Source organism: Mycolicibacterium moriokaense (assembly GCF_010726085.1).
Lineage (GTDB): Bacteria > Actinomycetota > Actinomycetes > Mycobacteriales > Mycobacteriaceae > Mycobacterium > Mycobacterium moriokaense.
Genome location: NZ_AP022560.1, coordinates 346,030 through 401,405, shown reverse-complemented (window position 1 = coordinate 401,405; position 55,376 = coordinate 346,030). Strand labels below are relative to the sequence as shown.

At 67.3% G+C, this 55,376-nt stretch carries 59 protein-coding genes (2 of these 59 only partly in view); 38 read left to right on the top strand and 21 right to left on the bottom strand.

Annotation, left to right across the window (positions count from 1 at the left end):
* The 6 genes from G6N43_RS01870 to G6N43_RS01845 form a co-directional block, all read left to right on the top strand.
* Nucleotides 1-907, top strand: partial view of a sensor histidine kinase gene (locus tag G6N43_RS01870; protein ID WP_083151744.1) — the 3' portion only. Its footprint begins 386 nt before the window's first position; the window shows 907 of its 1,293 coding nt (coding positions 387-1,293); its start codon lies beyond the left edge, outside the window; the stop codon is at nucleotides 905-907.
* Between the two features lie 146 nt (nucleotides 908-1,053).
* The gene (locus G6N43_RS01865) at nucleotides 1,054-2,349 is read left to right on the top strand and encodes a cytochrome P450 (RefSeq protein WP_083151747.1); all 1,296 of its coding nucleotides are present in this window, start codon (nucleotides 1,054-1,056) and stop codon (nucleotides 2,347-2,349) included.
* Nucleotides 2,346-3,452 carry an NDMA-dependent alcohol dehydrogenase gene (locus G6N43_RS01860; protein WP_083151750.1) on the top strand — a complete coding sequence of 369 codons (1,107 nt, stop codon included), beginning with the start codon at nucleotides 2,346-2,348 and terminating at the stop codon, nucleotides 3,450-3,452. Before G6N43_RS01865 ends, G6N43_RS01860 begins: the two co-directional genes overlap by 4 nt.
* 1 nt (nucleotide 3,453) lies before the next feature.
* Nucleotides 3,454-3,705: a hypothetical protein gene (locus tag G6N43_RS01855; RefSeq protein ID WP_083151752.1), complete on the top strand. Its 252-nt coding sequence runs from the start codon at nucleotides 3,454-3,456 to the stop codon at nucleotides 3,703-3,705.
* A complete protein-coding gene (locus G6N43_RS01850) occupies nucleotides 3,702-5,219 on the top strand; it encodes an aldehyde dehydrogenase family protein (RefSeq protein ID WP_083151755.1) in 1,518 nt (505 codons plus the stop codon). The genes G6N43_RS01855 and G6N43_RS01850 overlap by 4 nt, the downstream gene beginning before the upstream one ends.
* Nucleotides 5,220-5,241: 22 nt before the next feature.
* Nucleotides 5,242-6,783, top strand: a complete 1,542-nt coding sequence (locus tag G6N43_RS01845) for an AMP-binding protein (protein ID WP_083151757.1) — start codon at nucleotides 5,242-5,244, stop codon at nucleotides 6,781-6,783.
* Nucleotides 6,784-6,904: 121 nt separating this feature from the next.
* Here the strand turns inward: G6N43_RS01845 and G6N43_RS01840 are convergent, their stop codons facing one another.
* Entirely contained in the window at nucleotides 6,905-7,396 is a 492-nt protein-coding gene (locus tag G6N43_RS01840) for a MarR family winged helix-turn-helix transcriptional regulator (RefSeq protein WP_083151760.1), read from the bottom strand.
* 68 nt (nucleotides 7,397-7,464) lie between these two features.
* Here G6N43_RS01840 and G6N43_RS01835 point away from each other — a divergent pair, with 68 nt between their 5' ends.
* Nucleotides 7,465-8,721 carry a multidrug effflux MFS transporter gene (locus tag G6N43_RS01835; RefSeq protein WP_083151763.1) on the top strand — a complete coding sequence of 419 codons (1,257 nt, stop codon included), beginning with the start codon at nucleotides 7,465-7,467 and terminating at the stop codon, nucleotides 8,719-8,721.
* Nucleotides 8,722-8,762: 41 nt separating this feature from the next.
* Here G6N43_RS01835 and G6N43_RS01830 read toward each other — a convergent pair whose 3' ends face one another.
* The 3 genes from G6N43_RS01830 to G6N43_RS01820 are packed head-to-tail and all read right to left on the bottom strand — an operon-like array spanning nucleotide 8,763 to nucleotide 11,337.
* Nucleotides 8,763-9,602 (bottom strand): class I SAM-dependent methyltransferase, encoded by an 840-nt coding sequence (locus G6N43_RS01830; protein ID WP_197745401.1) that lies wholly within the window; start codon nucleotides 9,600-9,602, stop codon nucleotides 8,763-8,765.
* A complete protein-coding gene (locus G6N43_RS01825; protein WP_083151766.1) occupies nucleotides 9,602-10,864 on the bottom strand; it encodes an MFS transporter in 1,263 nt (420 codons plus the stop codon). Before G6N43_RS01825 ends, G6N43_RS01830 begins: the two co-directional genes overlap by 1 nt.
* Nucleotides 10,861-11,337, bottom strand: a complete 477-nt coding sequence (locus G6N43_RS01820; protein ID WP_083151769.1) for a MarR family winged helix-turn-helix transcriptional regulator — start codon at nucleotides 11,335-11,337, stop codon at nucleotides 10,861-10,863. The genes G6N43_RS01825 and G6N43_RS01820 overlap by 4 nt, the downstream gene beginning before the upstream one ends.
* Before the next feature lie 61 nt (nucleotides 11,338-11,398).
* On the opposite strand from G6N43_RS01820, the gene G6N43_RS01815 reads away from it, so the two are divergent.
* A complete protein-coding gene (locus tag G6N43_RS01815) occupies nucleotides 11,399-12,115 on the top strand; it encodes an NUDIX hydrolase (protein ID WP_083151772.1) in 717 nt (238 codons plus the stop codon).
* Nucleotides 12,116-12,119: 4 nt separating this feature from the next.
* Here the strand turns inward: G6N43_RS01815 and G6N43_RS01810 are convergent, their stop codons facing one another.
* Both G6N43_RS01810 and helR read right to left on the bottom strand, forming a co-directional pair.
* Entirely contained in the window at nucleotides 12,120-12,476 is a 357-nt protein-coding gene (locus tag G6N43_RS01810; protein WP_083151775.1) for a cupin domain-containing protein, read from the bottom strand.
* A 29-nt stretch (nucleotides 12,477-12,505) separates the two neighbouring features.
* On the bottom strand, nucleotides 12,506-14,704 hold the full coding sequence (gene helR / locus G6N43_RS01805) for an RNA polymerase recycling motor ATPase HelR (protein ID WP_179967954.1): 2,199 nt from the start codon (nucleotides 14,702-14,704) through the stop codon (nucleotides 12,506-12,508).
* A 198-nt stretch (nucleotides 14,705-14,902) separates the two neighbouring features.
* Here helR and G6N43_RS01800 point away from each other — a divergent pair, with 198 nt between their 5' ends.
* The 7 genes from G6N43_RS01800 (at nucleotide 14,903) to G6N43_RS01770 (ending at nucleotide 20,478) form a co-directional block, all read left to right on the top strand.
* On the top strand, nucleotides 14,903-16,075 hold the full coding sequence (locus G6N43_RS01800) for a metallophosphoesterase (RefSeq protein ID WP_083151777.1): 1,173 nt from the start codon (nucleotides 14,903-14,905) through the stop codon (nucleotides 16,073-16,075).
* Between the two features lie 69 nt (nucleotides 16,076-16,144).
* Nucleotides 16,145-17,101 (top strand): oxygenase MpaB family protein, encoded by a 957-nt coding sequence (locus G6N43_RS01795; RefSeq protein WP_083151780.1) that lies wholly within the window; start codon nucleotides 16,145-16,147, stop codon nucleotides 17,099-17,101.
* Nucleotides 17,102-17,115: 14 nt separating this feature from the next.
* Complete coding sequence (locus G6N43_RS01790; protein ID WP_083151783.1) at nucleotides 17,116-17,703, top strand: TetR/AcrR family transcriptional regulator; 588 nt, start codon at nucleotides 17,116-17,118, stop codon at nucleotides 17,701-17,703.
* Nucleotides 17,704-17,771: 68 nt separating this feature from the next.
* Entirely contained in the window at nucleotides 17,772-18,527 is a 756-nt protein-coding gene (locus G6N43_RS01785) for an SDR family oxidoreductase (RefSeq protein WP_083151785.1), read from the top strand.
* A 27-nt stretch (nucleotides 18,528-18,554) separates the two neighbouring features.
* Nucleotides 18,555-19,220, top strand: a complete 666-nt coding sequence (locus tag G6N43_RS01780; RefSeq protein WP_083151787.1) for a nitroreductase — start codon at nucleotides 18,555-18,557, stop codon at nucleotides 19,218-19,220.
* Between the two features lie 91 nt (nucleotides 19,221-19,311).
* The gene (locus tag G6N43_RS01775) at nucleotides 19,312-19,761 is read left to right on the top strand and encodes a carboxymuconolactone decarboxylase family protein (RefSeq protein ID WP_083151789.1); all 450 of its coding nucleotides are present in this window, start codon (nucleotides 19,312-19,314) and stop codon (nucleotides 19,759-19,761) included.
* A 117-nt stretch (nucleotides 19,762-19,878) separates the two neighbouring features.
* Nucleotides 19,879-20,478, top strand: coding sequence for a sigma-70 family RNA polymerase sigma factor (locus G6N43_RS01770; RefSeq protein WP_083151791.1), 600 nt, complete (start codon nucleotides 19,879-19,881; stop codon nucleotides 20,476-20,478).
* Nucleotides 20,479-20,481: 3 nt separating this feature from the next.
* On the opposite strand, the gene G6N43_RS01765 is transcribed toward G6N43_RS01770, so the two are convergent.
* Nucleotides 20,482-21,972, bottom strand: coding sequence for a protein adenylyltransferase SelO (locus G6N43_RS01765; protein WP_083151793.1), 1,491 nt, complete (start codon nucleotides 21,970-21,972; stop codon nucleotides 20,482-20,484).
* 123 nt (nucleotides 21,973-22,095) lie between these two features.
* Here G6N43_RS01765 and G6N43_RS01760 point away from each other — a divergent pair, with 123 nt between their 5' ends.
* From G6N43_RS01760 to G6N43_RS01740, 5 genes are read left to right on the top strand one after another with little or no spacing between them, the layout of a single operon-like run.
* Complete coding sequence (locus G6N43_RS01760) at nucleotides 22,096-22,989, top strand: mycobacterial-type methylenetetrahydrofolate reductase (RefSeq protein ID WP_083151795.1); 894 nt, start codon at nucleotides 22,096-22,098, stop codon at nucleotides 22,987-22,989.
* Between the two features lie 11 nt (nucleotides 22,990-23,000).
* The gene (gene hrpA / locus G6N43_RS01755) at nucleotides 23,001-26,924 is read left to right on the top strand and encodes an ATP-dependent RNA helicase HrpA (protein ID WP_083151798.1); all 3,924 of its coding nucleotides are present in this window, start codon (nucleotides 23,001-23,003) and stop codon (nucleotides 26,922-26,924) included.
* 29 nt (nucleotides 26,925-26,953) lie between these two features.
* On the top strand, nucleotides 26,954-27,763 hold the full coding sequence (locus G6N43_RS01750; RefSeq protein ID WP_083151801.1) for a glutaminyl-peptide cyclotransferase: 810 nt from the start codon (nucleotides 26,954-26,956) through the stop codon (nucleotides 27,761-27,763).
* Nucleotides 27,764-27,802: 39 nt separating this feature from the next.
* A complete protein-coding gene (locus G6N43_RS01745; protein WP_083151803.1) occupies nucleotides 27,803-28,225 on the top strand; it encodes a PPOX class F420-dependent oxidoreductase in 423 nt (140 codons plus the stop codon).
* Nucleotides 28,226-28,261: 36 nt separating this feature from the next.
* Nucleotides 28,262-29,386, top strand: a complete 1,125-nt coding sequence (locus G6N43_RS01740; protein ID WP_083151806.1) for an FAD-dependent oxidoreductase — start codon at nucleotides 28,262-28,264, stop codon at nucleotides 29,384-29,386.
* On the opposite strand, the gene lipE is transcribed toward G6N43_RS01740, so the two are convergent.
* From lipE to G6N43_RS01725, 3 genes are all read right to left on the bottom strand, one after another.
* Nucleotides 29,387-30,625 (bottom strand): lipase LipE, encoded by a 1,239-nt coding sequence (gene lipE / locus G6N43_RS01735; RefSeq protein ID WP_083151808.1) that lies wholly within the window; start codon nucleotides 30,623-30,625, stop codon nucleotides 29,387-29,389.
* Nucleotides 30,626-30,645: 20 nt separating this feature from the next.
* Nucleotides 30,646-31,173: an Rv1352/Rv1906c domain-containing protein gene (locus G6N43_RS01730; RefSeq protein WP_083151810.1), complete on the bottom strand. Its 528-nt coding sequence runs from the start codon at nucleotides 31,171-31,173 to the stop codon at nucleotides 30,646-30,648.
* 107 nt (nucleotides 31,174-31,280) lie between these two features.
* Complete coding sequence (locus G6N43_RS01725) at nucleotides 31,281-31,685, bottom strand: heme-binding protein (RefSeq protein WP_083151813.1); 405 nt, start codon at nucleotides 31,683-31,685, stop codon at nucleotides 31,281-31,283.
* A gap of 281 nt (nucleotides 31,686-31,966) precedes the next feature.
* Between G6N43_RS01725 and G6N43_RS01720 the strand changes: the two genes are divergently transcribed.
* Together G6N43_RS01720 and G6N43_RS01715 are read left to right on the top strand one after the other, a co-directional pair.
* A complete protein-coding gene (locus tag G6N43_RS01720) occupies nucleotides 31,967-32,380 on the top strand; it encodes a VOC family protein (RefSeq protein ID WP_083152027.1) in 414 nt (137 codons plus the stop codon).
* 2 nt (nucleotides 32,381-32,382) lie between these two features.
* Nucleotides 32,383-33,216, top strand: coding sequence for a rhomboid family intramembrane serine protease (locus tag G6N43_RS01715; RefSeq protein WP_083151815.1), 834 nt, complete (start codon nucleotides 32,383-32,385; stop codon nucleotides 33,214-33,216).
* Here G6N43_RS01715 and G6N43_RS01710 read toward each other — a convergent pair whose 3' ends face one another.
* Nucleotides 33,217-35,130, bottom strand: a complete 1,914-nt coding sequence (locus G6N43_RS01710; protein WP_083151818.1) for a potassium transporter Kup — start codon at nucleotides 35,128-35,130, stop codon at nucleotides 33,217-33,219. It lies immediately after the preceding gene.
* A gap of 90 nt (nucleotides 35,131-35,220) precedes the next feature.
* Here G6N43_RS01710 and G6N43_RS01705 point away from each other — a divergent pair, with 90 nt between their 5' ends.
* Complete coding sequence (locus tag G6N43_RS01705; RefSeq protein WP_083151820.1) at nucleotides 35,221-36,030, top strand: hypothetical protein; 810 nt, start codon at nucleotides 35,221-35,223, stop codon at nucleotides 36,028-36,030.
* Nucleotides 36,031-36,098: 68 nt separating this feature from the next.
* Nucleotides 36,099-36,623, top strand: a complete 525-nt coding sequence (locus G6N43_RS01700; protein WP_179967952.1) for an enoyl-CoA hydratase/isomerase family protein — start codon at nucleotides 36,099-36,101, stop codon at nucleotides 36,621-36,623.
* A 48-nt stretch (nucleotides 36,624-36,671) separates the two neighbouring features.
* On the opposite strand, the gene G6N43_RS01695 is transcribed toward G6N43_RS01700, so the two are convergent.
* Nucleotides 36,672-37,331: an O-methyltransferase gene (locus G6N43_RS01695; protein WP_083151823.1), complete on the bottom strand. Its 660-nt coding sequence runs from the start codon at nucleotides 37,329-37,331 to the stop codon at nucleotides 36,672-36,674.
* Between the two features lie 70 nt (nucleotides 37,332-37,401).
* Between G6N43_RS01695 and G6N43_RS01690 the strand changes: the two genes are divergently transcribed.
* The 7 genes from G6N43_RS01690 to G6N43_RS01660 all read left to right on the top strand — a co-directional run bounded on the left by G6N43_RS01690 (nucleotide 37,402) and on the right by G6N43_RS01660 (nucleotide 43,590).
* A complete protein-coding gene (locus G6N43_RS01690) occupies nucleotides 37,402-38,367 on the top strand; it encodes a DUF4129 domain-containing protein (RefSeq protein WP_083151825.1) in 966 nt (321 codons plus the stop codon).
* Nucleotides 38,364-38,846 carry a hypothetical protein gene (locus G6N43_RS01685; protein WP_083151828.1) on the top strand — a complete coding sequence of 161 codons (483 nt, stop codon included), beginning with the start codon at nucleotides 38,364-38,366 and terminating at the stop codon, nucleotides 38,844-38,846. The genes G6N43_RS01690 and G6N43_RS01685 overlap by 4 nt, the downstream gene beginning before the upstream one ends.
* Entirely contained in the window at nucleotides 38,843-39,808 is a 966-nt protein-coding gene (locus tag G6N43_RS01680; RefSeq protein WP_083151831.1) for an AAA family ATPase, read from the top strand. Before G6N43_RS01685 ends, G6N43_RS01680 begins: the two co-directional genes overlap by 4 nt.
* A 10-nt stretch (nucleotides 39,809-39,818) precedes the next feature.
* On the top strand, nucleotides 39,819-41,084 hold the full coding sequence (locus G6N43_RS01675; RefSeq protein WP_083151834.1) for a DUF58 domain-containing protein: 1,266 nt from the start codon (nucleotides 39,819-39,821) through the stop codon (nucleotides 41,082-41,084).
* Nucleotides 41,081-41,503 carry a hypothetical protein gene (locus tag G6N43_RS01670; protein ID WP_083151837.1) on the top strand — a complete coding sequence of 141 codons (423 nt, stop codon included), beginning with the start codon at nucleotides 41,081-41,083 and terminating at the stop codon, nucleotides 41,501-41,503. Before G6N43_RS01675 ends, G6N43_RS01670 begins: the two co-directional genes overlap by 4 nt.
* Before the next feature lie 106 nt (nucleotides 41,504-41,609).
* Nucleotides 41,610-42,941, top strand: a complete 1,332-nt coding sequence (locus tag G6N43_RS01665) for an MFS transporter (protein ID WP_083151840.1) — start codon at nucleotides 41,610-41,612, stop codon at nucleotides 42,939-42,941.
* A 97-nt stretch (nucleotides 42,942-43,038) separates the two neighbouring features.
* Nucleotides 43,039-43,590, top strand: a complete 552-nt coding sequence (locus G6N43_RS01660) for a TetR/AcrR family transcriptional regulator (protein WP_234810093.1) — start codon at nucleotides 43,039-43,041, stop codon at nucleotides 43,588-43,590.
* 23 nt (nucleotides 43,591-43,613) lie between these two features.
* Here G6N43_RS01660 and G6N43_RS01655 read toward each other — a convergent pair whose 3' ends face one another.
* Nucleotides 43,614-43,892, bottom strand: coding sequence for a hypothetical protein (locus tag G6N43_RS01655; protein ID WP_083151846.1), 279 nt, complete (start codon nucleotides 43,890-43,892; stop codon nucleotides 43,614-43,616).
* Between the two features lie 170 nt (nucleotides 43,893-44,062).
* Between G6N43_RS01655 and G6N43_RS01650 the strand changes: the two genes are divergently transcribed.
* Nucleotides 44,063-44,344, top strand: a complete 282-nt coding sequence (locus G6N43_RS01650) for a hypothetical protein (protein ID WP_083151848.1) — start codon at nucleotides 44,063-44,065, stop codon at nucleotides 44,342-44,344.
* Here G6N43_RS01650 and G6N43_RS01645 read toward each other — a convergent pair.
* A complete protein-coding gene (locus tag G6N43_RS01645) occupies nucleotides 44,341-44,685 on the bottom strand; it encodes an aminopeptidase (protein ID WP_083151850.1) in 345 nt (114 codons plus the stop codon). The genes G6N43_RS01650 and G6N43_RS01645 overlap by 4 nt on opposite strands.
* A gap of 118 nt (nucleotides 44,686-44,803) precedes the next feature.
* Between G6N43_RS01645 and G6N43_RS01640 the strand changes: the two genes are divergently transcribed.
* Entirely contained in the window at nucleotides 44,804-45,733 is a 930-nt protein-coding gene (locus G6N43_RS01640) for a DMT family transporter (protein ID WP_083151853.1), read from the top strand.
* Between the two features lie 4 nt (nucleotides 45,734-45,737).
* Here the strand turns inward: G6N43_RS01640 and G6N43_RS01635 are convergent, their stop codons facing one another.
* The 5 genes from G6N43_RS01635 to G6N43_RS01615 are packed head-to-tail and all read right to left on the bottom strand — an operon-like array spanning nucleotide 45,738 to nucleotide 50,256.
* A complete protein-coding gene (locus tag G6N43_RS01635) occupies nucleotides 45,738-47,939 on the bottom strand; it encodes a SpoIIE family protein phosphatase (RefSeq protein WP_083151855.1) in 2,202 nt (733 codons plus the stop codon).
* On the bottom strand, nucleotides 47,936-48,559 hold the full coding sequence (locus tag G6N43_RS01630) for a SpoIIE family protein phosphatase (RefSeq protein WP_083151858.1): 624 nt from the start codon (nucleotides 48,557-48,559) through the stop codon (nucleotides 47,936-47,938). Before G6N43_RS01630 ends, G6N43_RS01635 begins: the two co-directional genes overlap by 4 nt.
* Nucleotides 48,552-48,962 (bottom strand): anti-sigma regulatory factor, encoded by a 411-nt coding sequence (locus G6N43_RS01625; RefSeq protein ID WP_083152030.1) that lies wholly within the window; start codon nucleotides 48,960-48,962, stop codon nucleotides 48,552-48,554. The genes G6N43_RS01630 and G6N43_RS01625 overlap by 8 nt, the downstream gene beginning before the upstream one ends.
* Nucleotides 48,952-49,341 carry an STAS domain-containing protein gene (locus tag G6N43_RS01620; protein WP_083151861.1) on the bottom strand — a complete coding sequence of 130 codons (390 nt, stop codon included), beginning with the start codon at nucleotides 49,339-49,341 and terminating at the stop codon, nucleotides 48,952-48,954. Before G6N43_RS01620 ends, G6N43_RS01625 begins: the two co-directional genes overlap by 11 nt.
* Nucleotides 49,342-49,356: 15 nt before the next feature.
* A complete protein-coding gene (locus tag G6N43_RS01615) occupies nucleotides 49,357-50,256 on the bottom strand; it encodes an STAS domain-containing protein (protein ID WP_083151863.1) in 900 nt (299 codons plus the stop codon).
* A 144-nt stretch (nucleotides 50,257-50,400) separates the two neighbouring features.
* On the opposite strand from G6N43_RS01615, the gene G6N43_RS01610 reads away from it, so the two are divergent.
* From G6N43_RS01610 to G6N43_RS01590, 5 genes are all read left to right on the top strand, one after another.
* Nucleotides 50,401-50,757 (top strand): STAS domain-containing protein, encoded by a 357-nt coding sequence (locus G6N43_RS01610; protein ID WP_083151866.1) that lies wholly within the window; start codon nucleotides 50,401-50,403, stop codon nucleotides 50,755-50,757.
* Nucleotides 50,758-50,864: 107 nt separating this feature from the next.
* Nucleotides 50,865-51,134, top strand: coding sequence for a hypothetical protein (locus tag G6N43_RS01605; protein WP_083151869.1), 270 nt, complete (start codon nucleotides 50,865-50,867; stop codon nucleotides 51,132-51,134).
* Between the two features lie 83 nt (nucleotides 51,135-51,217).
* Nucleotides 51,218-52,780: a S53 family peptidase gene (locus tag G6N43_RS01600; protein ID WP_083152033.1), complete on the top strand. Its 1,563-nt coding sequence runs from the start codon at nucleotides 51,218-51,220 to the stop codon at nucleotides 52,778-52,780.
* Nucleotides 52,777-53,979, top strand: coding sequence for a zinc ribbon domain-containing protein (locus G6N43_RS01595; protein WP_083151872.1), 1,203 nt, complete (start codon nucleotides 52,777-52,779; stop codon nucleotides 53,977-53,979). Before G6N43_RS01600 ends, G6N43_RS01595 begins: the two co-directional genes overlap by 4 nt.
* Entirely contained in the window at nucleotides 53,976-54,704 is a 729-nt protein-coding gene (locus tag G6N43_RS01590; RefSeq protein ID WP_083151875.1) for a hypothetical protein, read from the top strand. The genes G6N43_RS01595 and G6N43_RS01590 overlap by 4 nt, the downstream gene beginning before the upstream one ends.
* Here the strand turns inward: G6N43_RS01590 and G6N43_RS01585 are convergent.
* Together G6N43_RS01585 and G6N43_RS01580 are read right to left on the bottom strand one after the other, a co-directional pair.
* Nucleotides 54,701-54,913: a hypothetical protein gene (locus G6N43_RS01585; protein WP_133056554.1), complete on the bottom strand. Its 213-nt coding sequence runs from the start codon at nucleotides 54,911-54,913 to the stop codon at nucleotides 54,701-54,703. The two genes, G6N43_RS01590 and G6N43_RS01585, sit on opposite strands and share 4 nt — an antisense overlap.
* Nucleotides 54,914-54,951: 38 nt before the next feature.
* On the bottom strand, nucleotides 54,952-55,376 hold the 3' portion of the coding sequence (locus G6N43_RS01580) for a sigma-70 family RNA polymerase sigma factor (RefSeq protein WP_083151877.1). 205 nt of this gene lie beyond the right edge of the window; 425 of the gene's 630 nt are visible here — the last part of the coding sequence; its start codon lies off the right edge, out of view; its stop codon occupies nucleotides 54,952-54,954.

Sequence of the window (55,376 nt, the reverse complement as noted above, 5' to 3'; positions counted from 1 at the left end):
GGCTCTTGTGGCGGGTGCCGGTTACGTGGCCGTGGTCGAGGCGTCCGGTGAGCCGAGCGTCGACCTGGCGGGGCGCGCTCAGGCGCTGTGGTGGGCGCTGTACCTGGTGTTCATCGCGCTGATGTCCGGCGGGCTGTCCGTCCTGCTCGAACGCGAGAACGAGTCTCGACTCCAAGCACTGGTCGAGGCCGAGGCCGAGCGTGCCGCCGCCGAGGAAGAGCGCGATCTGCGGGCACGGTTGCTGCGCTCGTACGAAGCCCAGCAGGAAGGCTTGCAGGTTCTGCTCCACGAGTTCCGCACGCCGGTCGCGTCCATCGACGCCCTGTCCGAGGCGATCGAGTCGGAGACGATGACGCCCACCGACCGCGACGCGGCGATCAAGCTCGCCGGCCGCCACGCGCGCCACCTGTCGGACATGCTCGACGCGCTGGCCGACGTCAACCTGAGCCGGCAACCCTCCTTCTCCTCGGGCCGTGTCCGCCGCGTCGACCTGGCCGAGTTGATCGCCGAAGCCGGGGACGCCGCGGGTGTACGACCGCCGCGCCTGCGGGTCTCGGTGGACCCGGACGTCTCCTCGATCCAGGTCGACGCGCAGGGGCTACGACGCGTGCTCACCAATCTGCTGGAGAACGCGGCCCGGCACGGTCGCGGGCTGCCCATCGACGTGGTGTGTGAGCGCACCGAACATCGGCTCAGCATCGCCGTCGCCGACCGCGGGCCGGGTGTGCCGCAGGACAAGATCGGCGACATCACGTCGAAGTTCGTCAGCCTGTCCGACCGCCGCGGCACCGCTGGCCTGGGCTTATGGATCGTTTCGGAGATCGTCGACGCCCTCGGCGGGACATTGCGGTTCGCCACGCGTGACGAAGGCGGGCTGACCGCCTCGTTCACCATTCCCGTCAACTAGACGGCCCGCTCGCCCCTCAGAACTGGCCCGATCGGGCCGTGAGTTGGCCCGCACGGCGGGACCAATCCGGCGTTCGTTACCCAACACTGGCCGTACCCAAGTGACTTGCACCACACCGCGGTCACGGCCCGAAAGGACGCACCGAAATGACGTCGTCGACGACGACCGCCGACTTCCCGGCGACCACCCACGGCGACATCGACCTCGCCGACCGCAACTTCTGGGCCAAGCCGCCGGAGGAGCGCGACAAGGCGTTCGCGGTGCTGCGCAAGGAGAACCCGGTGGCGTGGAGCCGGCCCGCCGACTCCGACCTGCTGCCGCCGGAGCAGAACCTCAAGGGCTTCTGGTCGCTGACCAAGCACGAGGACATCCGCTACGCCAGCCGCCATCCCGAGATCTTCTCCTCGGGGCAGGGCATCACGATGGAGGACTTTCCGCAGGAGATCCTGCTGATGTCGCAGTCGTTCATCGCGATGGACCCACCGCGGCACACCCAGCTGCGCGGCATCACCCTGGACGCGTTCAAGCCGCGCAACATGCGCCGCCTGCAGGGCTGGATCCAAGAGCACGCCCGCGACCTCGTCACCGAGATGGCGCATCTGGGTGAGGGCGACTTCGTCGAGCTGGTGTCGGTGCAGCTGCCCGGCCGCATCTTCGGCAGCTTCTTCGGACTGCCGCCCGGCGAGACCTACGAGCGGACCATCAGCGCCGCACAGCGCACGCTGGGCTGGACCGACCCCGAGGTGCGGGGCGACAAGACCGCGCTCGAACTGTTCGCCGGCGCGGTCATGGACCTGCACCAGACGGTGGCCGAGCTGGCGCCCGAACGGCGCGCCAACCCCGGCGACGACCTGCTGTCCTGGATGGTGCAGGCCGAGTTCGACGGCGTGAAGATGACCGACGACGAACTCAAGGCGTTCTTCACGCTGCTGGCAGTGGCCGCCAACGACACCACCAGGCACGCCTCGGCGCAGGCGATCTACGCGTTCTCCACGCACCCCGACCAGCGCGACCTGCTGGTCGAAGACGTCGAGGGTCGCATCGACGCGGCCGTCGAGGAGGCGTTGCGCTGGGCCTCACCGCTGATCCACATGCGCCGCACCGCGGTTCAGGACGTCACGCTGCGGGGCAAGGAGATCAAGGCCGGCGACAAGGTCGTGCTGTGGTACAGCTCGGCCAACCGCGACGAAGAGGTGTTCGACGACCCGTTCACCTTCGACATCACCCGTAAATCCAACCCGCACCTGGCCTTCGGTGGCGGCGGTCCGCACTTCTGCCTGGGCGCGGCGCTGGCCCGCACCATGCTGCGGTCGCTGCTGACCGAGGTGTACACCCGCATCCCCGACATCCACGCCCCCGAGCCCAAATTCCAGGTCGCCAACTTCATCAACGGCATCAACAGCCTGCCCGCCAGCTGGACCCCGGAAAGGAAGAACGCATGAAGACCAAAGCCGCCGTCCTGTGGGGACTGCACCAGAAGTGGGAGGTCGAGGAGATCGAGCTCGACGGGCCCAAGGCCCAGGAGGTCCTGGTCCAGCTGACCGCCAGCGGGCTCTGCCACTCCGACGATCATCTGGTCACCGGCGACATGCCGATGAACCTGCCGGTGGTCGGCGGGCATGAGGGCGCCGGTGTGGTCGTGGACGTGGGCCCCGGCGTGACCGAGGTCGAGGCCGGCGACCACATCGTGCTGAGCTTCATCCCCGCCTGCGGCCGCTGCACCGAATGTGCGCGCGGACGCAGCAATCTGTGCGTGTACGGCGCCGCCATTGTCGCCGGACCCCAGCTCGACGGAACCTTCCGGTTCCACGGTCGAGGCCAGGACATCGGCCAGATGTGTGTGCTCGGAACGTTTTCCGAGTACACCGTCGTGCCGATTTCTTCGGTGGTGAAGGTCGACAAGGGCATTCCGCTGGACAAGGCCGCCCTCGTCGGATGTGGGGTCACGACCGGATACGGTGCCGCAGTCCGCACCGGCGAGGCCGCGGACGGCGACACGGTCGTCGTGATGGGTGTCGGCGGCCTCGGCATCAACGCGATTCAGGGCGCGAGCCTCGTCGGCGCCAAGCACGTCATCGCCCTCGATCCCGTCGACTACAAGCGGGAACGGTCCTTCGAGTTCGGCGCCACCCACGCCGCCGCCGACGTCGCGGAGGCCCAGGCGCTGATCACCGACCTCACCCGGGGCACCATGGCCGACGTCTGCGTCGTCACCACCGACAGCGCCGAGGGCGCCTACGTGGCACAGGCGCTGAGCCTGGTCGGCAAGCGCGGCCGGGTCGTGATGACGGCGATCCCGCATCCCACCGACACCGTGGTGGACATGTCGCTGTTCGACTTGACCCTGTACGAAAAGCAGGTCCGCGGTTGCCTTTTCGGGTCCTCGAACCCGCGCCTGGACATCCCCCGCCTGCTCGAGCTGTACGGCGCGGGCCGGCTCAAGCTCGACGAGCTGATCACCCGCGAGTACGACCTCGAAGACATCAACCAGGGCTACGAGGACATGCACAACGGGGTCAACCTGCGCGGCCTGATCAGGTTCTGACATGGACGCCTGGCAGTCGTTCGACTTCTACCTGCCCACCGGCATGTCCCGGGCTGAGGTGGCGATCGAACTGCGGCAACGCATCCTGACGGCCGCCGGGGACAGGGGCGACTTCGTCAGGGGCTTCCGGATCGACCATCACGAGGAATTCGCCGACGGCTGGAACCGGTGGTTCGTCGGCTATCTGCCAGGACCGCCGGCGATCGGCCGCTTTCAAACCCAGCTGACACTGATGAGAGCAGGTAATCCATGACCGAGCGCCCGCATTACCGGATGTACGTCGACGGCGTCTGGCGCGACGCCCCGGAGGCGATCGAGGTGCACAGCCCTGCGACCGGTGAACTCGTCGCCACCGTGGCCTACGGCGACCGCACGACCGCGGACGACGCGGTGGCCGCCGCCAAGGCCGCCCATGAGTCCGGGGTGTGGCGGTCGTTGACGCAGGACCAGCGGGCGGACTTCCTCGACGCCATCGCCGACCACCTGGCCGCACGCTCGGACGAACTCACCGCGCTGCAGGTACTCGAGAACGGCGCGACCGTCCGGGGCGCCGGGGCGTTCCTGATCGGCTACGCGATCGCGAACCTGAAATACTTTGCGTCGCTTGCGCGTAGCTATGAGTTCCAGACGAGCCGACCGCTGATCGAGGCGCCCACCGTGGCGGCAGGCATGATCGTCCGGGAACCAGTCGGGGTGTGCGCGGGCATCATCCCGTGGAACTTCCCGCTGCTGCTGGCGGTGTGGAAGCTCGGCCCGGCGCTGGCCGCGGGCAACACCGTCGTGCTCAAGCCCGACGACCAGACCCCGCTGACGCTGCTCGAACTCGCTCGTGCCGCAGACGAAGTCGGATTGCCCCCGGGCGTGCTGAACGTCGTGACGGGACCGGGACCGGAGGTCGGTGCCCGACTCGCCGAGCATCCCGACGTCCGCAAGATCGCCTTCACCGGCTCGACCGAGGTCGGCAAGTTCGTCATGCGCGCAGCCGCCGACAACGTCAAGAAGGTCACGCTGGAGCTGGGCGGCAAGGGCGCCAACATCGTTCTGCCCGATGCGGACTTCGATCTCGCCGTGGACGGTTCGCTGTTCGCGTTCCTGCTGATGAGCGGTCAGGCCTGCGAGTCGGGCACCCGGCTGCTGGTGCACGAGTCCATTCACGACGAGTTCGTGGCCCGCCTGGTGGCGCGCGCCGAGACGCTGGTGATGGGCGACCCGATGAGTCCGGCCACCGACCTGGGCCCGTTGGTGTCGGCCAAGCAGAAGGCGCGCGTCGAGAAGTACATCGCGCTCGGCCAGGAGGAGGGCTGCAAGATCGCCTTCCAGGGCACGGTCCCGTCGGATCCGGCCCTGGCCGAAGGGCATTGGGTGCCGCCGACCATCCTCACCGGCGCCAACAACCAGATGCGCATCGCCCGTGAGGAGATCTTCGGCCCGGTGCTGGTGGTGATTCCGTTCCGTGACGACGACGAAGCCGTCGCGATCGCCAACGACAGCGAGTACGGGCTGTCCGCGGGGGTGTGGAGCGCCGACAACGGCCGTGCCCTCGCGATCGCACGACGCCTGGAGTCGGGCACCGTGTGGATCAACGACTGGCACATGGTCAACGCGATGTACCCGTTCGGCGGTGTCAAGCAGAGCGGACTCGGACGCGAACTGGGGCCCGACGCGCTCGACGAGTACACCGAGCCGAAGTTCATCCACATCGACCTGACCAATGACCGCCGCAAGCGGGCCTACGCGGTCGTCGTCTCCGCGGCAGCCGACGCGTAGGCAGTAAACCTCAGGGGAGAGCATGTTTCCTGGTACCCACGCCAAACACGACCCCGAGCGGGCGGCGATCATCGTCGCCGAAACCGGGGAGACGATGAGCTACCGCCGGCTCGACGACGACTCGGCTGCGCTGGCCAGGGTGCTGCACGACGCCGGCCTGCGACCGGGAGACGTCGTCGCGCTGCTCTCCGACAACGCCCCCGAGGCACTCGTGGTGCTGTGGGCCACCCAGCGGTCGGGGTTGTACGTCACCGCGATCAACCACCACCTGACCGCACCGGAAGCCGCGTACATCGTCGGGGACTCCGGCGCCCGCGTGCTGATCGCGTCGGCGGCACTCGCCGACCTCGCCACCGCCGTCGTCGCCGAAGGCGGCGGCCCGGACCTGCTGATGGCGTTCGGTGGGGAGATCGACGGCTTCCTGTCCTACGAGTCCGCGATCGCCGGGGCGGGCCCGCGTCTGAGCGCGCAACCGTGTGGCGCGGTGATGCTGTACTCGTCCGGGACGACGGGTTTTCCCAAAGGCATTCGCCCCGATCTGCCGTCACGCAATGTCGACGAACCCGGCGATCCGGTGGTCGCGATCGCGCGAGGGCTGTTCGGTATCACCTCCAGCGATGTCTACCTGTCGTCGGCCCCGATCTATCACGCCGCGCCGTTGAGGTGGTGCGGGGTGGTGCACGCGCTGGGCGGAACGGTCGTGCTGGCCAAGAAGTTCGATGCGGTCGAGACGTTGGATCACGTCGAGCGCTATCGGATTACCGCGACCCAGATGGTGCCGACCATGTTCGTGCGAATGCTAAAGCTGGATGAGGAGATTCGCACCAGCCACGACATGTCAAGCCTGCGCGTGGTGATCCACGCCGCCGCCCCGTGCCCGGTGGACGTCAAGCTGGCGATGATCGCGTGGCTGGGCCCGGTGATCTACGAGTACTACAGCGCCACCGAAGTGCACGGCATGACCGTGATCGACACCGAACAGTGGCTGACTCACCGCGGTTCGGTGGGCCAAAGTGTCTTGGGAACATTGCACATCTGTGACGACGACGGACACGAGCTTCCCGTCGGGTCGATCGGCACCGTGTACTTCGAACGGGATACCGTTCCGTTCATCTACCACAACGCGCCCGAGAAGACGGCCGAGGCTCAACACCCGGCGCATCCGCTATGGACTACCGTCGGCGACCTCGGCTACGTCGATGACGAGGGCTATCTCTATCTAACCGACCGCAAGTCGTTCATGATCATCTCGGGCGGCGTGAACATCTACCCGCAGGAAATCGAGAATGCGTTGGCGATGCACCCCGCGGTGTACGACGTCGCGGTCATCGGGGTGCCCGACCCCGAGATGGGCGAGCAGGTGAAGGCCATCGTCCAACTCAATCCCGGTCTGCCAGCTTCCGACGAGCTCGCCGCCGATCTCATCAAATACACCCGCGAGCGCATTGCGCACTACAAGGCGCCGCGTTCGGTGGACTTCGTGGACCGGTTGCCGCGAACACCGACCGGCAAGCTCGTCAAAGGCAAACTGCGCGAGCGCTATACGACCTCCGCCGCGCGGTAACAGATCCCCATCTCAAATCGGAGTGCCACACCCACGTTCGTCTATGCACCCATGCTGGGAACCTTCGCGCGGGTCCTCTCGCCGCTCTACATTCCGGTGGCGGTGACCGTCGTCCACTGGTTCAAGGCGCGCTGACGGGAACACGTCCCGCGGCCTGCGCCGACATCGCGTTCGTCAGCTCCTTCATCGCGGGCCCCGCGCGCAGGAGAGCCTCCACCGAGCCATCCGAGACGCCCTTGAGTGCGGCGTAAATCGTTCCGGCGATGGCCCTTTCGATAGCGCTGTGTTCCTTGAGCGCCTTAGCCGTCGGACGCAGCAGCGTGACCCTGCCGTCGTGAGCACTCGGGCGCTTGTCCACCAGGCTCCGCTTGGATAGCGACCGCACCGCGGCGCTGACGTTGCTCGTCTGCATCGACAGCGCGGCGGCCACCTCCGACACGCTGCGATCGGGTTCCGCGATGACGGCGCGCAGCACCGCCACTTCGGTCGCAGGCAGCGGCACGAGCCCGACCTGAGCGGGGCCGAGCCGCGCGATCCCCCGCGACAGGTCGTGGAGCACGAGCGCGAGCTCACGAATGTGAGGCGGCACAACCGAGGGCACTGTGAGTGGCATAACTTATTTTGACATAATTATCTCGATATAACTATCGTTTGGTCATTCTTTTCCACCCGAAGGACGTCATGAACGCGAAGACCCCGGCCACCGCCGGCGCCCCATCGATCTGGCTGATCATGGTGTTGGCGCTGCTCAACGGCGTGGCACCGTTCTCCATCGACATGTATCTGTCGGCGTTCCCGGAGATGGCCGGGGAGTTCGGCACGGCGGCGCACAACATCCAGTTGACGCTGACGACCTTCCTCATCGGCCTGGCTGTCGGACAACTCATCATCGGATCGCTCTCCGATCGCTACGGACGCCGAGGGCCGCTGATCATCGGTACGACGATCTGCCTGCTCACCAGCCTGGGCTGCGCGCTGGCCCCGTCGATCGAGATCCTGGTCGCGCTGCGGTTCGCCCAGGGCTTCGCGGGCGCCGCGGGGGTGGTCATCGCCCGTGCGGTCATCGCCGACCGGGCCAAGGGATCCGCTGCCGCGCAGTTGTTCGCGGTCATGATGCTGATCGGTGTGCTGGCTCCGATCACGGCGCCGATGCTCGGTGGCTTCGTCGTGACCGAATGGGGTTGGCGCGCCGTGTTCATCGCATTGGCCGCGCTGAACCTGGTGATGCTGCTCGGGGTGATCTTCGCCGTCGGCGAGTCGCTTCCCGCGGAGCGGCGCAGGCCGGGTGGCCTGAAAGCCTTGGCGGAGAGCACCCGAAGCGTGCTGGGTAACCGGCGCTACGTCGGCTTCACGCTGTGCATGGCGTTCGCCGCCGCGGCGATGTTCGCCTACATCTCGGCATCGCCATTCGTGCTGCAGAATGTCCTCGGGTTCTCGCCCGTCGCGTACTCGGTGACCTTCGGGTCGTGTGCCCTCGCGATCGGTTTGGGCAGCCTGGTTTCCGCGCGACTGGTCCGCAGGTTCGCCCCACGGCAGGTGTTGATCGCAGGCGTCACGGGCATCTTGATCGTGACCACCCTGATGCTGCTCGACGTGACGATCGGCGGGGTTATCGCCTGGGCCACAATCGCATTGATGGCGTGCTTCATGGCCAATATTGGCCTCATCTACGCCAACGCGGCCGCGCTGGCCACCACCGAGGTGCGTCATGCCGCGGGCACGGGCTCCGCGGTGCTCGGGTTCCTGCAGTACGGTGCGGGCGCGGTCACCGCACCTCTGGTCGGTCTGGCCGGCGAGGCCACGGCGGTGCCGATGGGCGTGGTGATGTTCGTCTCCGCGGTCCTGGCGGCGGCATCGCTGTTCATCCTGACCCGCGATCGTGTGGAGTTGGACGAGTCGTCGCCCGCGGTTCGGGAGCCCGCGCTCAGCGCCCGGTGACCAGGTAGGCCGTGAACAGGTAGGCCTAGACTCGGTGTCGCTCAGCCGAATTCCAGCAGCGTGTACGCACCGCGAATCTGCTTGGTCGGCCGCCACTGCCAGAACGCCGGGTAGACCTTCTCGAACAGGAAGCCACGGCCCTTCGGCATCGGCAGGTCGTGCACAGCGCGGATGCCGGGCACCGTGTCGGCGAGTGCAGCCAGTTGGTTGGGTGTGAGACTGAACGGCATCGGTGGGACGCGATACTCCTTGGACGACTTCAAGCCCTTCTTGGCGAACATCTTCACCAGCACCGGCGGCAGGTCGAAGATCATCTGACCGTCGGGAAATCGCTTGGCGCACTGGGTGATCAGCCCCATCGCCTCGTCGGGCTGCAGGTACATCAGCAGCCCCTCCGCGGTGATGAAGACACCGTTCGCGGTGTCGACGGCGTCCATCCACGAATAGTCGAGCGCCGACTGCGCGAGTGTGGTGATGCGCGGCGACGACGGCAGCAGTCGTTCGCGCAACGCGATGATGGGCTCGAAATCGATTGTCAACCAACGGAATTTCGCCTCCGACAGCGCGCCGTCCAGGCGCCAGAAGCTGGTCTGCAGCCCCTCGGCGAGCGCGACGACCGTGGCGGCGGGATGTTCGGACAGGTACTGCACGGCGGCCCGGTCGAACGCCAGCGATCGCAGCGCCATCTCCTGGCCCTTGCGGCGGCCGAACTTGTCGAAGTCGAAGTCGATGGAATCGACCAGCCGGATCGCCATCGGGTCATCGATGATGGGTTGGGGATGGCGGGCTTGATGCGCCCTGCCGTTCAGTGTCAGCAGCGCCGTCTCCGAGACGCCGCTGAGCATGCTGGCGTCGACTCGGTCTGGTTTGTCTGCGCTCATCAGATCCGCGCAGGCAGCGGGCCTGCGATCTTCGACGGTCGGCACCACAACGCCACGATCACGCATAGGGCCGCCGCGATGGCGAAGGCCGTATAGACGGAGAAGACGTCGGCCGCCCCGCCGAGCAGCGCCGCCGCGATCGGGCGCGAACCGAGGAAGCCGACCAGCCACAGCGCCATGATCCGGCCGCGCAGCTCCTCGGGCGCACGCTCCTGCACCACGGTGCTGAGCCCGGTCATCGCCCAGCCGAAGCCCAGGCCCGTCAACGCAAATCCGGCCAATGCCAGCGTCGGATTCGCCGCGGTCACCAATACGGCACAGCCCGCACCGAGGCCCGCCAAACCGATGGCCGACACTCGCGTCGACACCATCCGGCCGCCCATGAACGCCAGCACCGCCATCCCGACCGCTGCGCCGACGCCGAAGCTCGCAGAGAGCATTCCGACGAGCCGGGCGTCACCGTCGAGTTCGTCGGCCATGGAGGGCGCCAACGTGATCGAGGAGTCCGAAGCGAACCCGACCGCGCCCACCGCGACGAGCGCCAACAACAGCGGTTTGTCCTGCCACACGTACTTGAGGGCCACACGAACGCGGTAGTCCGTGTCGCCCAGCCGTACGGGTGGCGCCGGGAAGCGCACGATCAGCACGAGCATCGCGAACAACAGGTGCAGGGCGGCGCTGATGCCGAACCCCGTCGCCGCCCCGAAGTGTGCGGCGAGATAGGCGCCGGATGCCGGGCCGAGGATGCGCCCGATCGTCATGGGAATGCTGTTGAGCGCCATGGCCGTCGAGAGCTCACCATCGCGGATCAGGTCTGGGACGATCGACTGCATCGCGGGGCCGCCGACGACAAAGCCGAAGCCCACCAGCAGGGTGCCCAGCAGCACGGGCAGCGCGCCGGACAACCCTTGTTGCGCCGGTTCGATGAACAACCACACCGCGGTGAAGCCGGAGCCCGCGACACACAACACCCGGCCGAGCAGAATCTGGCGGGCGGGATTACCCGTGTCGGCCCACTTGCCGCTGATGGGACTGAGGATCAGTTGAGGGGCAAACTGGACGACGCCGACGAGTCCGACCATGAGCGCCGATCGCGTCGCGTCGTACATGACGATCGCCGCCACGATGCCGTGCGTCCACACCGCGACGACGGAGATCATCTTGCCCCAGAACAGCGCGCCGAAGACCGGGTCGAACATCAACCCGAGCGCACCGCGCGGCTTCGGTGGAGCAGTGGTTTTTACGGTGGCCTCTGCGGTCATTGGGCCGTCGCGGATTCGAATCGTTCGGTCAGCCGCTCCAACAGGGCCACCAGCGCGTCGACGTCAGCGTCGGGCCAGTCGGCGATGGTCTCGGCGACGAGCTCACGTCGACGGTCGGTCACCGTCGCGAGGGTCTTGCGGCCCACGTCGGTCAGCACCAACACGCAGCGGCGCTGGTCGTCGGCGGCGAACGCCTTCGTCAGCAGGCCCGCGGCGACGACACCGGCGACCGTGCGACTGGCGGTCGAGTGCTCGACGGCCATGTAGTCGGCGACGTCGCTGATGGACGCCCCGTCGCCGGTCTGCTGGCAGTGTTCGACCGCTCGCAGCACCCGCAGCGTGGAGACGCTGGTGACGGGGTCGGCGCCGTCGAGAAGCCGGCGCCGCCAACTCGGCCGCTGGCGCGCGACATGAAGGCGCGTCAGCAGTTCGTCGAGTTGGTCGTAGCGCGAGTGCGGCACGCATATATGCATAGCACATACATGTTTCCCGCCCAGGCGGCGGGGGCCGCCTCCGCCTGCTTATGGTCAGGCGGTGACTGTCAGCTACGACGAGGCGCTCCGGGACCGGATCCGCGCCCACCTCGCGCGGCACGATCGCCGTATCGTGACCGACCCGACCAAACGGCACGCCGCCGTCGCCGTGGTGCTCGTCGACTCGGAGCTGGGGGAGGATCGCGTCGACCCCGCGCTCGTCGACGACTGGATCGACGGCCGGCCGATGCCAGGGAATCTCGACGGCCGCATGGTCGATGTTTCGGGCGGCGCCGCATTTCTGTTGTGCCGCAGGGCATCACGACTCTCGTCGCACGCCGCGCAGTGGGCGCTGCCCGGCGGCAGGCTCGACCCCGGCGAGGATGCCGTCGACGCGGCCCTGCGCGAACTGGACGAGGAGGTGGGCGTCACGTTGCCCCACTCGACCGTGCTGGGCCTCCTCGACGATTACCCGACGCGATCCGGATATGTGATCACCCCGGTGGTCATCTGGGGCGGCGGACGCCTCGAGCTGCGCCCCGCACCCGACGAGGTGGTGGCCGTCTACCGGGTCGGACTGCATCAACTGCAGCGCGAGGATTCGCCGCGGTTCATCTCCATCCCGGAGAGCCCGCGCCCCGTCGTGCAGATTCCGCTGGGCAACGACCTCATCCACGCACCCACGGGTGCGGTGCTGCTTCAGCTGCGATGGCTGGGCCTGGAAGGCCGCCACGATCCGGTCGACGAGCTCGAGCAGCCCGTCTTCGCCTGGAAGTAGCGGTTCAGCCCTCGGGGTAGAAGACGAACAGCACGCACCCGGTGACCGACTGCGGGACGTGCCAGGAACCGGCGGGCGCGTGCAGGAAGGTACCGGCCGGGTAGTCCTGCACCCCGTCGTTCAGCACGCCTGACACCACGAAGACCTCCTCGGGACCCGGACCGTGGTGGTCTTCGCCGCCCCACACCGCACCCGGTTCGAGCTCGGTGACGAAGGCCTTGGCGCCGTTGTCGCCCTCCCACAGCGGTTTGACGGTGATGCCGGGAAACACCTGGATCGGGGCGACGTCGTCGGCCAGTGTCCATGCGTATCCGGCGGCGTTGGGTCCGAACTGCGAACGGTCACCTTTGAGGTCGCTCATGTTCGAGCACAACCAGGATGGTGCTGTACCTATTTCACGACCACTTCACGAATTCGATCGAGGCCACTCAGCGCGCTCGGCAGGGGAGCGCGGTGCAGAATGCCGAGTCGCTGGGTGGCGCGCGTCAGCGCGACGTACAGCTCGGCCGCGCCGCGCGGTCCGGCGGCGAGGATCCGGTCCGGATCGACCACGAGCACGGCGTCGAATTCCAGGCCCTTGGTCTGCGACGGCGGCACCGCACCCGGCACATCCGCTGGCCCGATCACCACGCTGGTGCCTTCGCGCTGCGCCTCGTCGTCGACGAATTCCTGGATGGCTGAGGGCAATTCGTCATCGGTGACCCGACGCGACCACGGCGGCACACCAGAGGCGCGGACCGACTCCGGGGGTTGGATGTCGGGGGCGAACTCTGCGAGCACCCCGGCGGCCACCGCCATGATCTCCGCGGGCGTGCGGTAGTTCACCGATAGCGAGCGGTAGACCCACCGGCCGGGGACATACGGCTCGAGCATCGTGGCCCATGACCTCGCGCCCGCCGCCGACCGGCGTTGCGCGAGATCGCCGACGACGGTGAAGGACTTGCTCGGGCAGCGACGCATCAGCACCCGCCAGTCCATCTCGGAGAGCTCCTGGGCCTCGTCGACAACGACGTGCCGGTACATCCAATCCCGATCTGCGGCAGCACGTTCGACGAGTTCACGGGTATCGCGTTCGAGGAAGCGCTCGGCGAGATCCTCGGCGTAGAGGAGGTCCTGCGCGAGCAGGTGGTCCTCGTCGTCCATCAGATCCTCTCGGCTCACCAGCAGGTCGAGAACCCCAGCGGCGTATGCGGCCTCTGCGTTGCGGTCACGCGCGGCCGCATCGTCGGCCAGGTTGTCGCGACCCAGCAGGTCGACCAGTTCGTCGAGCAGCGGCACGTCGGAGACGGTCCAGGCGTCGCCGTCGGCGCGGTACAGCATCGGATCGGCTTGGGCGGCACGGAGCCGGTCGTGCGACGAGTAGAGGTCGGCGAGCAGGGCCTGCGGAGTGAGGATGGGCCACAGCTCGTCGAGGGCGTTGTTGAACGCGACGTGATCGGCGAGCTCGTCGATCAGGCTCGTGCGCAGCTGCTCCCACGCGTCGCGGTCGTCGCGGGTCAGCCACCCCTTGCCGATCCGCGCGATCGCCCGCTCGGTGAGGACGTACGTAATGATCTCGGTGAACACCTCACGCGCCTCGTTGTGGGGCCGTCCGCTCGCACGCGCCTCCTCGCGCGCCCACTCGGCGGTTTCGGCGTCGATGCGCACCGTGACGTCCGACAGCTCGATCGGCACCGGATCCTTCGGCAGCCGTTGCCGATCGGCGATCGCGGCCGCCAGCACGTCGAGCATCTTCAACGAGCCCTTGACCCGGGCCACCTCGTCGGTGTCCTCGGCGCTGACCTGCAGTCCCGGCACGAGGTCGCCGACGGTCATGAACACGACATCGGACTCGCCGAGCGACGGCAGCACGCGGCCGATGTGGTTCAGGAACGCGGCGTTGGGCCCGACCACGAGGACACCGTGGCGTTCCATCTGCTTGCGCTGGGTGTAGAGCAGGTACGCGACGCGGTGCAGCGCCACGACGGTCTTGCCGGTGCCGGGCCCGCCCTCGATCACCAGCACGCCGGGATGGTCGAGCCGGATGATCTCGTCCTGCTCGGCCTGAATCGTCGCGACGATGTCGCGCATGCCGTCGCCGCGCGGCGCATTGACCGCGGCCAGCAGCGCGGCGTCCCCGCGCTCGTCGCCGGTGGGCCTGCCGAGGACCTCGTCGGTGTAGTCGACGATCCGCCGTCCGCGGCTGAGGAACTGGCGGCGCCGACGCATGTTCTCCGGGTGCGCGGCGGTCGCGACGTAGAACGCGTGGGCGGCGGGTGCACGCCAGTCCAGCAGCAGCGGTTCGTATTCATTGTCCTCGTCGAGGATGCCGATGCGCCCGATGTACAACCGCTGGCCGGTGACGCTGTCGAGGCGGCCGAAGCAGAGTCCGCTGTCCGCCACGTCCAGGCGCGCGGCCTGTTTGGCAAGCGCTCGCACCTCACTGTCGCGCGCCACGAGGGTGCCGCCGTCCATGCGGTCGATGGGACCGGCGAGCGCGGCGCTGTATTTGGCCTTCACCCGTGCGCGTTCGGCGTCGAGTCGGGCGTACAGCCCGTCCACATATGTCTGCTCTGATCGCAGTTCGTCGTCGTAGTCCTGAGTTGACACACGCCCCCAAATAGCCGTTCGGATGTAGGCGACAGATTGTGCGGCATCACCGGGGCCTTGCCGCAAGCCCCGGTACCCGTTATACGTTGGAGGTGGAAGGGATTCGCCGTACGGATAGCGGGCCCTTCCATTCTTGTCTGTAGTCTTGTCTGTAGCCGACGCCCACGCCTACCTCAGTGGGCTGCATAAGCTGGCGCGATGTTCTTCGTCTTGCTGGCCACCGTCCTGGCGCTGATGAACGCCTACGTGTGGAAGCGGCTGATCAAGGACACCACCCGCCCGGGACGCACCAGATGGATCCTCACCGCCGTGCTCGTCGGCCTCGCGGTGCTGCTCATCGCGGCGGTCGTGATGCCGCGCGTCACCGGCGTACGCGGGTCGGGCTGGTATGCATGGCCGGGTCTGCTGTGGCTGGGTCTGCTCGTCTATCTGTTCCTGACGCTGCTCGCCCTGGAACCGGTTCGGCTCGCACTGCGCGGCTGGGTCAAGCGGCAACCGAAGGAGGAGACCGTCCACGTCGTCGACAGGCCGCCACCAGCGTTGAACCGCCGGATGTTCCTCGCCCGCGCCAGCGCGGTGGCGGCCGGAGCCGCGTCGGTCGGCGTGGTCGGCGTCGGCGCTGCGACGGGCATGGGACCGCCTGACCTGCTTCAGGTTCCGGTGCGCCTGCGCCGATTAGACCCCGCGCTCAAGGGCTTTCGTCTCGCGCTCGTGTCCGACATCCACCTCGGGCCGCTGGCAGGCCGCGCACACACCGAGCGCATCGTCGACATCATCAACGGGGCGAAGCCGGATCTGGTGGCGATCGTCGGTGACCTGGTGGACGGCACGGTCGCCGAACTCGGCGCCGCAGCCGAACCGCTACGGGACCTGGCCGCGTCCGAGGGGGCGTTCTTCGTCACCGGCAACCACGAGTACTTCAACGACGACACCGACGCCTGGCTGACCGAGCTGGAGCGGCTGGGAGTGCACCCGCTGCGCAACGAGAACACCGTGATCCGTCGGGGCGGTGCGGCGTTCGACCTCGCGGGCGTCACCGACATCGCAGGCAGGCGGCAAGCCGACCCGCCCGACTTCGACCGAGCGCTGGCCGGGGTCGACGGGTCCCGTCCGACGATCCTGCTGGCGCACCAACCCGTGCTGGTGTCGCAGTCCGCCGCCCGCGGCGTGGATCTGCAGCTGTCCGGCCACACGCATGGCGGGCAGATATGGCCCTTCCATTACGTCGTCCGGATGGTGCAGCCCTCGCTGGCAGGCCTGTCGACAGTGGACGACACCCAGCTGTACGTCACCAGGGGTGCTGGGCTGTGGGGTCCACCGGTGCGGATCGGGGCACCGCCGGACATCACGGTGGTGACGCTCCAGCCGTAGGCGTACAGGGAATTGACATGTTGACACAAATAGCTAGCCTTTGTGTCAAGGCGCGCATCGGAGGGCGAAATGGTCGCAACGGCCGAGACAATTTCCACGTACGACACCGAATCGGTGCGGCCGAAAGTCCTCATCGAATTCCGTAAGCACAGCGGCAGCGTCTTCGGCGGTTTCTTCGGTGCGGCGGCGTTCGACGAAGTCGCCCTGGTTCCGGTAGCTGCGGCGGTGGACAAGACCGGCCGGTTCGCGGAGAACTTCGCTGATCGCGGTGTGCGCAGCGGGTTTTCGGCCTTCCTGGCCATCTGGGGTGACGCCGCGGATCGGGTCGCGGAGGCCGATCGGCTGAAGCTGATGCACCGTGAGGTCCACGGGAAGGGAGTCGGGGACTTCGCGGATGTGCGGTACAGCGCACTCGATCCGAAACTGTGGAACTGGATCGCGGTCAGCGGGATCTTCCTGGTGCTCAACTCCTTCACGCCGTGTACGGGCATCGTGCTCAACGACGCCGAGCGCGAGGCCGCCTACGCGCAACTCCTCGACGCGTTCGGCGCACTGGAGCTACCTGGCAAGAACGCAAAGCTGCCCGCCACGTACGCCGACGCCGTGGACTACTACGAGACGATGGTACGAAATGAGCTGCAGGAGAACAGCTTCCTACAGCGTGTTACCGCCGATCTCACCCGGTTACCCTTGCCAACCGTGGTGCTGCCTGCGCCGTTGCGCCGAGCCCTTACACCGCCGTGGATGGTCCTGCGACCGGTCGCGGGCCACGTCGTCAAGGTGTGCTCCTTCGGCATCCTGCATCCGAAGATTCGGGACATGACCGGCTTCAAGTGGGAACCCCGCCATGACCTGGAGTTCGCGCTGTACTGCCGGATGATGCAGCTGGCGTGGCGCGTCCTGCCCGACCGGTTGCTGCTGATCCCGTTGGCGCGCAATCGAATCGAGTACGAGAAGCTGGTGCACGTGCATCGGTCGGTTGCGCTCGATTCGTTCGCGCCGCCGCCCGGCTGCCCCGCGGGCTGATCTGGGCCGCCCGGATGCGACGGTCACGCACCAACGCCAGCCCCACTCAACAGGAGGCCGCAATCCTCAAGGCCGCCGCCGAAGAGGTGGCGCTCGTCGGGGTCGGCCGACTGAGCATGGAGGTGGTCGCCCGCCAGGCCGGCGTCAGCAGAAGCACCCTGTACCGTCGCTTCCCCAGCCGCGACGCACTCATCACCGAACTGGGCAGACAGACTTTCGAATTCGCGATGGCACGGCTGCAGACCGTGGCGATCGACAGCGATCCCCAGGAAGCCGCGGTCGCCGCGTTTCGCGAAGGGATCCGGCTGCTCACCGGTGAGCCGGTGATGCGCAGGTTCTTGCAACTCGACGGTGACTTCACCGCGACGACCGGAATGTTCGACGAGGCCAGGGTCTTCCTGACCAGCGCGTCCACCGCGATGGCCAAGGCGCTGCGCGCGGCCGGTGCGACGATGCCCGACAACGACCTGCTCGCGGTGGCCGACCTGCACATCCGACTGGCCGCATCGTTGGTCCAGGTCACCTCCCCGGTGCTCGACGTCACCGATGACGACGCGGTGGCGGCCTATGCCAGGACCCATCTGGCGCCGCTCGTGTGCTGATTCCTGTCACAGATTCGCTGCCTTCCCGGTCATAGGGATGACGGGATCGACCAACAGGAAGGCACATCATGAGAATCGTCGTCATCGGGGGCACCGGAATGGTGGGCAGCAAGCTCGTAAGCAACCTGAGCGAACGTGGGCACGACGTCGTGCCGGCCGCTCCTTCGACCGGAGTGAACACGTTCACGGGCGAGGGCCTTGCGGACGCACTGGCGGGCGCCTCCGTCGTCGTCGACGTATCGAATTCCCCGACGCTCGACGATGCCGCCGTGGACTTCTTCCGGACCGCGACCGCCAACCTGCTCGCCGCCGAGAAGGATGCCGGCGTACAGCACCATGTCGCGCTGTCCGTGGTCGGCACCGACCAGCTGGCCCTGCAGAGTGGCTACTTCGAGGCAAAGCTGTTGCAGGAGAAGCTCATCAGTGAAGGGCCCATTCCGTTCACCATCGTGCACGCGACACAGTTCTTCGAGTTCATCAACACCCTCGCGGACTCCGCGACCGAGGGTGACACCGTGAAGATGCCACCGGCGTACTTCCAGCCGATGGCCGGCACCGATGTCGCCGAGGGCGTCGCGCGGGCCGCGGTCAACGCGCCCGTCAACGGAATCGTGGAAATCGGTGGACCACAGGCATTCCGGCTTCCGGACGCCATCAGGATCGCGCTGACCGCCCGCAACGACACGCGAGAGGTCGTCGCCGATCCCGAGGCCAAGTACTGGGGCATCGAACTCGAGGAACGCACCCTGGTCCCCGGCGACGGTGCCACGCTGTTCGATACGCGGCTCGAGGACTGGCTCGACGAAGCTGTGGCGAGAACCTAAGCGCACCAACACAAGAAAGGCACGGTGATGGACGTCTACGAGGCGGTCGCAACGCGAAGGGCGGTGCGCGGCTTCACCGACGAACCCGTATCCAGGGAGGTGATCGAGCGCGTCCTCACCGCCGCGGCCTGGTCACCCTCCGGATCGAACATCCAGCCGTGGAACATCTACGTGGTCACCGGCGAGCCGCTGGAGCAGCTCAAGAAGGTCGCCACCGAGCGGGTGGCCGCCGGAGACCCGTGGGATGACCGCGAGTACGTGATGTATCCGCCCGACCTGAAATCCCCCTATGCCGAACGCCGCTCGGCGTTCGGCAGGGACCGCTACAGCGCCCTCGGCGTTGCGCGGGAGGACTGGGAGGCGCGCACGCGGGCCGCGATCGCGAACTGGGACTGCTTCGGCGCGCCCATGGCCCTGTTCTGCTACATCGACCGCGACCTGGGCAAGCCCCAGTGGTCCGACGTCGGGATGTATCTGCAGACCGTGATGCTGCTGCTGCGCGCCGAGGGTCTGCACAGCTGTCCGCAGATGGCGTGGTCGCAGGTCCGCAAGTCGGTGGACGCGGTGACGTGCCCGCCGCCGGAGCTCATGCTGTTCTGCGGCATGTCGATCGGCTACGAAGACCCGACGGTCAGCTACGTCCGCAACGCCCGCGCGTCACTCGACGAGAACATCACGTTCATCGAGGGGTAGCCGGAACCACGGACTTTCCGGGGTCCGCCGGCTCGTTGAGCCTGCCAGGCTGATGTCACGCGTTCGACATCAGCACTGGAGGTTCATCGACATGACTCAGCGAATCGACTACAACGAGGTCGCTCCCCGCGGTATGAAAGCGCTTGCGGGCGCGCACGTCTACGTCAGTCAATCGGGACTGGCGCCTGCGCTCGTGGCCGAGGTGAACCTGCGGGTGTCACTGATCAACGGCTGCGCCTACTGCATCGACATGCACTCCCGCGAGCTGCGCCACCTCGGTGTCTCCAACGAGAAGATCGCCCTGGTCCCGGTCTGGCGCGAAGCAGGGGACCTGTTCGACGCCCGCGAGAAGGCCGCGCTGGCATGGGCCGAAACGGTGACCAACGTGGCGACGACGGGTGTGCCCGACACCGCATACGACGCAGTGTCGGCGCATTTCGACGAGAAGGAACTCGTCGATCTGACGATCGCGATCGGGCTGATGAACGCCTACAACCGGATGGCGATCAGCTTCCGCTCGGTGCCCGCCGCCGCGAGTTAGGCCCGTCCACTACGGACTACGGATTGCCGACTACGGATTTGCAAGGGCTCGCTTCCGGTCCCCGGCGAGAAGGCTCATTGACAACAGACAGTCAACGCCGAGCACCTGGAGGTCCTCATGAAGATCGTCACCAGCACGCCCGAGTCCGACGCAGATCTCGCCGCGCGCTTCGCCTGTGCAGCAGAACCACACTTCGACGTCCTGACCCGAGGCGCCCGGCGGCTGACCCGCTGCGAGGCGGACGCCGAGGACCTACTGCAGGACGCGCTGATGCATGCCTACGCGGGATTCAGCACCTTCGCCGACGGGACCAACTTCAAGGCGTGGATGTTCCGGATCCTCTACAACCGGTGGGTGAGCGGGCACCGGGCCAAGCAGCGCCGACTGTCCGAGGTCGCCCTCGACGAGGTCACCGACTGGGAGTCCAACGGGGGTGCCCGGCACGTGTCCGAAGCGCCGCGGTCCGCTGAAGCGGAGTTCCTGGATGCGTTGCCGGACAACGAGCTCAAGGCCGCCTTGGCGACGCTGCCCGACGGGGCCAGGACAGCGATCTACTACGCCGACGTTCTGGAGTACACGTACTCCGAGACGGCCGTCGTGATGGACATCCCGATCGGAACGGTCATGTCCCGCGTCGCCCGCGGCCGCAAGCGGCTGCGGTTCGCGCTGGCTCATCTGGCCGGCGGCAGGGGCGATGTCGAGGCCGACATCGCGTAGGGGTCACGTCCCGCAGAAGGTGCGGTAGTTACCGAAGTCCTCGGGCGCGGGTTCGGCATACCGCTCGAGACCCGGCCGCTCGTCGTAGGGCGAGCCGACGGCCTCCAGGAGCCGATTCAGCGGAGCGAGGTCGCCGCCGGTGGCCGCCTCCAGCGCCTCCTCGACGAGATGGTTGCGCGGGATGTACACCGGGTTGACGGCGTCCATCTTCGAGGCGGCCATCTTCGAGGCGTCCGGGTTCAGCGCGCGCCAACGGTGCAGCCAGGCGTCGAACCCCGCGAGGTCGACGAACATCCCGCGCGCCGGTTCGGCGTCGCCGCGCGCGGCCTTACCGAGGTGGCGGAAGAACGACGTGAAGTCGACGTGGTTGGCCGCCAGCAGCGACAGCCCGTCGTTCATCAACGGCGTCGCCACGTCGTCGGGGACGTCGTCGGCCAGACCGAGCTTGGCCCGCATCCCCGTCGCCAGCGCGGTCGACAGCTGCCCGCCGAATCCGGTGAGACGCTCCTGCGCGAGCTCGACGGCGCGATCCTGATCGGCGTCGATCAGCGGCAGCAGCGTCTCGGCGAACCGGGCCAGGTTCCACCCCGCGATCGAGGGCTGGTTGCCGTACGCGTAGCGGCCCCAGGAATCGATCGAACTGAACACCGTCTCCGGGTCGTAGGCGTCCATGAACGCGCACGGGCCGTAGTCGATGGTCTCGCCCGAGATCGTCATGTTGTCGGTGTTCATCACGCCGTGCACGAACCCGACGAGCATCCACTGCGCGATCAGCGCCGCCTGCGCCGAACCCACGGCGTCGAACAGGGCGAGGTAGGGGTTGTCGGCGTCGGCCGCATCCGGGTAGTGCCGGGCGATCGCGTGGTCGGCCAGTCGCCGGAGCACGTCGACATTGCCACTCGCCGCCACGTACTGGAAGCTGCCGACGCGCAGATGGCTGCTGGCGACGCGGGCGAGCACGGCCCCCGGTAGCGGCGTCTCGCGGTGCACCGAGCGCCCCGTCGCGACCACGGCCAGCGAGCGGGTCGTCGGAATGCCGAGCGCGTGCATCGCCTCGCTGACGATGTATTCGCGAAGCATCGGGCCCACCGCCGCGAGACCGTCGCCGCCGCGGGCGAACGGGGTCGCGCCCGAACCCTTGAGGTGGAGGTCGCGCAGCCCGCCGTCGGTCGTCGTGAGTTCGCCCAGCAACAACGCCCGGCCGTCGCCCAGCCGCGGCACGTAGCCACCGAACTGGTGCCCCGAGTACGCCTGGGCCACCGGCGACGCACCGTCGGGGACCAGGTTGCCGATGAGGAAACGCACGCCGTCCGGCCCGCGCAGCCAGTCGGGCTCGAGGCCGAGTCGGGCGGCCAGCGGCTCGTTGAGGACGAGCAGGCGCGGTTGGGGTGCGGCTTCGGCCTGCCAGCGCACGGCCAGCTCGGGTAACTCGCGTGCAAAATGGTCGGCCAGGGCGACTCCCGAAGCCGAGCCGGTATCGGATGCGACGGTCACGGCACCCAGGCTACGGAAGGAAACAGGTCCGGTCTGTAAGGTGAGGCTCCCGGCAAATCCACGCGGAGTCATCGTCGACCCGCCCATGTCGAGGAAAGTTCACATTCGATTAGGAGCAGTCCGGTGACGCTCAACACCATCGCGCTCGAACTCGTTCCGCCGAACGTCCAGGACGGTCGGGAGCGGGCGCTCGAGGATGCGCGGAAGGTGCTGAGGTGCTCCGCGGAGACCGGGATCGAGGGCCGGATCCGGCACGTGATGATCCCCGGGATGATCGAAGAGGACGACGATCGGCCGATCGAGATGAAGCCGAAAATGGACGTCCTGGACTTCTGGGAGATCATCGGGCCCGAGCTGCCCGGCATGAGAGGCCTGTGCACCCAGGTGACGGCGTTCCTGGACAAGCCCGCGCTGCGGCAGCGGCTGACCACCCTGAGTTCCGCGGGGTTCGACGGCATCGCGTTCGTCGGCGTCCCGCGCACCATGAACGACGGCGAAGGCTCCGGCGTCGCGCCCACCGACGCCCTGTCGATCTTCGAGGACCTGGTGCCCAACCGCGGCGTGATCCTGATCCCCACTCGCGAGGGTGAGCACGGCCGGTTCAACTTCAAATGCGACCAGGGCGCGACGTACGGCATGACCCAGCTGCTGTACTCCGACGCGATCGTCGGGTTCCTCCGCAACTTCGCCAAGGAAACCGATCACCGGCCCGAGATCCTGTTGTCGTTCGGCTTCGTGCCGAAGATGGAGACCAACGTCGGCCTCATCAACTGGCTGATCCAGGATCCCGGCAACGCGGCCGTCGCCGCCGAGCAGGAGTTCGTCAAGCAGCTCGCCGCCGCCGAGCCTGCGGAGAAGCGCAAGCTGATGGTCGATCTGTACAAGCGCGTGATCGACGGCGTCGGCGGGCTCGGCTTCCCGCTCAGCGTGCACTTCGAGGTGACCTACGGGGTCTCCACCCCGGCGTTCCTGACGTTGGCCGAAATGCTCGCCTACTGGTCGCCGGACCAGGCCTGACCCGAGCCGGGATGTCCGAGCCGTCCGTCGCCGAGCTCCGCAAGCGCCTCGACGGCCTGACGATCCGCGACGCGTCGCGCCTTGGCCGTCGTCTCAAGAACCTGCGCGGCGCCTCGCCCGACAAAGTTCGAAAGGTCGCCGAGCAGATCGCCGCGGCGGAAGGCCTCGTCGCCACCCGCCTGGCCGCCGTGCCGACCATCACCTATCCCGATCTGCCGGTCAGCGAGCGGCGCGACGAGCTCGCCAGGGCGATCACCGAGAATCAGGTCGTCATCGTCGCGGGGGAGACGGGCTCGGGAAAGACGACCCAGCTGCCGAAGATCTGCCTCGAACTCGGTCGGGGTATCCGCGGCACGATCGGGCACACCCAGCCGCGGCGGCTCGCCGCGCGCACCGTGGCGCAGCGCATCGCCGACGAGTTGGGCACCCCGCTGGGGGAGGCCGTCGGATACACCGTGCGGTTCACCGATCAGGCGAGCGACCGCACCCTGGTGAAGCTGATGACCGACGGCATCCTGCTCGCCGAGATCCAGCGCGACCGTCGGCTGCTGCGCTACGACACCCTGATCCTCGACGAGGCGCACGAGCGCAGCCTCAACATCGACTTTTTGCTCGGCTATCTGCGCGAGCTGCTGCCGCGACGGCCCGACCTCAAAGTGATCGTCACGTCGGCGACGATCGAGCCGGAGCGGTTCGCGGCGCACTTCAATGGGGCGCCCATCGTGGAGGTGTCGGGGCGGACATATCCGGTCGAGATCCGGTACCGGCCCCTCGAGGTTCCCGTCGTGGCCGACGACTCCGACGACCCCGAGGATCCCGACCACGAGATCGTCCGCACCGAGATGCGGGACCAGACCGAAGCCATCGTCGACGCAGTGAACGAACTGACGGCCGAACCACCCGGCGACGTCCTGGTGTTCCTGTCGGGCGAGCGCGAGATCCGTGACACCGCGGAAGCTCTTCGGCATCTGAAGAACACCGAGATATTGCCGCTCTACGCGCGGCTGCCGACGGCCGAACAGCAGCGGGTGTTCCAGCCCAGCAAGGGTGTGCGACGAATCGTGTTGGCCACCAACGTCGCCGAGACGTCGTTGACGGTGCCGGGCATCCGCTACGTCGTCGACCCCGGTACCGCGCGGATCTCGCGGTACAGCCGTCGGACCAAGGTGCAACGGTTGCCGATCGAACCGATCTCACAGGCGTCGGCGGCGCAGCGAGCCGGCCGATCGGGCCGTACCGCGCCGGGTGTGTGCATCCGGCTGTACTCCGAGGACGACTTCGAATCGCGGCCCCGGTACACCGATCCGGAGATCCTGCGGACGAACCTCGCATCGGTCATCCTGCAGATGGCGGCTTTAGGGTTAGGCGATATCGAGACGTTTCCGTTCCTCGACCCGCCCGAGCGGCGCAGCATTCGCGACGGCATCCTGCTGCTGCAGGAGCTCGGCGCGTTCGACAACGCTGCCGGAGGCGGCAAATCAACCGGTGCCGGCGCGATCACCGACATCGGCCGTCGGCTGGCGCAGCTGCCTGTCGATCCGCGCCTGGGCCGGATGATCCTGCAGGCCGACGAAGAGGGCTGTGTGCGTGAGATTCTCGTGCTGGCCGCCGCGCTGTCGATTCCCGATCCGCGCGAACGCCCGACCGACCGCGAGGAGGCCGCGCGCCAGCAGCACGCCCGGTTCGCCGACGAGCACTCGGATTTCATCTCCTACCTGAACCTGTGGCGATACCTGGGCGAGCAGCGAAAGGAGCTTTCGGGCAACGCGTTTCGACGGATGTGCCGCGAGGAGTTCCTGCACTACCTGCGTATCCGCGAATGGCAGGACCTCACGGGGCAGCTCCGCAGCATCGCCCGTGATCTCGGCATCAGAGAATCCGACGACCGCGAACCCGCCGACCCAGCGCGGGTGCACGCCGCGCTGCTGGCCGGGTTGCTATCGCACATCGGGTTGCGTGAGGGCGAGTCCCGCGACTTCCAGGGTGCACGCAACGTGAAGTTCGTGCTCGCGCCGGGCTCTGTGCTGACCAAACGCCCGCCGCGCTGGATCGTCGTCGCCGACCTGGTCGAAACGAGCAGGCTGTACGGCCGCATCGCCGCGCGGATTCAGCCGGACACCGTCGAACGCATCGCAGGAGACCTCGTCGCGCGAACCTACAGCGAGCCGCACTGGGACGCCCAGCGCGGCGCGGTCATGGCCTACGAACGCGTCACGCTGTTCGGGCTGCCGCTCGTCCCGCGCCGCCGCGTGGGCTACTCGAACATCGAGCCCGCGGTCGCCAGGGAGCTGTTCATCCGGCACGCGCTGGTCGAGGGTGATTGGCAGACGCGACACCACTTCTTCCGCGACAACGCCGCGCTGCGGGCGCAACTCACCGAACTCGAGGAGAAGGCGCGCCGCCGCGACCTGCTGGTCGGCGACGACGAGATCTACGCGTTCTACGACGCCCGTGTACCCGCGGAAGCCGTGTCGGCGAGGCACTTCGACGCGTGGTGGAAGAAGCAGCGGCACAAGACGCCCGACCTGCTGACGATGACCCGCGACGATCTGCTGCGCAAGGACGACCCGGCCGCCGATCAGCCCGACACCTGGCACACCGACGAGCTGTCGCTGCCGTTGTCCTACCGCTTCGAGCCGGGCGCCGAGGACGACGGGGTGACGGTGCACGTGCCCGTCGAGGTGCTGGCTCGGCTCGGCGGTGACGAATTCAGCTGGCAGGTACCGGCATTGCGCGAGGAGCTCGTCACCGCGTTGATCAAGTCGCTGCCAAAAGACCTGCGCCGCAACTTCGTTCCAGCACCGGACACCGCGCGAGCCGTGCTCGCGTCGATTCAACCGGACGGCGAACCTATATTGCAGGCGATGCAACGCGAACTGCACCGGCTGACCAGGGTGCTCGTGCCAATCGACGCCTTCGACCTCGACAAGCTGCCGCCGCACCTGCGGGTCACGTTCGCCGTCGAGTCCGACGGTAAGGAGGTCGCCCGCGGAAAGGATCTCGAGGCATTGCAGGCACAGCTCGCCGTGCCGATCCGTCAGGCCGTCGCCGAGGCGGTCGCCGGCGAACTGGAACGAACGGGCCTGCGCGCGTGGCCCGAGGACCTCGACGAGTTGCCCCGCACCGTCGAACAAACCAGCGGCGGTCACACCGTGCGCGGCTATCCGGCTCTGGTCGACGCGGGCGGCGCCGTCGACGTGCGGGTGTTCCCGACGGCTGCCGAGCAGGTGGTGGCGATGGGGCCGGGAACCCGCCGACTGCTGCGCCTGTCGGTGCCGTCGCCCGCGAAGACCCTCGAGCGAGCACTGGATCCACGCGCACGCCTGACGTTGGGCGCCAACCCGGATGGGTCTCTTGCGGCGCTGCTCGACGATTGCGCCGACGCGGCGACCGACCGGCTCGCGCCGGAACCGGCATGGACGCGCGCCGATTTCACCGCCCTGCGAGAGCGGGTCGCTGCGCAACTGGTGCCGACGACGCAGGCGATCCTCGGTCAGGTCGAGAAGGTGCTCGCCGTCGCCCACGAGGTGGAGCTCGCGTTGCCCGCCGATCCTGTACCCGCGCAGGCCGACGCGATCGCCGACATTCGCGAGCAGCTCGGCCGCCTCCTGCCCAAGGGTTTCGTCACCATCACAGGGGCGGGCCGGCTCACCGACCTCACCCGTTATCTGACCGCCATCGCCAGGCGGCTCGACCGGCTCCCCCACTCCGTCGGGGCGGACCGTGAGCGGATGGCCCGCGTGCATGCGGTCCAGGATGCGTTCGACGATCTCGTCGGCGCTCTGTCACCCGCTCGCGCAGCCTCCGATGACGTCCGCGACATCGAGCGCCAGATCGAGGAACTCCGGGTCAGCCTGTGGGCACAACAGCTCGGCACCCCGCGCCCGGTGAGCGAGCAACGGATCTACCGCGCGATCGACGGCATTGCGCCGTGAGACGGCGAGATCGGGTATCAATAGGTCTCATGCGCAACGGTGACCGGCGGGTCCGGCGCTCGGTCATCTGGGCTGGGGCGGTGATCGCCCTTGTCGCAGGCTGCGGCGGAGCCGAGCCGGCGACCGATGCCTCGAAGGAACCGGTCCCGGTGATCAAGCCCGTGCTCGTCGAGGAGATGCCCCACGACGCGTCGGCCTGGACGCAGGGCCTCGAGTTCGACGGCCCCACCCTCTACGAGGGCACCGGCGTCGCGGGCCAGTCGCAGCTGCGTGAACTCGATCCGGAGACCGGCGCTGTCCGGCGCGCCGTCTCCTCGCCCAACAATTTCTACGGCGAGGGGATCACCGTCGTCGGCGACCGAATCTGGGAACTCACCTGGCAGAACGGCGTCGCAGTCGAATTCGACAAGGCCACCATGACCCCGCTGCGGGAGGTGCCCATCAGCGGCGAGGGCTGGGGGCTGTGCAACGCAGGGGACCGGCTGATCCGCAGCGACGGCACCGACCGGTTGAGGTTCCACGATCCGGCCACGTTCGCCGAAACGGGCTCGGTCGCCGTCACGCGCGACGGCCAGCCGGTCAGCAAGCTCAACGAACTCGAATGTGTGGACGGCCAGGTGTGGGCCAACATCTGGATGACCAACGAGATCGTGCGGATCGACCCTTCGACAGGCGAGGTGAACCTCGTCGTCGATGCCAGTGACCTGGCGGCTGACGCGGGCGCGGACCGTCAAAAGGTGCTCAACGGTATCGCCCACATCGACGGCGACGAGTTTCTGATCACCGGTAAGTACTGGCCGAAGATGTACCGGGTGCGCCTCGACGCACCGTCGGGCTGATCCGGAATAGGGCGCCGGCCGTAGGGAGTTGCCCAGCACATGACCTTTGACCCTCGCACCCTGCTCTCCGAAGCCAAGCTGGGCGTTCTGGCGACCATCAAGTCGAGCGGCTTGCCGCAACTGTCGCCGGTGACGCCGTACTACGACCGTGACGCCGACATCGTCTACGTGTCGATGACCGAGGGGCGTGCCAAGACCGCCAATCTGCGTCGGGATCCGCGCGCCGCGATCGAGGTCACCAGTCCCGACGGCTGGGCGTGGGCGACCGCGGAAGGCACCGTGACGCTCACCGGCCCGGGTTCGGATCCGCACGGTCCCGAGGTGGAGGCGCTCGTCGACTACTACCGCAGCGCCGCCGGTGAACACCCCGACTGGGACGAGTACCGGTCGGTGATGGTGTCCGACCGCAGGGTGCTGATGGCGTTGAAGGTGCAGCGGGTCTACGGCGAGAAGATTCGTTGACGACGGGCCGGCAGCGACCTGTCATGATGATCAGCTGTGAGCCGCAAACGCGTGGTCATCGCCGGGCTCGGAGACAGCGGCGTGCTGACTGCGATCAAACTCGCGAAGCATGCCGACGTCGTCGGGGTCTCGACCAAACCGGGCCTCGTCAGTGGGCAGGAGCTGGGCTGGCGTCTGTCCCGGCCGGCGGAGTGGGCCCGGCACAACTGGATCTCCTTCGACAAGTTCCGCGGCCTGGACCGTGTGCGCACCGTGCAGGGGACGCTGACCGGTGTCGACCTGGCCGCGCGCAAAGTCTTCGTCGACCGACCCGACGGGCTGACCGCCGTCGAACCGTATGACGCACTGGTGATCTCGACCGGCGTCACGAACGGCTTCTGGCGCCGACCCGACCTGCAGACGGCCGACGAGATCGCCGCTGGGCTGCGCGCCACCCACGACCGGCTGGCCGCGGCCGACTCGGTGATCGTCATCGGTGGCGGTGCGGCAGCGGTGAGCAGCGCCTACAACGTGGCGCGGACGTGGCCGGGTAAACGCGTCGACCTGTACTTCCCGGGTGAGCGCGCGCTGGAACACCACCACATCCGGGCGTGGGAGCGGGTGCGGGACAACCTGATCGAATACGGGGTTGGGCTGCACCCCGGTCACCGCGCGGTGATCCCCGACGGGTTCGCATGCGATGAGATCACCAGTGCGCCAGTTGAATTCAGCACCGGCCAGGCGCCCGCGGCCGCGGCCGCCGTGCTGTGGGCGATCGGCCGTGTCAAGCCCAACACCGACTGGCTGCCCGCCGAGCTTCTCGACGAAAACGGATTTGTTCGCGTAAACCCGGAGCTTCAGGTGCCCGGCCAGCCCGGCGTGTTCGCCGTCGGCGACGTCGCGGCCACGGATCCGCTTCGCACATCGGCACGTAACCGCGCCGACGGGTTGCTTGCGCGCAACATCCTGGCCGACTTCGAGGGGAAGCCGTTGCGGTCGTTCCGCCCCGCGAGTCGGCGGTGGGGCTCGGTGCTCGGCATTCAGCCCGATGGCCTGGAGATCTTCGCACCGAACGGAAAGCCGTTCCGCTTCCCCGCATGGACCTTCGAACGGATCCTGATGGCGTGGATCGTGCGGCGCGGCTTCTACCGCGGCATCCGCGAGAACCAGCCGCTGTCCTGATCAGGTGCGGGGGGCGAACTCTTTGGCGATGAGGTCCAGCAGCGCGGGGTAGCGCTTCGCCTCGCGATGGGAGCCGGGCTTACCGCTGCTGATGAGACCCGCCGCGAGTCCGCGCGCGGGGTCGGCCCACACCGCGATGTTGGTGAGGCCGGTGTGTCCGAACGCGTCGGGTGCACCTCGGCCGAACGGACCAAATCGATTGGAGCCCAGCATGTATCCCGTGCCCCAGCGCAGTGGTACCAGACCGGTGGCGACGTCGGGACGCAGCCGTCGGCACTCCTTCACCGCCGCCTTCAGCGTTTCCGGGCGCAGCACCCGAACGCCGTCGAGTTCTCCGCCCCGACGCAGGATTTCGGCGAACCGCGACAGCTCGTTGGCCGTCGAAACGGTGTTGGACGACGGCAGCACGCTGGTGAGGTACTGCGGCGAGTTCGAGAACGGGATGATCTTCTGCATCGAGCCGCCGACGGCGAGGCTGAACACCTTCGCCATGGGCGGTGGCAACGGTTTACCGGTGGCGTGGCTCGGCGCGACCAGCGGAACATCTTGGGGCGCAACGCCGTAATTCGTCCACCGGAAGCCGAGCGGGTCGAGGATCTCGGCGGCGAGGATGTCGCGGATGTTCTTCCCGGTGGCCGCCGAGACGATCTCACGCATCAGCGGACCCCACGTCAGGCCGTGGTAGATGTGCACGAGACCGGGCCGGTGCAGCGGCTTGATCTCGCCGAGCTTCTCGCGGGTGTAGTCGCTGTCGTCCATGCGCTTGAGGTCGGGACGTGGGCCGGTGTAGATCGGGATGCCCGCGCTGTGCGTCATCACGTGCCGGATGGTGGTGCGGTCCTTGCCGTGACTGGTGTAGCTCGGCAGGTAGTCGCAGACGCGGTCGTCCAACGAGAAATGGCCCCGCTCGACGAGCATGTGCACGACGGTGGAGGTGATCGCCTTCGCCGCCGAGTACGCACAGAACGGCGTATCCGTTGTGACAGGTACCTTTTCGGCGGCGGGCGGGTCATTGGGGCCGTTACCCCAGCCGTGGCCGATCGCACGGTTGATAACGACTTTCCCGTTGTGCCGCAGGCAAAGTTGGATCGCCGGGTGCATACCCGCCTGATACCAGTACCGGGCCGCCTGCCAGATCCGCTCGATTGACGACGGGTCGACCTCCGAATGGTCCTCCTCGCCGATGGCGGTGACGGAGTCGAGATCGGCCGGGACGCGGATGCGGCCGTCGCCGGTCACGGTCGTCTGCGCGGGGATCGTCAGGGTCCGGGTTTGGGGCCGGTCGGAGCCGGCTGTGAGGGCTGCGCCGGGGCGGGCTGCGCTGATCCGCCCGCAGGCGGGCCCGACGGCCCGGTCAGGACGAGTTTGCCGAGCTGAGCGAGCACGTCCATCGGGTTGCCTTGCGCCGGCACCGGCTGGTTGGTCAGCTGCCAGGGTTGGCAGTCGGTGGTCGTGAACGACGTATCGGTGGCCAGGATCTGCACTACCTGCGGTTTCTTACTCATCGCGTTGTCGACGAGCTCGTCGCCGCTGGTGCGCTTCCAGTAGCAGGCGCCGTCGGGAACGGGACCGGCCGAGGCGTACGTGCCCGGCACGATGTCCTGTCCGACGACGAACGTGCCGTTGGCGTCGATAGTTGTCTTCGGACCCGGCGGGGGTGCCGCCTCGGTGGTGGGGTCAGCTGGGGGCGCCGGCTCCTCGGAGGGCTGCGCATACACCTGACCAGCAGTAACGCCAGCCGCGATGAGCAGCGCCGCGGTGAGCGCAGCGGTTCTCGTCGGCCTCATATCAAGTCAGTCTAAGCGGCGCCGGAAAGTGTTACTTCCACGCACGAAGAACCCGCCGTCACAACGGGCGTGTGACGGCGGGTTCCCGTGAGCCGGCTTACTCGATCTCAGCCGGCCATGAACTGGTTGTATGCCGACGCAAGGTCCGGCGGCAGCACGGCGACGTTGCACTGGCTCTGCTTGTCACCGATCGGCGCCAGAATGCCGCGCAGGTCGTAGTACTCCTGCGGGTTGGCGGTGAAGTAGCCGCGCAGCGTCGTCGCCGCCTGATCGCGCGGCTGGCTGAACGCAGTCGTCACCGCCGCATTCGCGGCCGGGTGGCTGGCCAGGTAGTTGCGGGCCGCGCCGGTCGCCGAGCTGACGGTGCCGGACACCTCACTGGCGCTGCACCCGTCCGGAGTCGCCATGGCCGACGGTGCGGCGATGGTTGCTAGCGCCAGCCCCCCGAGGACCGAACCTGCTGCACATGCGCCGACGATCCGTCGACGCGCCTGGATATCACTGAACTTCATGTACCTTTTCTTCCTTCGTATCGTTTCGTGATTCCCCCGTTCCCGAAATCCACGGTAGCGAAACAGAACACGTGCAAACTGTGCGCGCAGCGGCGCTCCTGCCTGCGCTGACGGTGTTACATACGCAGGACGTGATTCATACCGCAATTTCGACCGCATTCGATAAGTCCTCGGCCAGATCGCCGGACAGATCTTGAAAACTCTCATGATTTGCCGGGCACCCTTAATTGATCGTGATGTCGATAGTGACCGAATCGTGACGGGTGCGGGCATGGATCATGGTGGTCGTGAAACTGGATCTGCTCTCACCGGGTATCGAGGTCGGGCTCGTGACCACGAATCTCGACGCGATGGTCGATTTCTACGAGGGTTTCCTCCAGCTGGAGTTCCAGGGGGAGATCGCGTTTCCCGGTGGTTCGCAACGCCGCTACTCGCTGGGCGGCAGCGTCCTCAAGCTGGTGACGTACATGACACCGCCGCCGCTGCCTGCGACCCCCGGTGGCGGACGCGCGGCGGCCGGGGTCCGGTACTTCACGATCGGGGTGAAGGATCTGACCGGGTTGTCGAAGGTCTTCGCGGAATCGCCGTACAACGTGGTGGAGCCACTCACCGAGTTCGAGCCGGTGCCGGGCATGGGGTGGATGTTCGTCGCCGATCCCGATGGCAACTGGATCGAACTGTTCGGCACGCTGTAGACATGACGACCCCGGCGCAGGCGCCGACCTGCTATCGGCACCCCGACCGCGCGACCTACGTGCGGTGCACCCGCTGCAACCGCTACATCTGCCCGGAGTGCATGCGCGACGCCGCGGTGGGGCATCAGTGCGCGGAGTGCGTCGGCGAGGGCGCCAAGACGGTGCGGCAGGTGCGGACGCACTTCGGCGGCGCCCCGGTGCGCACGCCGATGGTCACGTACGTACTGATCGCGATCAACGTGGTGATGTTCGCGCTGCAGATGGTGTCGCCGGAACTGCAGCGCGAACTCGTGCTGTTCTCGCCCGCGGTGGCCGACGGCGAGTGGTACCGGCTGCTGACGTCGGCGTTCCTGCACTACGGCCCGATGCACATCGTCTTCAACATGTGGGCGCTGTATGTGATCGGACCGCCGCTGGAAATCGCGCTGGGCCGGGTGCGGTTCGTCGCCCTGTATCTGATGAGCGCACTCGGTGGCTCGGTGGTGGTCTACCTGTTGTCGACGCTCGGCGCCCAGACTGCGGGGGCGTCGGGTGCGGTGTTCGGTCTGTTCGGCGCGACGTTCGTGATCGGCAGACGGCTGAACATGGACACCCGCTGGGTGATCGGCCTCATCGTGATCAACCTGGTGATCACGTTTGTGGTGCCGAACATCAGTTGGCAGGGCCACCTCGGCGGTCTGGTCACCGGCGCGGTGATCGCCGCCGCGTACGCGTACGCACCGCGAAACTCCCGTAACGCCGTCCAACTCGGCGCGACGGTCGCCGTGCTGCTCCTGTTCCTGGTGCTGATCTGGTGGCGTACAGCGACTCTGCTCTCACTGTACGGCGTGGCCTGACTAGACCTCGATACGCGAGCCGACGATCACCGTGCGGCTCAGTGGGAGCCCGAAATGCGCTGCCGCGTCGGCGGTGATGTGCGACGTGGCGATGAACAGTCGCTTGCGCCACGCCGGCATCGTGTGGGCATCGCCCATGCACAAGTCGAGTTTCGACAGGAAGTACGACGCGTTCTCCAGGTCGATGGGTCCTTCGGTGTCCTCGGCACTCAAGAGCGCCAGCGCATGCGGGACGTTCGGCCGTTCCATGTACCCGAAGCGCGCTTCCACGTGGACGATTCCATCTTTGGCGTAGCCGAGGTCGTCGTGACTCATGCGTTCTGAGTCGGGCACCCGCGGGACGTTCGCGGTCTCGACCGACACGATGATGACGTGTTCGGCCAACACGTGGGTGTGATCGACGATCGCGCGCATCGCCAGCGGGGCGGTGTCTCTGCCTCGGTTGAGGAACACCGACGTGCCCGGTATCCGGACCAGAGGAGGATCGCGGTGTACCAGCTCGTCGACGAACTCGCGTAGCGGTCCTTCGGCCTTTTCCCTTGCACGCGTGACGATTCGGCGGCCCTTCTGCCACGTCGTCATGACAGTGAAGGTGAGGATGGCGATGGTGAGCGGTAACCATGCGCCGTGCACCAGCTTGGTGAGGTTGGCCGCGAAGAACATCAGGTCCACGACGAGCAGCAGGCCGCCGCCGAGGAGCACACCCCACAGCGGCCAGCCCCACCGTGTCCGGGCGTAATACAAGAAGAGCGTGGTGGTGATCGTGATGGTTCCCGTCACCGCCATGCCGAACGCGTACGCCAGCGCCGCGGAACTGCGGAACGCGAAGACCAGGATCAGCACCGCGATCATCAGGGTGGCGTTGATCCACGGCACGTAGATCTGACCGATCGTCGACGCCGAGGTGTGTTCGATGCGCAATCTCGGCAGATAGCCGAGTTGCGCGGCCTGCGACGCCACCGAGAACGCGCCGGTGATCACCGCCTGCGACGCGATGACCGTCGCCGCTGTTGCCAAGAGCACCATGGGAATCCGCGCCCACTCGGGGGTCAGGAGGAAGAACGGTGCGGACACGGTGGATTCGTCGGCCAGCACCAGGGCGCCCTGACCGAAGTAGTTCAGTGTGCAGGCCGGCAGCACGAGGCCGAGCCAGCCGACTGTGATCGCGCGCCTGCCGAAATGCCCCATGTCGGCGTACAGCGCCTCGGCGCCGGTGACCGCAAGGACGATCGCGGCGAGCGCGAAGAACGCGATGTGGAAGTGGTCGACCATGAACGTCAGCGCGTACGTCGGCGACAGCGCCTTGAGGATCTCGGGGTTGTCGACGATGCCGCGGATCCCGCATGCGCCGATCGCCGTGAACCACAGGACCATCACCGGACCGAAGAACCGTCCGACGGTGGCGGTGCCGCGACTCTGCACGGAGAACAGCGTCACGATGATCACCGCCGTGATCGGCACGATGAAGTCGCGAAGGTCGGGGTCGATGACATTCATTCCCTCGACGGCGGAGAGCACCGAGATCGCCGGGGTGATCATGCTGTCACCGAAGAACAACGCGGCCCCGAACACCCCCGCCGCGGCGAGCATCGCCGAGGTGCGTCGCCCCCTGCCGCCCGTCCAGCGGCGCAGCAGCGTGATCAGCGCCATGATCCCGCCCTCGCCGTTGTTGTCGGCGCGCATCACGAGGGTGACGTAGGTGAGCGTGACGATGATCATCACCGACCAGAAGATCAGCGAGACCACGCCGTAGACGTTGTGGTGGGCCACCGGCACCGGATGCGGGTCGTGCGGGTTGAACACGGTCTGCAGCGTGTAGATCGGGCTGGTGCCGATGTCGCCGAACACGACACCCAGCGCCGCGACGACCACGGCGAGCCGCAGCGTCTGAGCGGGGCCCGTCGCTGTTTGCACTCCAAGATCATTGCCGAGTGCACGCTTGTTTGCGGGTCAACTCGCGGCCGATGTGAACTCCTACCGTGCACTCGAGACGATGATGGTGATATGGCGGACGATGACCTCCCCGACCTGGACACGTTGTATGGCGCGAAGCTGGAGGACTTCACCCCCTTGCGCACGAAGCTCGCCGCGGAGGCCAAGAAGCGCGGCGATGCGGAGGCGTCGAAGCGGATCGCGGCGGCGCGTAAGCCCACGACCGCGGCGCATGTCGTCAACGTGTTGGCGCTCGACGATCCGGCGGTCCGGCGGCGTCTCACCGAGCTGGGGCAGCAACTGCGCGACGCCCACGCGAGCATGGACGGCGCTCGTATTCGCGAGCTCACGGCCGAACAGCGGCGTCTCATCGACGAACTGACGCGAACCGCATTCAAGAAGGCCTCGGTCAGTTCGCCGACGAGCGCGCTGCGCGACGACGTCACCGCCACACTTCAGGCGGCGATCGCCGATCCCGAGGTCGCCGCACGCTTGGGCCGTCTCGTGAAGGCCGAGCAGTGGTCGGGGTTCGGCGAGTTCGGTGACACTGCAATCGTTTTCAAGCCCACGAAGAGTAAGGCCGAGAAGAAACCCGCCCCGCCGCCGAAGGAGCCCGACGACGACATCGAGGAACGGCGCAGAAAGCAACAGGCACGCGCGGATCTCGCTGCCGCCGAACGCGCCAAGGCCGACGCCGACGCGGCACTCGACGAGTTGCAGTCCGACCTGGCGACCGCACGGTTGCGCCGCGATGACGCACGCAGGCGGCTGAAGGAGGCCGAAACCGCGCTCACCGCAGCCGAAGACGCCTACGAACAGGCTAAGCAGAACAGCCGCGACGCGGCGGCCGCGGTCAAGGAAGCAAAGGCGAAACTCAAGTGATTTCGGCGTGTTTAGTCTCGCTGAGAGTGACCCAGCACGCCGAAATCGCATAGACAGAAGGGGTTGCGATGGACGTTGAGGTAATTGACGGGGTATCGGTCCTGCGATTGAACCGTCCACCGGTCAACGCCCTCGACCTCGAACTCGTGACGGACGCGGTGGAGACGCTCGGCAGGCTCGAGGGGCCCGTCGTGATCACCGGGACGGGCAAATGTTTCTCGGCCGGCGTCGACCTGCGCGCCGTGGCCGAAGGCGGGCGTGAGTACACGGACCGGTTCCTCGACGTCATGCCTGCGTCGTTCCTCGCGGTGTTCGACTATCCCGGGCCCGTGGTGGCGGCGATCAACGGGCACGCCATCGCCGGCGGCTGCGTCATCGCGATGGCTGCGGATGTGCGGCTGATGTCCGCCGGCACTATCGGTCTCACCGAGGTCGCGGTCGGCGTGCCGTTCCCGGCGGCCGCCCTGGAGATCTGCCGCTACGCGATGGGGGACATCGGCGTCGCACGCGATGTTGGGCGCGCAGAACGTCGACGCGCAGACCGCGTTACAGCGCGGGTGGATCGACGCCGTGGTGTCGCCCAGCTCAAGTGATTTCGGCGTGCGCAGTCTCGCTGAGCGAGACCCAACACGCCGAAATCGCTAAATTCGGCAGCTGATTTCCATGCTGTCGGCGTCTCGGGCGGGGAAACTCACGCTGACATAGCCGTTCGCGGGGTCGCGCACATAGTCGAGGTAGGACTGCAGCTCGGCCATCGACGTGTTGTCGGCGACTACGAGTGTGCCCGGCGACAGTCGTGGTTCGAGGAGCTCGAGCACCGGAACGTACAGCTCTTTCCAGCCGTCGAGCAGGACGAAATCCACAGGCCCGTCGAGGTTCTGCAGACTGGCCAGCGCGTCGCCCTCCAGAACCTCGATGAGGTCGTCAAGCCCGACCTCGGCGAACGTCTTCTTCGCGGCGGTCACCTTCGCGGCACTGAGCTCGGTGGTGACGACGCGGCCTGCGCCGTTGTCGCGCACCGCCGACGCGAGGTGTATCGCCGAGATTCCGAGCGACATGCCGAACTCGACGATCGTCGCCGGCCGGGCCGCGCGCACAAGCGCGTACAGCAGCCGTCCTGCGTCCGGCGTCACCGGCAGGTAGTACTCGCTTAGCGCATCCGCCCGTTCCTGGGGACTCGCCGACGCCAGGCGGGAGAAGTCGGTGGCACCCGAGCTCATCGCGGCGAACTGTTCGGCCGATTCGGCGTACATGCGCTCGAGCGCGGCGGCGACTTTCGGATCTTGAAGTGTGGAGGTCACGCCATCGAACCTATCCACCCGATCTGAACGGATCCTGAGGGACCGCGTGCCAGGATGAGGTTGAGGGGACATGACCGGCATCGACAGGTCGATACAGCGCGTGGTCGTCGTGATCGCGCTCATGGCCGTTGCCGCAATCGCGCTACGCGGATTCATCCCCGGCGCCGAGCCCATCACCGAGCGGGAACGGCCCGCGAGTAATCCAGCGGCGCTGGTCATCGTCATCGTGATGGTCTGCGCAGCAGTCGCGATCATCGCGTTCGCTATCGTCTTCCGGCTGCGTGATCGCACGGCGACCCACGCTTCGGCGGCGCCCCTGCCGCGGGGTGCGGGTGGTGTCGGACGGCCGAGCTGGCGCTTCACCTTGGTCGTGCTCGCGCTGGTCATCGCCTGGCTGCTGCTCGTGCTGCTGTTGATGCGGCTGGGCGCGTCCCCCGATCAGCCCGTCGCCGAGACGCCGGCCGGCCCGGCGACGAGCACTGCCTCGCCTGACGCGGCTCCAGGGACAACTCCCGCGGACCCCGATCCCGAGTCGGACTCCAACGTCATCGGCTACCTGATCCCGCCGATGCTGATCCTGATGGTCCTGGTGATCGTGGGAACCGCGATCGCGTCGCGCAGACAACGGCTCGGTCCCGCCCGGTACACCGAGGACAATGACGACAGCCCCCCGACGACGACCGCGACGGCCGGCGACTCCCTCGTCCGCGCCGCCGAAGTCGGGCTCGCCGAGATCGTCGACCGCACCCGCGAACCGCGCGAGGCGATCATCGCCTGCTACGCCGCCATGGAACGCGAGCTGACGATGGTGCCCGGCGCGGCGCCGCTGGACTGCGACACCCCCTCCGAGGTACTCGCCCGCGCCGTGCACAACCGGGCGTTACGGGCCGACAGCGCGACCGAGTTGGTCGAGCTGTTCGAGGAGGCGAGGTTCTCTCCGCATGTGATGACCGAGGCTCACCGCGACGCGGCCATGGCGGTACTGGAGCGGGTGCTTGCCGAGCTGCCCGACGGCAGCACGAGGAGCCGCCCATGAAAAAGCTTGTCGCAGCGGGGTTTATGTTGGTCGCGGGCACTCAACTGCTGGCGCTCGCGGGCACAGATCGGCGTGTGATCCTCATCATGTCGGGCATCGCCGTCGCCTGCGCGCTGCTCGCCGTGCGCTGGTACCTGGCGCGTGAATTCGACGTCGATGCCGAGGAGCGGCGCGACGACGCCGCAGAGTCCTTGCGCCGCTGGCTGTCTCGCACCGAAACGCTGATCGGCCAGGCCGACGCCACCCGCAGGGACTGGGACCGCCACCTGCGGCCCACGCTGGCGCGGCAGTTCGAGATGGCGACGGGACAGAAGCGTGCCAAGGACCGTGCCGCCTACGACGCGACGGGACGGATGCTGTTCGGCGCCGAGCTGTGGGCGTGGGTCGATCCCGAGAACGTCTCACGCAGCGGCGTCGCCGAGCCCGGACCCGGGCGTGAAGCGCTCGACGAAATACTGCAACGGTTGGAGCAGGTATGACGGAGTCCCTGCCGGGAGCCACCACCACCGCGAACTGCGAGGCCGTTCTCGACGAGATCGCCAGGGTGGTGGTCGGGAAGCGGGGCGCGCTCACCCTGATCCTCACCACCGTGCTGGCCGGCGGTCACGTGCTCATCGAGGACCTGCCTGGCCTCGGCAAGACGCTGATCGCGCGGTCGTTCGCGGCCGCGCTTGGCCTGGAGTTCAAACGCGTGCAGTTCACGCCCGACCTGCTGCCGGCCGACCTGCTGGGTTCGACGGTGTACGACATGCAGTCCGGCCGGTTCGAGTTCCGCGCCGGACCGATCTTCACGAACCTGCTGCTCGCCGACGAGATCAACCGGACCCCACCGAAGACCCAGGCGGCACTGCTCGAGGCGATGGCCGAGGGTCAGGTCAGCATCGACGGCATCACGCACACACTGCCCGCGCCGTTCATCGTGCTGGCCACCGACAACCCGATCGAGTACGAGGGCACCTATCCGCTACCGGAGGCTCAGCTGGATCGCTTCACCATCCGGCTCGAACTGCGCTACCTCTCCGAGCCGGAGGAGGAGTCGATGCTGCGCCGCCGCATCGACCGCGGCTCCGCCGAACCGACAGTGCATCAGGTGGTCGACGCGCACGAACTGCTCGCAATGCGTGAGTCGGTGGAAGAGGTCACCGTTCACGACGACGTGCTCCGCTACGTGGTGTCACTGGCCGCGGCGACCCGCCAGCATCCGCAGGTCGCGGTCGGCGCGAGCCCACGGGCCGAGCTCGATCTCGTACAACTGGCCCGCGCTCGTGCACTGCTGCTGGGCCGCGACTACGTGATTCCCGAAGACGTGAAATCGCTTGCCGTGCCGTCGATGGCGCACCGCATCAGCCTGCGGCCCGAGATGTGGGTGCGTCGGGTACACGGCAGCGACGTGGTGGAGGAACTGCTGCGGCGGCTTCCCGTTCCGCGGACCAAGGCGTGATCGAGACCCAGTGATCGAGATCCGGAAAACCGAGGCGCAGTTACGTTGGCGCCCTTCGCCTCTCACGCTCGCACTACTCAGCTGTGTGGCCGTGTTACTCGGCGCCGCGGTCATCGGCTCACTGTGGCAGCTCGTCGCGTTCGCCGCGCCACTGCTCGGTGTGGTGTGTTCGATCGGATGGCAGCGGCCGGTCCCCGCGGTCGCTGTACATGCCGACCCCGGGTCGCACCGCTGCTTCGAAACCGAGTCGGCGCAGGTGCGGGTGTGGGCAACCGCCGAACCCGAGTCCGACTTCGACGCGCTGGAACTCACGGCGGCGGTACTGCCGGCGATGCGAATAGAGAAGCTGGACAGCCGATCTCGAGTGAGCCACACACTGGTCGCCGTCGCAGACCGGTGGGGGCGGTACCCGATTCAGGCCAGAGTGACCGTGGGCGCGCGGGGCGGACTGCTGCAGGGAACGAGCGTCGTCGACGCCGCCGACGTCTATGTGTTTCCCGTGGCGCCGCCGCAGTCGACGTCGATTCCCCGCACCGACCTGCTCGACCGCCTCGGCACCCACCTCACCCGACACATCGGGCCTGGCGTCGAATACGCCGACGTCCGCCGATACGTACCCGGCGACCAGCTGCGCACGGTCAATTGGCCGGTCAGTGCGCGACGCGGCAGCCTGCACGTCACGCAGCGACTGACCGACCGCGCCGCCGACGTCGTCGTGTTGGTGGACAACTATCCGCAGCCCGCCGGACCCGCCACCGAGGCCACCGACCGCACCGTGCGTGGCGCGGTCCAGGTCGTCCAGAGCGCGCTGCGCTTCGGTGACCGGGCGGGGATCGTCGCGCTCGGCGACCGTCACCCACGCTGGCTCGGCGCCGACATCGGGCGCCGCCAGTTCTACCGGGTACTCGACGCGGTGCTGGCCGTCGACGGCGGATACGAGACCACGCCGGGCACCTTGGCGCCGCGCGCGGCGGTGCCGCCGGGCGCGATCGTCGTCGCGTTCTCCACGCTCATCGACACCGAGTTCGCCTTGGCGCTGATCGACCTGCGCAAGCGCGGCCACACCGTAGTGGCCGTCGACGTCCTCGAAGGAGCCCCGTTCAAGGACGAGATCGACCGCGTCGTGGCCCGGATGTGGTCGCTGCAAAGGTCGTTCATGTACCGCGATATGGCCACGATCGGTGTCGACGTCGTCGCCTGGCGTTCGGTCGACACGCTCGACATGGCGATGCAACTTGTGCCGGATCACCGTCGTACGGCTGGGAGGCAGCGGTGAACCGCGCACTGTCAACCGCCTTCGGCCTCGTGATGGTCGCGGCGGTTTCGGTGCAGGCCGACGACGCTGCACTGATCGCAGCGGGACTGGCCACGGTTGCAGTGTTGACAGGCAACGTCTTTCGCTCCGCGGCGACGATGGCGGTCCTCCTGACCGCTGCGGCGTTGGTGCTCAACGAGACGCCTGCGATGCTCGCCGCCCTGTCCGGACTCTGCGCGGCGTGCTATCTGGTGCTCCGGCATACTGCGACCATCACCGCGCCGACGGTTATTGGCGCCGTGGGGTTTACGGCGGTGGGTCTGGCGGCGGTGTCGTTACCGCTTGAACTGCCGTGGGCGCCGCTGCTTGCACCGCTTTCCGTCCTCGGGTTGGTCGCGCTCGTGACGCGGCCGTTCTGGGCAGACCGCACCTCCCGATAGCGCGAACCCCTCGCCGAGCGTGCAACGCGACCGCTATGTTTGCGGGGTACACCCGCGCGTGGTGCGCGAAAAGGTAAGCAGGACGCTTAGATTCGGGAGAGCCGTCATGTCGTCAGACCGGAGCGAGCACAGCGACGGGAAGAATGATGTGCGCAAAGCGGTCACCGGTGCGTCGATCGGTAACGCCGTCGAGTGGTTCGACTTCGCCATCTATGGATTCCTCGCTACCTTCATCGCCGCGAACTTCTTTCCGGCGGGCGACCAAACCGCGGCGCTGCTGAAGACCTTTGCGATCTTTGCCGCCGCGTTCTTCATGCGTCCGCTCGGGGGATTCGTATTCGGTCCGCTTGGCGACCGCATCGGCAGGCAACGCGTGCTCGCCGTGGTGATCCTGCTGATGTCCGGTGCGACGGTGTGCATCGGCTTGCTTCCGACGTATGCCGCCGTCGGCATCGCGGCTCCGCTGCTGCTGTTCTTCCTGCGCTGCCTGCAGGGCTTCTCGGCAGGCGGCGAGTACGGCGGCGGGGCCGTCTACCTCGCGGAGTTCGCGTCCCAGCAGCGCCGCGGCCTGACCATCACCTTCATGGCGTGGTCGGGCGTCGTCGGCTTCCTGCTCGGATCCGTGACCGTGACGCTGCTGCAGGCGCTGCTGCCCACCGAGGCGATGAACAGTTACGGCTGGCGGATCCCGTTCCTGATCGCAGGCCCGCTCGGCCTGATCGGCCTCTACATCCGACTGCGCCTGGACGACACCCCGCAGTTCGCCGAACTCAGCAAGACCGAACAGGTGGCGAAGTCCCCACTGCGCGAGGCGCTGACCACCTCATGGCGGCCGATCCTGCAGGTGATCGGGCTGTTCATCGTGTTCAACGTCGGCTACTACGTCGTGTTCACGTTCCTGCAGACGTACCTCATCGTGACGCTGAAGTTCTCCAAGACCGAGGCGTTCACGTCCATGACGCTGGCGACGTCCGTGGCGCTGGTGCTGATACTCCCGCTGGCCGCGCTGTCCGACCGCATCGGGCGCAAACCGATGTTGATTGCGGGTTCGGTGGCGTTCGCGGTCCTTGCCTATCCGTTGTTCCTGCTGCTGAACTCCGGCTCGCTGGCTGCGGCGATCGCCGCGCACTGCGCCCTGGCAGCGATCGAGTCGATCTATATCTCGAGCGCGGTTTCGGCGGGCGTCGAACTGTTCGCCACGACCGTGCGCTACAGCGGGTTCTCCATCGGGTACAACGTCTGCGTCGCCGGATTCGGCGGCACAACACCGTACGTCGTCACCTGGCTCACCGCTCAGACCGGCAATAACACCGCGCCCGCGGTCTATCTGATCGTGGCGGCGGTCATCTCGCTGGGCGCGTGTCTGACCCTGCGCGAGACGGCGACGAGGCCGCTTCCGCAGACCAGTAACCGGCGCGAGCCGACAGGGATACAGTGAGTATGTGCCGCCACAATCCAAGCAGCAATCGCGGCCTCGGCTGACTTCGCGAGGCGCTGCGACACGGCACCGGATCGTCCTTGCAGCAGCCGAACTGATGCACGTGCAAGGTGTCGCGGCGACGACGATCGACGACGTCCTGGCGGCGAGTTCGACAAGCAAATCCCAGTTCTACCAACACTTTGAGGACAAGGCCGAGCTGGTCTACGAGGTCATCACGCTGCGCGCGGACGAGGTGTTGTCGTGGCAGCGCCTACGTCTGGAAAAGGTGGATTCGTTCCGCGGGCTGCGCCAGTGGCGAGACGCCGTCGTGCAGCGGTGCGCGCTGCGGCGTGGGCTGTGGGGATGCGAACTCGGTTCTCTCGCTGCGGAATTGTCCGATTCCGACGACAAGGCCAGGACATCGCTATCCGAGCACTTCACCGAGTGGCGGACATTGCTCGAGGCGGCATTGAACCGGATGCGTGACATCGGTGCGCTGCGTGTGGATGCCGATACCCGCGCTCTCGCAACGGGATTGCTCGCCGCGGTGGAGGGTGGCTACCTACTATCGCAGACCGGACGTGACCCGCGGCTCATGCAAGCGGCGCTGGACATGGCGATAGGCCATGTGGCGTCGTTCGCGACCGCCGCCGAATCCGTGTACTGACGGCGGCCAGCGAACGTCGACTACTAGCCGGTGTTCTCGCGGTTGCCGGGCACGGCGGTCGGCGCGGGCGGCGCGATGACCGTCGGCGAGAACGGATTGGGGCCGGTGGGATTGATGCGGGGCGCCTTCTCCGTCGGCTCTACCGGCGGTGCCTCCGACGTCGTGGTCGTCGTCGTCGTGGTGGTCGTGGTCTCGGGCGCCTTCTCTTCTTCCTTGGAGCACGACGCGGTGAGTACGACCATCGCGGTGATGGCGGTGCCGCCGGCGATAGCCGCCACGCGACGACCCAGAACTGAGCTCATGTGAAGTCCTATCTGTGTGGAAACTGAACTATATCGTCCAAAACAGCAGACCGTCAACCATCCATCCCAGGTCAGCGCCTATAAAGGCCGGCTAACTGATACCTTGCAGTCCAATGCTCGGGTCACAGCAGTAAGGACGGACAGCGCGCTACCCCGGTTACTGTAAGTGCATGAAGCTTCGGGTGCTGCCCTACGTCACCGTCGAGGTCGACGACCTGCTGCGACGTCGGCTGCAGGCGAAGGGGGAGCGGCTGCGCACGAATGTGCGCGCGTACCTGATGAGCGCGGCCGATGAGGTCGACACGGCCAGCGACAAGGTCCGGCGGGCGGTACTCCGGGTCGACTCCATGGTCGCAGGGGTCAACGACCGGATCGCGCCCACGGAACAGTCGACGGAGCGGCCGGCCCCGGATCGACGCCTGCACCTGGTGCCCGGCCGCGAAACCGGCTAGACAGTCCTGGGACTACCAGTTCGCCCGCCGACCAGGAACGCGCCGCCAACCACCAGGAGCCCGACGATCGCCACCGGGATGGACCACGTGCGCCGCTCCGACACCGCCGAATCACACTGCGCGACGTAATCCGTGTGGGGGATCACCTCGTTGAGGATCGGCAGATTGACCGGATTGTTGTTGTCCGCCGCGCGTGCTGCTGAATCATCTGCGGCGATAGCGTTTCCGCAGCCGATGTTCTGGCCTTCTGGACCGGCCACCGACACGGGCATGAGCAGACCAATGACGCCGACGACCAACACGACCGCACCCGCCGCCAAAACCAACCATCGCAAATTCATGTCCGGTTTAATGCCCACTCGGCCGCGGATCAAACATCGATTCGGCAAAGCGGTGGGGGGCACCATATGTTGGTTAGGTCGGGTAGGCCGGCTGTGGTCTGAGAGGAGTTGATCCCCTTTGGTAGGCCATGGTCTGACGGTGCTGTTCGCCCTCCTGGCCGCACTCTTCCTCGCCATCGGCATCGTGGTCCGTCAACGCGCGACCATGGACGTCCCCGAGGAAAAGGGTGTGAGCCCCGTGATGGTGCTCACGCTGTTACGCCGACCCCTGTGGTGGGCCGGTACCGCTGCCGCGGTCGCCGGGTTCGCATTCCAGGCGCTCGCGCTGTCCTACGGTTCCTTGCTGTTGGTCCAACCCATCCTCGTTTCGGCGCTGCTGTTCGCATTGCCGATGAGTGCCCGTCTGGCCCACCGGTCTGTGACCCGCGGCGAGTGGATGTGGGCCATCGTGCTGACGGCCTCGCTGGCGGTGTTCGTGGTGTTGGCAAAGGCCAGTGCCGGCGATTACGAGGCGTCGGTGCCATTGACGGCCATCGTTGCCCTGGTGTGCACCGTCGCTGTCTCGGTGTGCGTGATCGTCGCGATCCGCAACCCCGGCTGGCGACGGGCGGTGTTGCTCGCGGTGGCCGTCGGTGTGTTGTTCGGCGTCGTCGCGATGCTCACCAAACTCGTGGTCCACCTGCTCACCCATGACGGTGTGCGCGCCGTACTCGCCACACCTGCGCCATACCTGCTCGTGCTGATCGGGGTGGTGGCGGTGTTGCTGCAGCAGTCGGCGTTCCACGCGGGTTCGCTGCAGACCTCGGTGCCGACGATGCTGGTGCTCGAACCGCTGATCGCCGTCGTCCTCGGGGCGGTCGTGCTCGGGGAGCACATGACGGTCAACGGCGTCAAAGCCGTGGCGATCACCGTCGCACTTGTCGCGATGGCTGCTGCGACCGTCGCGCTCGGACGCGAGGAGGGCGCACTGGAAGCCGAACTGGAGGCCGCGGTGACGAGGCGGGAACGGCAGGCTGCGCACGAGGAGACCAGGGACCTGCAGGCCTAGCAACCTAGGGCAGCTGGAATCTCATCTCGATGGTCGTGCCGTCGTCGCTGCCCCTGACATCGACCTGATCGGTGACCTTGCGCATCAGCATCAGGCCACGGCCCCTTGTCCCCGGGTCGGCGGGCGGCGTCTTCCACGAGCCCGAATCGACGACGCTGATCTGTACCTGGCCGTCGCGCATCTCGGCCTCGACCCGCATACGCCCCGGCTTGCGTCCCCGGTAGGCGTGTTCGACGCAGTTCGAGCAGGCCTCGTTGACGACCAGGATGATGTCGTCCGCGAGCGGCTCGTCGACGCCGTTGGCATGTAGCCAGTCGGCCAACCGGTGCCGCACGTCGCTCAGCTGTCGCGGCGACGCGTCGTCGTCGATGAGCAACGGGGCCGGCGGGCATCGGTATACCACGATCGCGACATCGTCGTCGTAACCCTCCGCGGGCGCAAGCCGGCTCAGGATCTCGTCGGCCACGGACTCGACGGGCAGCTCGACGGTGTCGGCGACCACCTCGGCGACTCGGGCGATCTGTTCGTCGATGGATTGGTCGCGCCGCTCGACGAGGCCGTCTGTGTACATCAGCAGCGTGGCTCCCGCAGGAAAGGGGCGCACCGCCTGCGGCCGAGGCTCGTCGCGGTGCACCGCGAGCGGCAGCGAGTGGCCGTCTGTCAACAGCTCAGGAGACGCCGACCCGGTGGCCAACACGGGCGGTACATGCCCGGCGCTGCTGTAGCTCAAGGTGTGGGCGTCCAGATCGGCGATAGCGACGAAAACCGTGGCGCAGAACGCATCCGGGATGAACTCGGCCACCGAGTCGAGGTGTTCCAGCACCAGGGCGGGTTCGGCACCCGTGAGCAACAGGGCACGCGTCGACGCGCGCAACTGGCCCATCACCGCAGCGGCGGACAGACCCCGGCCCACGCAGTCGCCGACGATGATGCCGACGCGGTTGTCACCGACGGGGAGGACGTCGTAGAAGTCGCCGCCGATCTCCAGCGGGGGTACGGCGGGCTCGTACCGCACGGCGCAGCCGGCAGGCAGCGTGCTGGCGGGCAGCAGCGACCGTTGCAGCGTCAGCGACGTCTCACGTGCGACCTCGAGCTGGCGGACATGCTGCATCGCCAGGCTGATATGCCCGAACAGTGCCAGCACCAGTTGCCGGTCCTCGGTGCTGACCGCGCGGGGAGCGCGATGCTCGAGACATACGACGACGTCGCGCGCGCCGGACAGCACGGCCACGAATCCCCGCGTCGCACCCTCACTCGGCACCGCCCCGACCGGGGTGACGGTCAGCGGTAGCCAGTCACGGGCATCCTCGAATGTGCGGCGCCAATCTTCGTCGAGGTCAAGCCAATTCGTCACCGTCGGCTCACCGGCCGTGTGGACGGTCGGATCCCCCTCACCCGCCGGCCAGACGACCGCCATCATGCGCCTGGTGTCGAGCCGCGAGCGCGACTGCGCCAGCGCCGTGGACAGCACCTCGTCGACGTTGCGCGCGGCGCTGACGGCGGTGGCCAGCCGGGCCACCGTGCGCTCGCGCTCCACGGCCGCGCGAGCGGAGGTCACATCGCGGATGGTGCCCACGTACGCGTTGCGGTCGACACCCTGCGCCGTGACCGCGTTGATGCTGATCGCCACCCACCGAATCGAGCCGTCGCGGCGCCGGATCGACGTCTCGGTGGTGACCTTCCCGACCTCCCGGAGCGTGGCGAGTCGCTCGGTGGTCCTGGTTTCGTTGGTCGCCCACGGGTACGGCGCCCGGTACGGTAACCCGTCGTTCCCGTAGCCGGTGATGTCGACGAACGCATCGTTGATCTCGATGATCGCCCCGGTGTGATCTGCGACGAAGAAGCCTTCCTGCAGCGAGTTCACCAGCGCATCGCGGAACACGTCGCGGTCGGCGAGATTCTCGGCGCGCGCCCGCTGCTGTTCGTAACGCTTTGTGCCGTCGAGGAATCCGCGGGTCGCCACGTCGAGCGCCGCGAGTGTCTGCAGCAGGAACTGCAACGGGGCGGCCGGATCGTGGGGGGCGCCACGTTGCTGGATCTCTTCGACGAGCCGCGAGTGGTTCTCGATGATTTCGAGCACGCTCATGCGCTCACTCAGTGCGCGGCGGCCCAATTCGTGACCGACCGCGAGGCTGGCCTCGTCCGTGGACTCCAGATACGTGGCCAACGCCTCGGCGTACCGGGCGTAGAAATCGCTGTCGGTCACGGTGCGCCTCGATGACGTGCCGTGAGCACCAGTGCGTCGTCGTTTTCCCGACCGTATCGGTCGACGAGCTCTTCCGCGATGGTCAGTGCGTTAGCCGCGAAATCGATGCTGTCCAGGTGATGTTGGGCGATACCGTCGCTCGAAATGACCAACAGGTCGCCCGGCGTGATCGGCACCTGATGGCTAGGCAGGGTCGGGGGCATCCGGTAGCCGATGATGCCGCCGGCCAGCAGCGCCGAGGAACGCACCTCGACACCTGTCGGGTGCTTGGCGACGACATCGGCCGCCACATTGCCGACGCCGATCCAACTCATGGTGCCGGTGTCGAAGTCCATCCGCGCCAACGTCATTGCCACACCGCGGGTTTCGGTCAGGGCGAGGTGGCAGCGCTCCATCACCGCATCGAGTGGCTCGGACCGGTGCTCGTCGACGACCTCTGCCGCCCGCTGTGCGGCCTTGGCCGCTCCTTCGCCGTGGCCCAGGCCGTCGATCACCCCGAACAGCGCGGCAGCGCCACCCACATCGACCGCAATCGGATGGTCGCCGCAGACATCTTCCCCGGGGTGGGGGCGACGCACCGCGGCCCATTCGATCGGCCCGAACCTGCCGTGCCTAATCATTGTCGGGTATCCATTTCCACATCTCGATGACGGTGCCGCTGCCCAACTGCGACTCCACATGTAGACGATCCATCAGCCTGCGCGCACCTGGCAGGCCGAGTCCGAGTCCGCGCCCGGTCGAGTAGCCGTCGTCGAGTGCGCGGTCCACGTCGGCGATTCCGGGCCCGTCGTCTTCGGCTCGCACCACCAGCGCCCTGCGGCCGTCGCGAAGTTGCACCCCGACACGCACCTCACCCCGACCGGCGTAACTGGTTATGTTGCGGGCGATTTCAGAGATCGCCGTGGCGATCATCGTGACGTCGGTCAGGGAGAAGCCGAGCTGTCTGGCCAGTTCGTGCCCGGCTTGGCGGGCAGTGACGATGTCGTCGGGATTGCTGATGTCGACCACGAAGTCATTCGACACCGTCACGTCCGATCGCCGGCTTCTTGTCCTGAAGCTTCCGATTCAGCAGCGCGAGACCCTCTTCCAGGTCCAGTGCGGTGTGCATGTCGTCGAAGGCCAGACCCAACTGGACCATGGCGAACGCGACTTCGGGCTGCAGACCCACGATCACCGTGTCCGCGCCGCGCAGTCGGGTCATGTGTGCGATGGTGCGAAGCGACCGCGCCGCAAAGGAATCCATCACGTCGATCGCGGTGACATCGACGATGATGCCGTGCGCGCGGTAGCGGCTCACGCGTTCCATCAGGTCGTGCCGCAGCTGTTCGGTGTCGGAGTCGGAGAGCGCGGCCTGCACCGAGGCGATGAGGATCGAGCCCTGCTTGAGTATTGGTACCGCCATGAGTCCCTGAACGTGTTATCCGGGTTGCTCGCCGGTTCGGGTGACCTCGTAGCCGAGCAGTCGTTCGGCCTCCTCGATACCGCCCTGAAGGTCGCCGACGGCGTTCATCTTCGACAGGTCGAGTCCGATGGTCACCAGTGTCAGGGCGATCTCGGAGGACAGCCCGGTGATGATCACGCTGGCGCCCATCAGCCCCGACGCGTCGACGGTCTGCACCAGGTGGTTGGCGACCGTGGAGTCGATGGTGGGCACGCCGGTGATGTCGATGACGACGACCTTCGCGCGGTTGGCCCGGATAGCCCGCAGCAGCTGTTCGGTGACCTGTCGCGCCCGTTGGCTGTCGAGGATGCCGATGATCGGCAGAATGAGCAGCTGCTCACGCACCTGAAGCACGGGTGTCGACAGCTCGCGGATGGCCTCCTGCTGCTGGCGGATGATGCGTTCGCGTTCTTGCACGAAGCCGACGGCCACCGTGTTGGCGATGCGGTTGGCCGCCGGTTCATAGGCGTCGAGTACCCGGTTCAGCAGTTCGAAGTCGGTTTGGTACTTCTCGAACAGGGATCGGGCCAGCACGTCGCGCAGCAGCAGCACGATGCCGACCACCTCGTTGGTTTCCACCCCACGCGGGATGATGCGCTCGGACAGGTCGCGGGCGTAATCCTGCAGCGCCTCCACACTGCCCGTCTCGAGCACCTCGACATAGCTGTCATACACGGTGGTGGCCTCGGAGAAGATCTCCTCTGGCGACATCGCGGTGAGAAGCTCGGCTTCGGTGATCCGGCGGGCCCATTCCTCTCGCAGCGCGGTGCGGTTCTGCCGCAGGTGCTCGACCAGTTGCGGTAACAGTCCCTCGGAGGAGATGGCCGACGTCTGCGCGATTGCGCTGGAGCGGGCCAAGTCTGTCGGTTCGGACATCGCACCTCCCGGATCAAACGTCCCTTTCGACCCTAGCCTGCATGGACAGGGGGTGGTATCGAAGCGAGGATCTACCGTTCGGCGCCAACGGGTTAAGCTCGGCGCACCGCCGTTTTCGGTCGCGGCGCTAACTTAAGGACGGTTGTGCCCCCGAAGGATCCGATCACCACCTCGGTCAGTCACGACGACGGCGTGGCTGTGCTGGCCGTCAGCGGCGAGATAGATCTGGCAACGATCCCGGCCTTCGAGGCGGCCATCGCCGACGCGTTGCAGCAGCGGCCCGAAGCTTTGATCATCGATCTCTCGGCGGTGGACTTCCTCGCTTCGGCGGGCCTGCAGGCGTTGGTGGCCACCCACGAGAACGTCAGCCCGCAGGCGGGCTTCGCGGTCGTCGCGGACGGACCGGCGACCAGCCGGCCGATCGAGTTGACCGGACTGGACCAGATCCTGTCGCTGCATTCGACCGTCGCCGACGCCAAGGCCGCCGTAAAGGGGTCGTGACCGCAGACCTGAATTCAGGCGGCGTCATTTTCCCACTTCAGATACAGTTCGACTGCCAGACTGATCTTGGTAGCAGCTGGCATGGTCGGGACAGTTAGGACTGGAACATGAGGTCAGTTTTGGGTCGGCGCGTGGCGGCTATCGCCGGCGGCACCGCAATCACCGCGATGGTCGTACTCACCGCGTCGTGCTCCAAGGAAGAAGAGAAGGCGCCCGAGACCACGACCACCACGACGACGACCACCACGACGACGTCGGAGGCACCGCCGGTAGAGCCGACGGAGAAGGCGCCGCGCATCGATCCGTCCGGCCCCAATCCGTTCTCGCCGACGGTCTTCGCGCCTCCCGCGCCGACCGCGGTACCGGGCGACAACTAATACCTTCGGACCCGCCCGCACGTACGCTGGCTGGCGTGAGTGCGCGGCAATTCGGCGTGCTGGCGCTGGTCGCCGCGAGCGTGATGGTGCTCGTGTCGGACCTGCGCGCATCGTCGTCGCCGCCGTCCCCGGCGGACGGCGGTGGTATCGGCGACGTCATCGCCGGTCCGTATTCGTATCTGCTTGCCAGTTCGACCGACCTGGGCCCGTCGCACAACGACAGTGCGCAACTGACCGTTGCCCTGCACGGGGCGTCGCGCCCGGCCGGCGTCTTCGACTGGGCGCACAGCAACGGTCTGACGGTGCGGTGGAAACCGGGTGAGCCCTGGGCCGTACTGGAGGGCGCCGCACAGCGGGTGGCCGACGCGTTCGACGTCGAGGTACACGATTACCGCGGAAAGCGCGGGCAGGTGTTCTACGCGTCGCCCCAACAACCCGCGATTCCCGACCCGCTGACACCCGAGGTCGCCGAGGTGGGCCGGATCCTGGGGTACATGCCGCACCACGAGTCGCGGACCCCGATGCTGCCGCTGGATGTGCCCGACAAGGGCCTGATGCCGAGCGCGCTGATGAACACCTACAACGCCTCGGACCTGGCCGCCGAGGGCTACACGGGTAAGGGCAGCACGATCGTGTTCTTCGCGTTCGACGGATTCGACCAATCCGATCTGGACGCCTTCTCCGCGAAATACGGTCTGCCGCAATTCACCCCGGAAGTGGTCGGCGGAGAGCTGGACGAACCGCGCGGTGAGACGACGATGGATCTCGAGGTGGCCCACGCCATCGCACCGGATGCGCGCAAGGTCGTCTTCAGCGCGCAGTCAACGATTGTCAGCGACGGAGCCTTCGAGAAGATCGGCGAGATGTTCGCCGAGGCCGACCGCCGGTATCCCGGTGCGGTCTGGAGCTTCTCGATCGGTTGGGGGTGCGACAAGCTGATCACCGCGGCGGATCTCGCGCCGGTGCGGTCCGCGCTGGCGACGGCGCAGGAGCACGGTACGACGGCGTTCAACGCCAGCGGCGACCTCGCTGGGCTGGAGTGCAAAGGGGGCGACGACTGGTCGTCCCCACCGGGCGACGGCGACATCGGGCTGGATTCGCTGGCGTCACTTCCGGAGATGACCGACGTCGGCGGAACCACACTCTCCACAACGCAGGACGGCAGCTGGCTCGCCGAGCAGGCCTGGTACGACGTCCCGCTGTCGGTGGGCACCGGCGGCGGCGTCTCGAACATCTTCGAACGCCCGGAATGGCAGCGCGGGGTGCTGCCCGACACCGATCCCGACCGCAGGCTCACCCCTGACGTGGCGGCGGTCGCCGACCCGTTCACGGGCGTGCGCATCGTGTTCAAGGGAGCCGACCTGGTAGGCGGCGGGACATCACAGTCGGCGCCGATCTGGGCGGGGCTGGCCGCGGTGATGAACCAGTACCTGCTCGAAAACGGCGGCCGGTTGATCGGCGCCCTCAACCCGCAGCTCTACCGGATCGCGGCGGGCGCGCCGCTGCCGGCGTTCCGCGACGTCACCCTCGGCGGCAACGTCGTCGCCAACGCCGGGCCGGGCTATGACCTCGTGACGGGGCTCGGCACCCCCGATGTCGACAACCTCGTGCAGAATCTGTTGATCCTCCAAGAGGCTTCGCCATGACAACCCCCGACGATTCCGTGCCCACCGCGGAGTGCCGCATCTGCAAGACCGACGTCCCCGCCGGTGAGTACTGCGGACTGTGCGGTTGTCATCTGCAACCGCGCAAAGGGGAAGGCCCCGACTGGTTGCGGCTCCGGGACTTCGGAGCGGCGCCGAACGAACATCTGCTGCAACCGTCGTTGGCCAGCTCACTGTTTCCGCATCTGACCCAACGCTCCCGGACGGCGTTCCGGACCGGGCTGGTCGTGCTGCTGGCCTGCCTGATCGCGTTCACGCTCTTGCGCCTGCCCGCTGCGCTGATCACCGTCTCCGCGCTCGGCCTGCCCGTGCTGTATCTCATCTATCTGCGTGAGTCGGATGCGTTCCGCGACTTCCCCATTCGCACACTGTTGCTCACCATGGCGCTGGGTATCGCACTCGCGGTGGGGTGGGTGATGCTGACCGGCGCATTGGTGGCCCGCCATTACGAGGTCGGTCTGGGTAGTGCGATCTCGGGGATGCGGGTGCTGCGCGATGGGATCGGCATCCCGCTGGGCGGTGTGATCCTGATGCTGATGCCCGCCGTGATCGTGCGGCTGTCGCGACCGCCGTCACGAGAAGCGTTGGACGGCTTCATGATCGGCGTGTTGGGCGCACTGACCTTCACCGCCGCGGCGACTTTGACACGGCTGGCGCCGCAGTTCGGCACCGGCGTGGTCAGCAAACGCCCGATGGAGAGCCTGATGGTCGAAGCGGGCATCAGAGGTGTCGCGGTGCCGTTGATCGCCGCTGCCGCAGGCGGATTGATCGGTGCGGCACTGTGGTTCACCCGGCCGGAGAGCAAGAAGGATCAGCACCCCGGCATGGTCCGGCTGGTGCTCGTCGGGTTGGCGTCGGCGATACTGGCCGTCTATCTGGCCCTGGGCCTGGTCGACGTCGCGCGCTTCCCGCAGGTGCTGATGCTGGTGCTGTATCTGCTGCTGGCGGTCGTGGCGGTGCTTGTGTTGCGGGTCGGACTGCACCTCGCATTGCTGCACGAGGCGCACGACGAGATCCAGTCGGACGAGCCGCTGTTGTGCACGCACTGCGGTCACGTGGTTCCCGACATGGCCTTCTGTCCCGCGTGCGGGGTGGCGACGAGGGCGTCGTCCCGGTCGTCGCGCAGATCACGGCGCGAGGCGCGCCCGGTGCGGGGCGGGGCCGCCCCAGAGGAGCCATGACCGCGCCGCCGACCTTCTTTCCCGGATACGCGGTTCCGGCTGGCACCTATCAGGCCGCGCCGCCGCGGCGCACGTCACGCGTCCGGTTGGTGCTGACATGGTTCGTCGCCATCGCCGTGGTGGCCGGCGCGCTGATCTGGCTGTCGGCGGTCATCCACAAACCTCCCGTGCGCTATATGTGTCCGCCCGACTGCGGCAGGCCACCGACGGGCACGCCGGTGGAGATCAACCCGCGCTTCACCGCCGCGGACGGCAGCTTCTCGGTGTCGTACCCCGCGCCGAGTTCTGCGTACCGCATCACCACCAAACCAAACGGGGTGACCGCCGAGTTCCTGGCCGGCGACGGGGGCACCATGCAGTTCTTCAGCGAGCCCGCGCGCAACCGCTCGGCCGAGGAGATCGCCAAGGAACTGGTCAAGAAGACGTTCCCCGACACCCGCACCGCCTACGAGATTCCGAACGCGATGGTCGGCTACCAACCGGGGTACGGCGAGATCGCCGACTGCTGGCCGCAGGGAGCGAACAGCAGCTATATGCGGATGAGGGTGCTCGTCATGGTCGCGATCAAGAACGACGTCGCCCTCGTCGCATCGGCTGTGGGGCCCTACCACGAATTCGGACCCGATTTCGGGTTCGGCAAGCCATCCGGCGCGAACACTCAAATCGCTTTGGACATGGGCAAATACGTAAACAGCTTCAGTTGGGCGGGTGATCCGCGGCGCTAGTGTGGCGCCGAGGACATGTGTGACGATGCCTTCGCGTGATGCGGTATCGCGCCGTCGAACATGAACTGCCAGACGGCCACCAGCGCGACGACTCCGAGGACCAGCGTCGCCGCCAGGTGTGCGAGCAGCGTGCGTGCTGTGGTGGCGTAGAGGACCGGACGCGGGTGCACAGCGCGGCGGGTTACCCGGCGGTCGAATCGTGTGGTCATCAACAGGTCCCCTCGTCCCTGGTCTTAGGCGGCAGGTGTCAGGCGGCATCGTCCAGCGAGTAGCCCCTGGCCCGTGCGACGTCGGCGAGCAGGCCGCGCAACCGAATCCGGGCGCGGTGCACGCGGGTCATCACGGTGCCGGGTGGGGCACCGGTGATTGCGGCGATCTCGTTGATGCGCAGGCCTTCGACATCGGCGTAATACAGTGCGGTGCGTAGCTTTTCGGGCAGCTGCCGCATCGCCTCCTGGATGTTGTCATCGCCGATCAGGTCGAGCACCTCATCCTCGGCCGAGCGCAACCCGGCGGAGGTGTGCGCGGCCTCGGCCACCAGCTGTCCGTCGGTGAACTCGTCGGTGAGCCACTGGGCCGGGCGCCGTTGCTGTTTGCGGTACGAGCTGATGTGGCTGTTGAGCAATATGCGGTACAGCCAGCCGGCCAGATTCGTGCCGTCGCGGAACCCGT

Bases quoted from the DNA above. Each gene is read 5' to 3' on its own strand.
- G6N43_RS01865 (WP_083151747.1), top strand. From the start codon at position 1,054: ATGACGTCGTCGACGACGACCGCCGACTTCCCGGCGACCACCCACGGC.
- G6N43_RS01860 (WP_083151750.1), top strand. From the start codon at position 2,346: ATGAAGACCAAAGCCGCCGTCCTGTGGGGACTGCACCAGAAGTGGGAG.
- G6N43_RS01855 (WP_083151752.1), top strand. From the start codon at position 3,454: ATGGACGCCTGGCAGTCGTTCGACTTCTACCTGCCCACCGGCATGTCC.
- G6N43_RS01850 (WP_083151755.1), top strand. From the start codon at position 3,702: ATGACCGAGCGCCCGCATTACCGGATGTACGTCGACGGCGTCTGGCGC.
- G6N43_RS01845 (WP_083151757.1), top strand. From the start codon at position 5,242: ATGTTTCCTGGTACCCACGCCAAACACGACCCCGAGCGGGCGGCGATC.
- G6N43_RS01840 (WP_083151760.1), bottom strand. From the start codon at position 7,396: ATGCCACTCACAGTGCCCTCGGTTGTGCCGCCTCACATTCGTGAGCTC.
- G6N43_RS01835 (WP_083151763.1), top strand. From the start codon at position 7,465: ATGAACGCGAAGACCCCGGCCACCGCCGGCGCCCCATCGATCTGGCTG.
- G6N43_RS01830 (WP_197745401.1), bottom strand. From the start codon at position 9,602: ATGAGCGCAGACAAACCAGACCGAGTCGACGCCAGCATGCTCAGCGGC.
- G6N43_RS01825 (WP_083151766.1), bottom strand. From the start codon at position 10,864: ATGACCGCAGAGGCCACCGTAAAAACCACTGCTCCACCGAAGCCGCGC.
- G6N43_RS01820 (WP_083151769.1), bottom strand. From the start codon at position 11,337: ATGCATATATGCGTGCCGCACTCGCGCTACGACCAACTCGACGAACTG.
- G6N43_RS01810 (WP_083151775.1), bottom strand. From the start codon at position 12,476: ATGAGCGACCTCAAAGGTGACCGTTCGCAGTTCGGACCCAACGCCGCC.
- G6N43_RS01800 (WP_083151777.1), top strand. From the start codon at position 14,903: ATGTTCTTCGTCTTGCTGGCCACCGTCCTGGCGCTGATGAACGCCTAC.
- G6N43_RS01795 (WP_083151780.1), top strand. From the start codon at position 16,145: ATGGTCGCAACGGCCGAGACAATTTCCACGTACGACACCGAATCGGTG.
- G6N43_RS01790 (WP_083151783.1), top strand. From the start codon at position 17,116: ATGCGACGGTCACGCACCAACGCCAGCCCCACTCAACAGGAGGCCGCA.
- G6N43_RS01785 (WP_083151785.1), top strand. From the start codon at position 17,772: ATGAGAATCGTCGTCATCGGGGGCACCGGAATGGTGGGCAGCAAGCTC.
- G6N43_RS01780 (WP_083151787.1), top strand. From the start codon at position 18,555: ATGGACGTCTACGAGGCGGTCGCAACGCGAAGGGCGGTGCGCGGCTTC.
- G6N43_RS01775 (WP_083151789.1), top strand. From the start codon at position 19,312: ATGACTCAGCGAATCGACTACAACGAGGTCGCTCCCCGCGGTATGAAA.
- G6N43_RS01770 (WP_083151791.1), top strand. From the start codon at position 19,879: ATGAAGATCGTCACCAGCACGCCCGAGTCCGACGCAGATCTCGCCGCG.
- hrpA (WP_083151798.1), top strand. From the start codon at position 23,001: ATGTCCGAGCCGTCCGTCGCCGAGCTCCGCAAGCGCCTCGACGGCCTG.
- G6N43_RS01750 (WP_083151801.1), top strand. From the start codon at position 26,954: ATGCGCAACGGTGACCGGCGGGTCCGGCGCTCGGTCATCTGGGCTGGG.
- G6N43_RS01745 (WP_083151803.1), top strand. From the start codon at position 27,803: ATGACCTTTGACCCTCGCACCCTGCTCTCCGAAGCCAAGCTGGGCGTT.
- G6N43_RS01730 (WP_083151810.1), bottom strand. From the start codon at position 31,173: ATGAGGCCGACGAGAACCGCTGCGCTCACCGCGGCGCTGCTCATCGCG.
- G6N43_RS01725 (WP_083151813.1), bottom strand. From the start codon at position 31,685: ATGAAGTTCAGTGATATCCAGGCGCGTCGACGGATCGTCGGCGCATGT.
- G6N43_RS01715 (WP_083151815.1), top strand. From the start codon at position 32,383: ATGACGACCCCGGCGCAGGCGCCGACCTGCTATCGGCACCCCGACCGC.
- G6N43_RS01705 (WP_083151820.1), top strand. From the start codon at position 35,221: ATGGCGGACGATGACCTCCCCGACCTGGACACGTTGTATGGCGCGAAG.
- G6N43_RS01700 (WP_179967952.1), top strand. From the start codon at position 36,099: ATGGACGTTGAGGTAATTGACGGGGTATCGGTCCTGCGATTGAACCGT.
- G6N43_RS01690 (WP_083151825.1), top strand. From the start codon at position 37,402: ATGACCGGCATCGACAGGTCGATACAGCGCGTGGTCGTCGTGATCGCG.
- G6N43_RS01685 (WP_083151828.1), top strand. From the start codon at position 38,364: ATGAAAAAGCTTGTCGCAGCGGGGTTTATGTTGGTCGCGGGCACTCAA.
- G6N43_RS01680 (WP_083151831.1), top strand. From the start codon at position 38,843: ATGACGGAGTCCCTGCCGGGAGCCACCACCACCGCGAACTGCGAGGCC.
- G6N43_RS01665 (WP_083151840.1), top strand. From the start codon at position 41,610: ATGTCGTCAGACCGGAGCGAGCACAGCGACGGGAAGAATGATGTGCGC.
- G6N43_RS01660 (WP_234810093.1), top strand. From the start codon at position 43,039: ATGCACGTGCAAGGTGTCGCGGCGACGACGATCGACGACGTCCTGGCG.
- G6N43_RS01655 (WP_083151846.1), bottom strand. From the start codon at position 43,892: ATGAGCTCAGTTCTGGGTCGTCGCGTGGCGGCTATCGCCGGCGGCACC.
- G6N43_RS01650 (WP_083151848.1), top strand. From the start codon at position 44,063: ATGAAGCTTCGGGTGCTGCCCTACGTCACCGTCGAGGTCGACGACCTG.
- G6N43_RS01645 (WP_083151850.1), bottom strand. From the start codon at position 44,685: ATGAATTTGCGATGGTTGGTTTTGGCGGCGGGTGCGGTCGTGTTGGTC.
- G6N43_RS01630 (WP_083151858.1), bottom strand. From the start codon at position 48,559: ATGATTAGGCACGGCAGGTTCGGGCCGATCGAATGGGCCGCGGTGCGT.
- G6N43_RS01620 (WP_083151861.1), bottom strand. From the start codon at position 49,341: ATGGCGGTACCAATACTCAAGCAGGGCTCGATCCTCATCGCCTCGGTG.
- G6N43_RS01615 (WP_083151863.1), bottom strand. From the start codon at position 50,256: ATGTCCGAACCGACAGACTTGGCCCGCTCCAGCGCAATCGCGCAGACG.
- G6N43_RS01605 (WP_083151869.1), top strand. From the start codon at position 50,865: ATGAGGTCAGTTTTGGGTCGGCGCGTGGCGGCTATCGCCGGCGGCACC.
- G6N43_RS01600 (WP_083152033.1), top strand. From the start codon at position 51,218: ATGGTGCTCGTGTCGGACCTGCGCGCATCGTCGTCGCCGCCGTCCCCG.
- G6N43_RS01595 (WP_083151872.1), top strand. From the start codon at position 52,777: ATGACAACCCCCGACGATTCCGTGCCCACCGCGGAGTGCCGCATCTGC.
- G6N43_RS01590 (WP_083151875.1), top strand. From the start codon at position 53,976: ATGACCGCGCCGCCGACCTTCTTTCCCGGATACGCGGTTCCGGCTGGC.
- G6N43_RS01585 (WP_133056554.1), bottom strand. From the start codon at position 54,913: ATGACCACACGATTCGACCGCCGGGTAACCCGCCGCGCTGTGCACCCG.